This window comes from Citrobacter sp. RHBSTW-00570 (genome assembly GCF_013739755.1).
Lineage (GTDB): Bacteria > Pseudomonadota > Gammaproteobacteria > Enterobacterales > Enterobacteriaceae > Citrobacter > Citrobacter braakii.
Window position 1 is genome coordinate 1440105 of the sequence record NZ_CP056399.1, and the last position, 57671, is coordinate 1497775.

Sequence of the window (57671 nt, forward strand, 5' to 3'; positions counted from 1 at the left end):
CTGTTTATTCGCCTGACGTACCCTGGCGTTGTTGAACCCCGAACGCTGCATTCACTTAACTCCCTTAACTATATTGCGTGAGCATTGTGCATTTTAACGCCACTTAACTGCCGCAGAATAGCATCAAGTTGAATTTTTACTTTTGTTTATTAAGTGGAGCGCGGCATGTACGGTTCAGTAAAAGTTTGGCAGGAAACGATCACCCTCCCCACGTGGACAGCGGGTGAAGAAGACGCCAACCCAATGTTTCTGGAAAAGCGAGTTTATCAGGGGTCTTCAGGAGCGGTTTATCCCTATGGCGTGATTGATACGCTGACCGGCAAACGTGAAATGCGCGACTATCAGGCGGTATGGATGGAGAATGACTTCATTCGCATCATGCTGCTGCCGGAGTTAGGCGGACGCATTCATCGAGCGTATGACAAAGTGCAGCAGCGCGACTTCGTCTACTACAACGAAGTGGTAAAACCTGCGCTGGTCGGTCTGCTTGGGCCGTGGATCTCTGGCGGCATTGAGTTTAACTGGCCGCAACATCATCGCCCGACCACCTTTATGCCGGTGGATTTTACGCAACAGCAGGGTGAGCAGGGCGAATACACCGTCTGGATGGGCGAAGTAGAGCCCATGCGTGGTTTACAGGTCATGACCGGATTCACGCTGTATCCGGATCGCGCGTTGATCGAGATAACCGGGAAGGTTTTTAACGGTAACGCTACCCCGCGGCACTTCTTATGGTGGGCGAATCCGGCGGTGAAGGGCGGCGACGATCACCAAAGCGTGTTTCCACCGGATGTGACGGCGGTATTCGACCACGGTAAGCGCGATGTCTCTGCGTTTCCCATCGCCACCGGCACATACTACAAAGTGGACTATTCGGCTGGCGTGGATATCTCGCGCTACAAAAACGTACCAGTGCCGACCTCCTATATGGCTGAAAAATCTGATTATGATTTTGTTGGTGCCTGGCATCACGGCGAGCGCGGTGGGTTGCTGCATGTGGCCGATCACCACGTTTCGCCAGGGAAAAAACAGTGGACTTGGGGTTATGGCGACTTTGGCGTTGCCTGGGATCGTAATCTCACTGATGACAACGGTCCGTATATCGAACTTATGACCGGGGTCTTTACCGATAACCAGCCGGATTTCACCTGGCTTGCGCCGTACGAAGAGAAAATCTTCGTGCAAAACTTCCTGCCTTACAGCGAACTGGGTATGGTGCAAAACGCCAGCACGCAGTTGGCGCTTCGTCTGGTGCGTGAGAGTCGCCAGCTTTCTGTGGGCATTTATGCGATTGCGCCGTTACGCGATGTTCAGGTTACGCTTGCCGCACACGGGCAGCCATTCTATGAAAATACACTCACTCTGGAGCCGGGACAGAGCTGGCTGACTGATGTGTCAGACAATGGCCATACCCGGGTGACAATGACCGTCACTAACGCCGATGGCGCTACGCTTTTGCAGTACGAAGAGCACATCGCGCAAGAGTTACCGCTGCCTTCGGCGGCCGTCGCGCCAGCACAGCCAGAAGCACTCTCTAATACCGATGAACTCTATTTTATTGGTCAGCATCTGGAGCAGTACAACCATGCCAGCCGCTATGCTGAAGATTATTATCGCCGCGCGCTGGATGTTGATCCGCTGGATTACCGCAATAATGTGGCCCTGGGGACGCTGGCGCTAAACCGCGCAGACTGGGCGCTGGCGGCGCATTGTGCGGGTAAGGCGCTGGAACGGGCGCATAAGCTCAATAAAAATCCGCGTGATGGCGAGGCGAGCATGCTGCTGGCCGCCGCACAGGAACGTCAGGGCGACAATGACAGCGCTTGGGATAATTATTATAAGGCCAGTTGGAGCGGCAACTGTCGGGATGCGGCTTTCTGGTCGTTAGCGCGTCTGGCGATGAAGCGTCAGGACTACGTTGGCGCGTTGGAAAAAGTCGAGCAGAGCCTGCGCTTTAACGGCAGTAATAACCTGGCGATGGGACTGAAAGCGCTGGCGCTGGCAAAACTTGATCGCATTCCGCAAGCCCTGGACTACATTCGCCAACAGCTGGTTGATTATCCTCTGAGCTACACCCTGCACTATGCGCGCTGGGCCATATGTCAGGACGAGGCGACGGCGCAAGCGCTGATCTCGATTACCGGGCGGCGCGGTACCAACGCGTGTGAACTGGCAGGCTGGTTGATCTCATTGGGGCAAAAGGATGCTGCCCGTGGCGTGCTGGAACTGCTCGACAGCCAGGAAACGCTGCCTATGCTGTGGCGCGCCTCGCTAAGTGACAACCCACAACCCTTCATCGAACGTGCCCGCGAATGCCTGCAAAACCGCGTTCGTTTCCCCAATACGCTGGATGAAGTGCAGATGCTGCAAACCCTCGAACAGAGCGCTTTTGCCCGCTATTTACTTGGCTGTTTCTGGTACAGCAAACGGCGTTATGCCGAAGCGGTATCCTGCTGGCAGTTTACCCTTGCGCAGGAAGCGGATTTCGCTCCTGTACACCGCTTACTGGGGATCTATGCCTGGAACAAACTGCATGATGCGCAGCGGGCGATGCAGTATCTGTCGCAGGCCGTGGCACTGGAGCCGCAAAATGCCCGTTTCCTGTTTGAACTCGACTATCTCAAGAAGCTGATGGCGCAACCGGCTGAGCTGCGCCTGCAGCGACTGGAAGCCAGCAAAGAGATTGTCTTCCATCGTGACGATCTGACGGTGGAACTGCTCAGTCTGTGGAATGGATTAGGGCGTTACGACGATGCCGCAGCAGTATTACGTGAGCGCGTGTTCCATCCGTGGGAAGGTGGTGAAGGCAAAGCCACCGGGCAATATCTGCTGAATCAGATGCATCGTGCGCTGGCTGCCATTCAGTCCGGCGACCCGCAAACCGCCATCGCGCAGTTGCAACAGGCGTTGCACTACCCGCAAAACCTCGGGGAGGGGCGTTTACCCGGACAAACGGATAACGACATCTGGTATTTACTGGGACATTGCGCGCAGCAGCAGGGGTGTTTTGATGAATCCCAGCGTTACTTCTCCCGTGCGACGCGCGGCGGTAGCACACTGGATGCCGGCCGTTACTACAACGACCAGCCTGTGGATTATCTCTTCTGGCAGGGTATGGCGCAGAGAAAACTTGGCGATGATGCTCAGGCGAACGCTCTGTTTAATAGCTTCCTGCAATGGGTTGAATCGCATCGCGACAATGTCCCGGATGTCGATTTCTTTGCCGTATCGCTACCCGATCTGGTGGTGCTGGATACCTCAGCACAAGCAAAACACCAGCAACACTGCCTGTTTATCAGTGTGCTCGGGCATCTGGGGTTGGGAAATAGTGCTGCTTGCCAGCGCGATCTTGACGCACTCCTGCAGCTCAATCCGGCGCATGACAAGGCATTACTGCTGCGTCACGCCATTAACGTAAGGCTTTTCCAGTAACACCCGAAATGGGTGGGGGCAACCTCACCCGAAACCTACTGTCCCCTGCGTTTCCCTGAAAGAGGAATCATAATGAATAACGCGCAGACACATTTAAAGATTGGTTACGTCTGGACTATCTGCCTGGTTGCGGCCTGCGGTGGTTTACTGTTTGGCTATGACTGGGTGGTGATCGGTGGGGCAAAACCCTTCTATGAAGCCTATTTCTCGATTACCGATCCGGCGCAATCCGGCTGGGCGATGAGTTCGGCTTTGGTCGGTTGTATCTTTGGCGCGCTGATTTCCGGATGGTGCGCCGATAAGTTTGGCCGAAAGATGCCGCTGATTCTCTCGGCGATCCTCTTTAGCGCTTCCGCCTGGGGAACTGCCGTCGCCAGTAATTTCGACATGTTTATTGTTTATCGCATCGTTGGAGGCGTGGGGATTGGTCTGGCGTCTGCGCTAAGCCCGTTGTATATCGCCGAGGTTAGTCCGGCTGAAAAGCGTGGGCGCTTTGTTGCCGTTAACCAGCTCACTATCGTGATTGGCGTACTGGCGGCGCAGCTTATCAACCTGATGATTGCCGAACCAGTAGCCTCAGGCGCTACGCAGCAGGCGATTGTGGAAAGCTGGAACGGTCAGACGGGCTGGCGTTGGATGTTTGGCGCTGAATTAGTGCCCGCGATAATTTTCCTGGTACTGATGTTCTTTGTACCTGAATCGCCGCGCTGGCTGGTGAAAGCAGGCAAAGCCGATCGTGCGCGTACCATGCTGCAGCGCATTGGTTCGGCGGAATATGCTGGTCAAACGCTGAAAGAGATTGAACATACGTTGCAAAAAGATAATCACAAGGTCGCGTGGTCAACGCTGTTACAACCGCAGATCAAACCGATCGTGATTATTGGAATGGTGCTGGCAGTGTTCCAGCAGTGGTGTGGGATCAACGTTATTTTCAACTATGCGCAGGAGATCTTCGCCTCTGCCGGATTCGACATCAACGGTACGTTAAAATCGATCGTGGCGACAGGGATCATCAATCTGGTCTTTACCCTTGCCGCTCTGCCGTTAGTAGACAAAATTGGTCGCCGTAAACTGATGTTGTTCGGGGCGTCAGGATTAACGGTTATCTATATGCTGATTGCCGGGGCGTACGGGTTGGGCATTATGGGTTGGCCGGTTCTGGTTCTGGTGCTGGCGGCGATCGCTATTTATGCCCTGACGCTGGCCCCGGTGACCTGGGTGCTGCTGTCTGAAATTTTCCCTAACCGCGTCCGCGGGCTGGCGATGTCGCTCGGTACGCTAGCGCTGTGGATTGCCTGCTTCCTGCTGACCTATACTTTCCCGCTGCTCAATGCGAGTCTGGGCGCGTCGGGAAGCTTCCTGTTGTACGGTGTGATTTGCGCGATGGGATTCATGTATGTTCTGCGTAATGTTCCGGAAACCAAAGGCGTGACGCTGGAAGCGCTGGAAGAGCAGCTGGCGGCGCAGCATACGAAAGTTGGCGCATCAGCCCAACAACGAAGCGCTCGCTAATGGATGGTCTGCTGATGCTACAAAACGCACATCTGCGGATGTGCGTAGATCCGCAGGGCGGTTCGCTATTAAGTCTGGTTTCGTTACAACATCAACAGGCAATTTTACGCGAAGGTCATGGTCAGCAGCCCGGTGATTGCGGCCTGTTCCCGATGCTGCCGGTCGCGAATCGGGTGGCGGGAAATCGTTTTATGCTGCGCGGTGAAGAGGTGGTGTTACCTCAACATGGCGCAGATGACACCTTTTTCCTGCACGGTGACGGCTGGCTGCAACGCTGGCAGGTTATCACCGTGACCCAAAGCGGTTGTTTGCTGCAGTTGCGCAGTTGGCATCCCTGTGGCTATGACTATACGGCGCAACTTTGCTATCAACTGGAAACCTCAAGCCTGCACGTCTCGTTGACGCTCACCCATTGCGGTGAACAGCCGATGATTTATGGCTGTGGGTTCCATCCGTTTTTCGCTTTTGATAAGCACAGCACGGCGCAATTCACCACCGGCGGCTACTGGCCGGAGGGGGAACAGCATCTGCCGCTGGAATGGCAACGTGAAATCCCTCCAGCGGCGGATTTCATGTACGCGCAATACGGCGAGGATAGCTGGCTGAACGTTGGATATTCTGGCTGGAGCGGGCGGGCCGTTATTCAGCGAGATGTGATGAAAGTCACGATTTTAGCGCAAACTCCATGGTTGATGCTGTTCAGAATGTCGGGTGAGGAGTTCTTGTGCCTGGAGCCGCAAACGCATCCGGTGAATGCCCACCACATGCAGGGGCAGCCGGGATTGCAGGTTTTAGCGCAGGGAGAACGCTGCCATTTTGCGATGCAGATTTGCGTCGAATAGGGCAAAATCATGTTATCTGCCTGTTAATGCTCTCTTGCGCCAGCCTGCGTTTGTCGCCAGACTATCGCCTCCAAACGGGAGGGATTCATGGCTTTGCATTCCACGCGCTGGCTGGCGCTCGGTTATTTCACCTACTTCTTTAGCTACGGTATTTTTCTGCCTTTCTGGAGCGTCTGGCTCGAAGGGCTGGGGCTGACGCCGGAAACCATCGGTTTACTGCTGGGCGCGGGGCTGATTGCCCGTTTTCTCGGCAGTTTGCTGATTGCGCCGCGTGTAAGCGATCCCTCTCGTCTGATCTCCGCTTTACGTATTCTGGCCCTGTTGACGCTGGTGTTTGCGCTGGCCTTCTGGGCGGGCACCAACGTGGCGTGGCTGATGGTGGTGATGGTCGGCTTTAACCTGTTTTTCTCGCCGCTGGTGCCGTTAACCGACGCGCTGGCCAACACCTGGCAAAAACAGATAACCATGGACTACGGTCGGGTAAGACTGTGGGGATCCGTTGCCTTTGTGATTGGCTCCGCGCTGACCGGCAAGCTGGTCAGCCTGTTTGACTATCGGGTGATCCTGGTCCTGCTGTCGCTTGGCGTCGCGTCGATGCTATTGGGGATGATGATCCGCCCGAGCGTGCAGCCAGCGGGGGAAAACCGTCAGCAGGAGAGCGCGGGATGGCCCGCCTGGCGCGTGTTGATAACCCAAAGCTGGCGTTTTCTGGCCTGCGTGAGTCTGTTGCAAGGTGCGCATGCCGCTTATTACGGTTTCAGCGCCATCTACTGGCAGTCTGCCGGATATTCCGCTTCGGCGGTGGGCTATTTGTGGTCATTAGGTGTGGTGGCGGAAGTGATTATTTTTGCGCTCAGTCACAAGCTATTCCGCCGCTTTAGCGCGCGCGATTTGCTGCTGCTTTCCGCCGTTTGCGGCGTGGCCCGTTGGGGGTTGATGGGCTGGAGCACTGAGCTACCGTGGCTGATTGTGGTGCAAATCCTCCATTGCGGAACCTTTACCGTCTGCCACCTGGCGGCAATGCGCTATATCGCGACGCGCCAGGGCAGCGAAGTGATACGTTTGCAGGCGGTGTATTCTGCGGTGGCGATGGGCGGCAGCATCGCCATCATGACCGTATTCGCAGGCTACCTGTACCAGAATCTGGGCAACGGCGTATTCTGGGTGATGGCGCTGGTGGCGCTACCGGCAATCTTTCTGCGCCCGAAGGTGGTGGCGCAGCCTGCAACGTTATGATTCGAGGATTTTGCGGATCTGCTGCTGCTGATGCGGCGTAAGTGCCAGATCCGCATGAATCAACGGCGGTGAAAACAGCGGCAGCGGCGTGGTATACGGCGTAATAATCAGCGTGACTCCGCGCGGCGAACCCTGTTTTTGAAAGTCCTGCATCGGCATATGTTTTACGTTGAGCGGCAGCAGCGTCAGTTCGCGCAGCTGTTGCTCAATATGCGCTTCAAGTTGTTCATTGTTGCCGGTCAGCAGGATAATCTGCTTCTCGTGCAAATCCTTCTCCTGCATCAGCCAGGCACCGAAAATAACGGCGACCAGCCCGATCTCTTCTTCTGAAAACTGCACATCGTACTCCGCTTCGAAGCCATGTATCGCCTCGCGGGTAGTACGAACCAGACGGGGATAAAGTCGGCTGAACTCCTCCGGCAGCGTGTTATCAATGCCAATGGCAAACACGCTGCGGTTAAGCGCCTGGGCAAGGTGAATATACAGCTGATCGTTCAGTCCTTGCTCATCGCTGAAGCGCACATTGCCATACTCGCGAAAACGCAGCACCAGCCGTGCAATAGCAAGGCGCAGGCGACGATCCTGCTGGTGGTTATCGCGCACTGGGTCGGGGATACGGAGCATTGAGAACAGCAACGCCATAAACAGCGATTCGCCCGGCGGCGCACTCTGCATGACGTGGCGCTGCCAGTGGCGGCCAATTTCCTCCGCGAGCGGATACTCTGCGCAGGATTGCGCCCAGCGTTGCTGGAGCGGATTAAATTCCGGGGTGACTCCCGCGTGATGCTGTAGCAGACAATACTGTAAATACAGGCGCAGGAACTGGATGTCACGGTACTCAAACGGCTTCTGCAAGCGCCGGGAGCACAGATTAATGAGCGCATGCAGATTGGTGTCGTCATACAGCGTACGCGCGATACCTTGTTGTTTCAGCGCCATTTTTAATGCGGGTGTGAAATGCTGGGCGATGAAAGTCGGGCAGATCCGCAGACCGCGGCGCAGCCACTGTAACAGACACAGGCGCTGATTTAGCGGGGTCCCTTCGATCGTATAGCCGCCATTCAGCGCGGTGGTAATCGCGAGTCGGTGATAGCGCTGGATTTCGAGTCCTGCGCCAATAATATCTTCCTCAACAGTGGCATCATCAACGCCATTGAGGCTACTGAAGGTTTGAGCTGTAGCGATTTGCCCTGGCAGGAAAAGCGTCAGCAGCACCTGGCAACGGCGCTGGGGAGCGGAAAGTACAGATGGTGGAGCAAGCGTTGACATCATCTGTAGGATCTCCCGTAAGTATGTTTGATAAGAATAGCTAAAGTTTGCTCATAGATTTGGAGAATGGAATGCTTTCCACCAGGAATGCTGGAGAGCGTCACAGAATTTTTAACGTGCGGAACAGATAGCAGGAGTGGAACGCAGCGCGTTAACTGGCTTTTTCACTGTTTTATCTTCTATTGAGACATAAAAAAACCCGCCTGAGGGTGACGGGTTGAGAAGACGAGTGGAAATGCGCGGTCTGTTGTTACTGCTCGCGGCTCAGCGTTAATCCCACATCACCGCCAGGATGTACAGACAATAGCGTCTCTTTTGAGTAACCGCTTTCGCTCATCAGACAGGCGCAGGCGGCGTCAAAGATAGCCAGGACCAGTAAAATTGAGGTGGTGGCCAACATGTTCAACGGGTCGGCCTCACGCTGGACGCCGGTGGAAATCACCAGCCTCGACGCTTTAGCAATGGCTGAGTCGGCGTTTTCAGTCACGCTCAGGATGGGCACATTTCTCGCAGCCAGCCCGGGCAGCAGTCGGGTGAGTTCATCCGAATTTCCCCCGCGTGATAGCATAATGACCAGGTCGTCGGCGCGTAAAAAACCGAGATCGCCATGCGCCGCATCCGTCGCGTTGAGGTAAATCGCCGGACGTTCCACGCAGGCGAGCATGTGCGCGACTTTACGCGCCGCAATACCGGATGTACCGACGCCAGTGACGACGATTTTCCCCTGGCAACCGCGCAGCTCCGCCATTAGCGACTGCCAGACCGGTTCAGTCAGATGCTGTCCCAGACCTGCGAGGGCATCGCTATAGAGCTGAAATACGCCGGTGGCCTGAGACCAGGAGTCACTCATGCGTCCTCCTGCATCAGTTGGCGGTATTTCATATGATCCTGATACATCTCGTGGAATACCCGATATTTGCGATCGTAGTACTGCTTAATGCGATTGGTCTGCGGGGTGACCGTTTTACCTATCCGGCTCATCGCCGACATCGCTTCCGGGAACGTGTCAAACACGCCTGCGGCGATAGTCCCCATCATCGCGCCGCCCAGCAGCATAGCTTCGCTCTCTTCAGGCAGCAGCATGGCGCAACCGGTGGCGTTGGCATGCTCCTGAACGAAGATCGGGTTTTTCGTCCCTCCGCCGCTGGCCATGATCGTATCGATGGTGTAGCCGCTTTGGTTCATCGTTTCAATGATATGGCGCGTTCCCAGCGCAATGGCCTGGATGGTTGCGAGGTACTGGAGCGCCATATCTTCCGGCGTGCGGGACAGCTTCAGTCCGGTGATTGCTCCCGTGAGCGTGGGGTTAGCGCGCGGTGAGCGGTTGCCGTGGAAATAGGGCAGGATGTGCATGTCACGGGTCAAAAAGGCGATATCTTCCGGCTCACCAGCCATTTTGCGCAGCAGCGCATTCAGCACTTCATAAATGGTTTGCCCCTGAGACTTAGCCTGCGTCAGCAGGGTTTCGTAACACGGGTGCGACTGAATAACGTGGTCGATTAACGCCCCGGTTGCTGACTGCCCGCCTTCATTGAGCCAGTATTCCGGCAGTACGGCTGAGTAGTAAGGGCCCCAGACGCCGCCGATAAAACGCGGCTCTTTGGAAATCGCCATGTGTCCGGTGGAGGTGCCACCAATTAGCGCGACACGACGGTCAAAATCCGCCACCTCGCCGGAAACTCCGCTTGCGCCGAGCGTACCGAGTGTGCCGGCGTGGGCATCGATTATCGAGACGCTGACCGCGGTCCCCGGAATCAGTCCCATTTCGCTGGCGGCGCGCGCGGACAGCCCGTGACCGAGAGGTTCGCCCATGGTTTTCACGTAGCGACCAATTTTGGCAGCATCATGTTCCAGCAGGTCTTCCAGCCCAATCTGGCGGAAGTAGCTGGCATCCCATTTGTCTTCATGGCCCATATAGGTCCATTTACACACTGTCGAACACAATGAGCGTGTGTCATCGCCTGTTGCGCGCCAGGTCAGAAAATCGGGCAGATCAAAGTAGTAACCCGCATTGGCCCAGGTATTGGGCATATGCTGCTTCAGCCACAGCAGCTTGGGCGTTTGCATTTCCGGGGAGATAATGCCGCCAACGTAGTCCAGCACCCGATGATGCAGGGCGTTAATGCGTTCAGCCTGGGTAATGGCGCGGTGATCCATCCACACAATGATGTTCTGTTCGCTGCGCCCGGACGGGCTGATGGTCAGCGGTTTACCTTCTTTATCCAGCACCACCAGTGAGCAGGTAGCGTCAAAGCCCAGACCTTTCACCTGGATTGGGTTGATATCTGACTGGTTAATCGCATCGCGAACCGCGTTACACACCGCCTGCCAGATGTTATCGGAAGACTGCTCAACAAAATCGGCCTGCGGGCGGTAAATCTCGATAGCCCGACTGGCCTGGCCGACCATTCTGCCGTTGAGATCAAACACGCCGGCACGGGCACTTCCGGTTCCGACATCCACACCAATAAAGTAACTTGCCATAATTTTTTCTCCTGAAATCAGGCTTTACGATTCTGTAATGCGATAAAGAGGATCAGCACCGCGCCCCACAGGGCCATCGTCAGATAGCTGCTCACTCCCAGCAAGTTAAGGCCGCTTTCCAGCATTTGCAGCACAATCAGCGCCAGTACCAGGCCGATAATGCGCCCGAAACCGCCATCCGGGTTGATGCCGCCGAGGACGGAGGCAAGGATGGTGACCAGCAGGTAGGACTCACCGTATCCGGCTTTTGCCGAGTTGAATTTCGCCATCATCAGAATGGCGGCGACCCAGCCGAGCAGGGCAGAAATCACGTACACGGAAATTTGTACCCGGACGGTATTTACGCCGCTGTAGCGGGTAGCCTGTTCATTGGAACCCACGAGATACAGACTGCGCCCAAGCGTGGTGTGCTCCAGCAGTACCCACAGCAGGATTGCCACCAGGAAAAAGAGCAGCAGCGCTACCGGAATACCGGCAATCGTGGCGTTACCAAGATATTGAATGGCGGTCGGGAAACCGGAAATCACTGTCCCATTGGAAAGCAGAATATTCAGCCCGGAGATAAGCGTCATCGTGCCGAGCGTGGCGAGAATCGGCGAAACCCCGACCCAGGCAATCAGCGCGCCGTTGAGCGTACCGATTGCGACCGCCACGGCAGCGCCTGCCAGCAGCGCCAGCACCAGAAACAGCGGGTTATCCGGATGGGTGACGATAATCGCCGCCATTACCAGCGAGCAGGCATTCGCTCCTGCAATTATCGACAGGTTTATGCCGCCGGTCAGCATGGTCATACCCATCCCGAGGGCCAGCATGCCAAGGATCGGCAGTTGCGAGCCAATCGACTGGAAGTTAGCGACGCTGAAAAAACGGCTGCCGAGCAGGGCCGAGAAGACCAGGGCGACGACCACAATAATGACGCATTGCAGACGAATGATGGCATCACCGGGTAAAAATCTGGCGATTGTTTTCATCTCAAAGCTCCCTTGCCAGTTTGCGTTTTTCGTTCCAGGCCGTGGCGCTAATGCTGACCAGGATAATGGCGCCGCTGAACACGGTGTGCCAGTAAGAGGAGACGCTGAGCAGCGTCAGGCCATTTTGTAAGAAGGCCAGCAGAACCACGCCGAGCAGGGTTCCGGTTAATGTGCCGCGTCCGCCGCTCATGCTGGTTCCGCCGAGCACGACCGCCGCCAGCACCGTCAACTCAAAGCCGAGCAGCGAATTGGGCGCAACTGACTGGGTGATTTGCGCCTGAACCACGGCGGCAACGCCTGCCAGAATACCCATGTAGCCATACACGTAGAAATGCAGCTTCAGCAGATTCAGTCCCAGACGCGAGGCCGCATCACGATTACCGCCCATGGCGTAAACCTGACGGCCAAGACGGGTATAGTTCATCAGCACGGCGGTAAAGATGATCACAGCCGCCAGGCACAGCAGGGGCAGTGTCAAGCCGTAGTCGTAGCCATCCGCCGCGGTGAACGAGAACCAATTGATGCCGTTCATAAACCAGTCCGGAAAGCCGTACAGCCAGGTGCCTTTGGTGGCGTACACCAGCACACCGTAGTAAACGTTCAACGTGGCGATGGTAATGATGATGGCCGGAACGCGCAGCCAGTAGACCAGGAAGCCATTAATAAGTCCCAGCAGCAGACCCACCGCAATCGCGATGATTAACGCCAACGCGAAGTTGCCGCCGTGGCCGATAACCCAACTGGCCATCGCATACTGGGCTATCGCGGTCATCGCCGGAAATGAGATGTCGATCCCACCGGAAATCAGCACCACAAACAGCCCGCAGGCAAGGATGCCGAGAATCGCATAGCTGGTAGCCACATCCGTCAGGTTCCCCAAAGACAAGAACTCATCGGTGCTGATGCTCAGCCCAACGGCAAGGGCCACAACCAGCAGGCCCAGCCAAAACTCATGTTGCCCGATTAAACGGGAGAGATGCATCTTATTCATTGATTACCTCGACCACTTCAGCAATCTCCTCTTCACGGCACTGATGAGGATTAAATTCCGCCACCAGCTTGCCGCGACGCATCACCAGCACGCGGTGGCTGTTGTAATACGCTTCCGGGATTTCATCGCAAATCATCAGCACCGCCATACCCTGTTCCGCCAGATCGCGGGCTATCTGGTAAATACCCTCTTTGTTGGCGATATCTACGCCTACGGTAGGGGAGTCGAGGATCAGGATGCGGGGATTAGTCGCCACCCATTTGGCAATGGCGATACGCTGGGCATTACCGCCGGAAAGGGTTTTAACCGGCAGGTGTGGATCGGACACTTTGATATTCAGCTCGCGGATCAAATCGGCGACCAGCTTTTGCGCTTTACGGTGATCGAGCAGGCCGCTGCCAGTATGCAGTTGATCAAACACCGTGACGATGGTGTTGTCGTAGATCGACTGCTCCATGATCAGCCCCTGCGTTAGGCGATCTTCTGAGACGTAGCCGATCCCATGTTTGATGGCATCATGGTTATTGCGAAGAGTGACCGGCTGGCCGTTAATGCGAATCTCACCGCTTTCTGGGTGCGTCATGCCAAACAGGCTCAGACAAAGTTCGGTGCGTCCGGCGCCCAGCAGGCCCACAATGGAGACAATCTCGCCGCCGTGCAGCGACAGATTAATGTTTTGGTATTTGCCTCTGCGGCTGAGGTTGCGCAGCTCCAGCAGGGGCTCTTGCTCAATAGCGGGTCTTTCCGGCAGCGGGCTATAGTGGAAGCGTTGTCCGGTCATCAGGAAAGCCAGCTCGTGGCTGTCGAGTTCGCTGGCAGGATAAGTGCCCACCAGTTTGCCGTCGCGCATCACGCTGATGCGGTCAGCCACTTCCATCACCTCATCCAGACGGTGGCTGACAAACACTACACAAATTCCGGCAGCTTTTAGTTCGTTAACGACCCGTAGCAGGCCATTAACCTCCTGACGGGTTAGTGAGGCGGTGGGCTCGTCCATAATCACCAGACGCGCGTCGGCGGCAATCGCCCGGCAAATGGCGACCAGTTGTCGGTCGGCAATCGAGAGTTTTTCAACCTTTTTATCGGGATCGATGTTCACACCGATGCGCTTCATGGCTGCCAGCGCCTGCTGCTTCATGGCGCCACGACGTACCCAGATATCGCCACCGGGCAGATAGCGGTTGACCGCGATATTCTCCGCGACGCTAAAGTTAGGGAACAACGACAGGTCCTGATAAATAACCTGAATGCCATAATGGGAAGAGAGCTGCGGCGTCAGGTGATGGAACAATTTGCCATCGAGTAAAATCTGCGCGCCTTTTTCCGGATGATAAACTCCGGAGATCACTTTAATAATGGTACTTTTACCACAGCCGTTTTGACCCGCCAGACAGTGAACTTCGCCTTTTCTCAGCGTCAGATTCACGTTATCCAGCGCCAGCACGCCCGGGAATTGTTTGCTGATATTCTCAAGAGTGATAAATGCGGTGGTGTCTGCCATGGACAATACCCCTGCGAGCGCCCGGATGGACGCTGAGTGTTAGTTTGGTTGATAGCGCCGGCCAGACGGCCGGCGTTAAGGTTCCCTGGTGTTGGCTAAAGCCTTAGAAACCAAGTGATTGTGCGTTGTCTTTGGTGACTTCGAGGATCTTGTTAAAGCGGATCACTTTCTTCTCCGTGTCGATATCGGCTTTCCCTAAACCATCGATACTCAGGTCGGCGTTAACTTCTTTGCCCTGCAACAGCTGATCGGCAACCGTTACCAGCGCGTAACCCGCGTCTTTTGGATCCCACAGCAGCGCTTTTTTGATATCACCGCGCATCAGGTAAGGTGCAGCCTGTGCTGGCATTGCAATCCCGACAACGGCGATTTTATCTTTGGCGCGTTTTTTCTGCACAGCCTGACCCGCCCCGATTGGACCCAGCGAGCCGAAACCGATAATGCCTTTCATCTGCGGATAGGTTTTCATCAGGTCCAGCGTCGTGGCGTAGGATTTATCGATGCTTTCCGCGACCGGCAGACGTGAAGTGACCTCAAACATTTCCGGATATTTTTCTTTCTGGTACTTAATTGCATAATCCGCCCACGCGTTATGCAGCGGCACCGTCAGTGAACCGACATAGATGGCGTAACCCCCTTTGCCGCCCATGTTTTTTGCTAACTCATCGACGTTGGCCTGCGCGTATTTTTCACTATCGATGGTTTCGATATCCCATTGGCCAATTTGCTCATCCGGGGATTCGTGCGTCAGAACGACAATGCCTTTATCGCGCGCTTTTTTCAGTACTGGCTCAAGGACCTTGGCATCATTCGGTACCACGATGATGGCGTTGACGTTTTTGGCGATCAGATCTTCAATCACTTTGACCTGCTGTGCCGGATCCGGCGTGGAAGGCCCGGTCTGGTAAGCATTCACATCCAGTTTTTTTGCTGCTTCATTAACACCGGTTTCCATCCGGTTAAACCACGGAATCCCGGTGACTTTGGCAACCACAGCAATTTCATATTTTTCCGCCGCAAAGGACGTGCCGGACAACATGCATGCAGAAACCAGGGTTGCACTGAGTAATGCGAGTTTGAATTTCATAGTTGTACCTTTCGTAGGGGGCAGGACATGTCACGGCGTGAAGTTAACAACGAATGGAAGAGGGAATGAATTACAAGTTTGGTGAATGTGATCGATGCCCATTATTGTAATTTTATGGAAAATAAGCGGTTAAATATTAGTTAAATTTGCACGGAAATACACTCAGGGATTTAAATTTAGTGTTAACAAAACATTAAAATGAAACCATAAATTAACAAATTGTTATCATTTTACTTAAGTTGTGGCGACGAAAAGGTATTTGGGAGGATGTTGCTGAAGAAGAAATTGTTGAAATTGAGAACTGAATCGATACCGGAAAAGGGGGCTCAACATTTTTTCGTTCAATGGTATCCTCAGCACACTTTCGCCAAACACGGCATCATTATTTGTGGCGGTGTAGATTTTTCTCGTGGAGAACTCATGCAAGGCGTTAAACGTATCATTATGACGTTGTTTCTCGCGATCCTGCCCTTTGGCGCAGGTGCGCATCCCCACAGCTTTATCCATTTGAAAACCGAGATAGTGAGCGAGAATGACCAGTTCGTCGCGCTAAAAATGCGCTGGACGATGGATGAAATCACCTCGGCAGATCTGCTTTACGATGCGGGAAATGCCAAACCTGGTGATGAGATCTGGAAAAAACTGGCGGCAGAAGTGATGGCCAACGTCCTCGGGCAGCACTATTTCACCGAAGTGTGGCACGACGGGAAAAAGGTAAAGTTTAAAAACAGGCCGACGGAATATGGCATGGAGCGTGAAGAACATCAGGCAGTGCTGACGTTCGTGTTGCCGCTGGCGGAAGCTCAGCCGCTGAGCGGTCAAAAATATACTATTTCAACCTTCGACCCCACCTACTACGTTGATATGAGCTATGACAAAGACAGCGATGCCAGGCTGGCGCAGGCCATAAGTCAGCAATGCCGTATTTCAGTACATACGCCGACGCCGAATGAACAAATGCTGAGCTTTGCGCAGTCGCTGGATAAAGAAGACGCACCGCCGGAGGATATGGAATTGGGTAAACAGTTTGCACAGACGGTGACGCTGCAATGTCCGTAGTTTATCAACAACGCGCCGCCAGACGCCGCTGGCTGACACTATGGCCGCTGGCGGTGTTTTTACTGCTGGCTGCAGTCGGCATACTGTGGCTATGGCAGGCCTGGCCGCAGGTGATGATGAAAAGTGTCGTCTGGCAGCGCGACGTTAACCAGCAGATGAGCGGTTTGCTGAAAGCCGTTGCCGCCAATCCGGCCCAGGCCGGGGGATCGCTGCTGCTGTTTAGTTTTCTCTATGGCGTGCTGCATGCGTTGGGACCAGGACATGGAAAAGTCGTCATTACCACCTGGCTGGCAACGCATCCCTCGAAGCTGAGATCGAGTATTGGCCTGACGCTGGCCTCATCTTTATTACAGGGACTGGTCGCCATCGGGCTGGTGGTTGTGGTGCTCACCATTTTGCAGTTGCCTGCACGACGGCTACATATGAGTAGTTTCTGGCTGGAGAAAGGGAGTTATGCGCTGGTTGGCGTGTTGGGCGTTTTATTGTGCGTCCGTGCGCTGAAGAAATTGCGCCAGTTACTGCGTCGCCCGAAATTTATCGCCTTCACGCCGCACCATGTGCATCACGAGGGATGTGGCTGTGGGCATCAGCATTTGCCTGATCCTGAACAGCTGCAAAGCGGTGATGACTGGCGCGCCCGGCTGATGATCGTTTTGTCTATGGGAATGCGGCCATGCTCCGGGGCAATTATGGTTTTACTGTTTAGCAAAGTGGTTGGCGTTTTTAGCTGGGGCATGGCGTCGGCGCTGGCGATGGCGGCAGGAACCTCTTTGACCATTACGTCACTGGCTTTGCTGGTACACAGTTTCCGCTCGCTGGCGGTGAGACTTAGCGGACATAAAGCGCCGGTGCTGTGGCGACAGATTGGCTGGACGACGCTGGCATTAGCCGGTGGTGCGGTGCTGATTGCTGCTGCGGTAGTGATGTGGGGGAGCGCGGTGCCGATGGGGCGAGGGATTAGACCGTTTTAATCAAAGCCGGATGGCGGCTTCGCCTTATCCGGCCTGTATCAACACGTGGCCCGGTAAGCATGACACCACCGGGCTGTACTGAATTAACGCTTCAGCGCGTCGCTCAGTTCGTCACGCATGTTAGCCAGCATGGCTTTCACTACGCGCGGATTACCTGCAACGATGTTGCCAGTCGCCATGTAGTTATGACCGCCGGTGAAGTCGCAAACCAGTGCGCCTGCTTCACGAGCAATCAGCTCACCTGCGGCGAAATCCCATGGTTTCAGACCGATTTCGAAGTAACCGTCAACGCGTGCAGCGGCAACGTAAGCCAGATCCAGCGCAGCAGAACCAGTGCGGCGGAAGTCAGCGCACTCGGTAAACATCTTGCCAAGAATTTTCATGTAAGACGTGGCGTGCTGTTTCGCTTTGAACGGGAAACCGGTGGCGATGATGGTGCCGTCCAGATCGCGTGCAGTGCTGCCACGCAGACGGTAGCCGTTCAGCTGTGCGCCCTGGCCGCGGGTTGCGGTGAACAGTTCGTTACGCATTGGATCGTAAACAACGGCGACTTCAGTACGGCCTTTAATGCGTACTGCGATGGAAACCGCGAAGTGCGGCAGACGTTTTACGAAGTTGGTGGTGCCATCCAGTGGATCGATAACCCATTGAACATCCTGATCTTCACCAACATGCTCACCGCTTTCTTCGGTGATGATGGTGTGCTGTGGGTAAGATTTGCGAATTGTTTCGATAATAATCGCTTCGGCGGCTTTATCGACGTTAGTCACGAAATCATTGCTGCCTTTCTGGCTGGTTTCTACAGAGTCTGGCGTTTCGTAGTGTTTGGCAATTACATTACCCGCCTTGCGCGCTGCGCGCACGGCGATGGTCAGCATCGGATGCATCGGTCTCTCTCACTGGATGTTAAAGAACGGGAAAACGGCGCAGAGTATAGCAGCGAGTTCGGAATATGTCTTCGTTTTATGATAATATGCCCGAATAATCTTTAGCCGAAGAAATACAATGCTGCAAAATATTCGAATCGTGCTGGTGGAAACCTCTCACACTGGCAACATGGGCTCTGTGGCCCGCGCAATGAAAACCATGGGTTTAACTAATCTGTGGCTGGTAAATCCACTGGTTAAACCGGACTCCCAGGCCATCGCCCTGGCGGCAGGTGCCAGCGATGTGATCGGCAGCGCGCAGATCGTCGATACTCTCGATGAAGCGCTGGCGGGTTGCAGCCTGGTGGTGGGTACCAGCGCGCGCTCCCGTACGCTGCCGTGGCCAATGCTGGATCCGCGTGAATGCGGTTTAAAAAGCGTCTCTGAAGCAACGAACTCGCCGGTGGCGCTGGTGTTTGGACGTGAACGCGTTGGCCTGACCAACGAAGAGCTGCAGAAGTGCCATTATCATGTCGCCATTGCCGCGAACCCGGAATACAGCTCGCTCAACCTGGCGATGGCGGTGCAGGTCATCTCTTATGAAGTTCGCATGGCCTGGCTGGCAACGCAGGAAAGCGACAAGACCGCAGAATACGAAGAAGCTGAGTATCCGCTGGTCGATGATTTAGAGCGTTTTTACGGTCATCTGGAACAAACGCTGCTGTCGACCGGGTTTATCCGCGAAGGACATCCGGGGCAGGTGATGAACAAGCTGCGCCGTCTGTTCACTCGTGCGCGTCCTGAGAGCCAGGAGCTGAACATTTTGCGCGGAATTTTAGCTTCTATAGAGCAGCAGAATAAAGGCAAGTAAGCGTCTTGATGCCGGATGGCTGCACGATTTCCAGGCCGGATTAGCGAAGCGCCATCCAGTAAGTGAAAATGGCACTGAAGGTTAAATACCTGACTAAATTAGTCAAGTAAATAGTTGACTGATTTAGTCGGGAATGTCAGACTTGCCCCTGCTATGCAATACCCCCATTTTACAATAAAAAACCCCGGGCAGGGGCGAGTTTGAGGCTAAGTAAGACATGAGACTGACATCAAAAGGGCGTTATGCCGTGACCGCAATGTTGGACGTTGCGCTCAACTCCGAAACGGGCCCGGTACCGTTGGCTGATATTTCTGAACGTCAGGGAATTTCCCTGTCATATCTGGAGCAGCTGTTTTCCCGTTTGCGTAAAAACGGTCTGGTTTCCAGCGTACGTGGACCAGGCGGCGGGTATCTGCTGGGTAAAGATGCCGGCAGCATCGCAGTAGGTGAAGTGATTAGCGCTGTTGACGAGTCTGTAGACGCGACCCGTTGCCAGGGCAAAGGCGGTTGTCAGGGCGGCGATAAATGCCTGACTCACGCGCTGTGGCGCGATCTGAGCGATCGTCTGACCGGTTTCCTCAACAACATTACGTTGGGCGAACTGGTGAATAATCAGGAAGTCCTGGATGTGTCTGGTCGCCAGCACACACATGACGCTCCACGCAGCACTCGCACGCAAGACGCTATCGACGTCAAACTGCGTGCCTAATAAAAATTACGCAATATCTTCTGGTTGCATCAAGGCAGCCAGAAAGATGAAGCGTAAAAAGTATTTCAGAATCAGGCCGGGGTGCCAGACGCCCCGTTAACTCGGTCGTACATCCAGCCGGTTGCCTGGTTCCTTGCATTGAAGCGATGTACGGAGTTTATAGAGCAATGAAATTACCGATCTATCTCGACTACTCCGCAACCACGCCGGTGGACCCGCGTGTTGCCGAGAAAATGATGCAGTGTCTGACCCTGGACGGAAACTTTGGTAACCCAGCTTCCCGTTCACACCGTTTCGGCTGGCAAGCTGAAGAGGCGGTAGATATCGCCCGCAATCAGATCGCTGATCTGGTCGGTGCCGATCCGCGTGAAATCGTCTTTACTTCCGGTGCGACGGAATCCGATAACCTGGCGATTAAAGGTGCAGCCAACTTTTACCAGAAAAAAGGCAAGCACATCATCACCAGCAAAACCGAACACAAAGCCGTGCTGGACACCTGCCGTCAGCTGGAGCGCGAAGGGTTTGAAGTGACCTACCTCGCCCCGCAGCGTAATGGCATTATCGACCTGAAAGAACTTGAAGCGGCAATGCGTGACGACACCATTCTGGTCTCCATCATGCACGTTAACAACGAAATCGGCGTGGTACAGGATATCGCAACCATCGGCGAAATGTGCCGTGCCCGCGGTATCATCTATCACGTTGATGCGACTCAGAGCGTGGGCAAACTGCCTATCGATCTGAGCCAACTGAAAGTTGACCTGATGTCCTTCTCCGGCCACAAAATTTATGGCCCGAAAGGTATCGGCGCGCTGTACGTTCGTCGTAAACCGCGTATTCGTATTGAAGCGCAGATGCACGGCGGCGGTCACGAGCGCGGCATGCGTTCCGGTACGCTGCCTGTGCACCAAATCGTTGGGATGGGTGAAGCTTACCGTATCGCCAAAGAAGAGATGGAAACCGAGATGGCGCGCCTGCGCAGTCTGCGTAACCGTCTGTGGAACGGCGTGAAAGATATGGAAGAGGTGTACCTCAATGGTGACCTCGAGCAGGGCGCACCGAACATTCTCAACGTTAGCTTCAACTTTGTTGAAGGCGAGTCGCTGATTATGGCGCTGAAAGACCTGGCTGTGTCCTCCGGTTCTGCATGTACCTCTGCAAGCCTGGAGCCATCCTACGTGCTGCGCGCGCTGGGGATGACCGACGAGCTGGCACATAGCTCAATTCGTTTCTCTTTAGGTCGTTTCACTACCGAAGAAGAGATTGACTACGCCATCAATCTGGTTCGCAACTCCATTGGCCGCCTGCGCGACCTTTCTCCGCTGTGGGAAATGTTCAAACAGGGCGTGGATCTGAACAGTATTGAATGGTCTCATCACTAATTCGGCGCACATAAGGAGAATTCAACATGGCTTACAGCGAAAAAGTAATCGATCATTACGAGAATCCACGTAACGTGGGCTCTTTTGACAACAGCGACGAGAACGTGGGCAGCGGCATGGTGGGTGCACCGGCCTGTGGCGACGTGATGAAGTTGCAGATCAAAGTCAACAATGAGGGTATCATTGAAGACGCGCGTTTCAAGACTTACGGCTGCGGTTCCGCTATTGCCTCCAGCTCTCTGGTTACCGAATGGGTAAAAGGGAAATCTCTGGACGAAGCACAGGCGATCAAAAATACCGATATCGCCGACGAGCTTGAACTGCCACCAGTGAAAATTCACTGCTCTATTCTGGCTGAAGACGCGATTAAAGCCGCGATTGCGGATTACAAAAGCAAACGTGAAGCAAAATAATTAAGAGTTGAGGTTTTATTATGTCGATTACCTTAAGCGACAGTGCAGCAGCGCGTGTAAATACCTTCCTGGCAAACCGCGGTAAAGGGTTTGGTCTGCGTCTGGGCGTGAGAACCTCCGGCTGCTCAGGTATGGCTTATGTACTGGAATTTGTTGACGAGCCGGCGGCTGAAGATACCGTGTTTGAAGACAAAGGCGTAAAAGTCGTGATCGACGGTAAGAGCCTGCAATTCCTCGACGGTACGCAGTTAGACTTCGTCAAAGAAGGTCTGAACGAAGGGTTTAAGTTCACTAACCCGAACGTGAAAGACGAATGTGGATGCGGCGAAAGCTTCCACGTGTAACGCGCTTACTGATAACCCCACCGTGGTCGCCTGCGCGTGGGGTTTGTTTTACCTGACTCTCTGGTTTTGCCTCATCGAACAACAGAGAATCGATGCCCTGAGAATGTTATGGACTACTTCACCCTCTTTGGCTTACCGGCCCGTTATCAGCTCGATACTCAGGCGCTGAGCCTACGTTTTCAGGATCTGCAACGTCAGTATCATCCTGATAAATTCGCCAGCGGTTCTCAGGCGGAACAACTTACTGCGGTTTCGCAGTCCGCCACTATCAACCAGGCCTGGCAAACGCTGCGTCATCCTTTGATGCGCGCCGAATACTTGTTGTCTTTACACGGCTTTGATATCCGCAGCGAGCAGCACACGGTGCGCGATACCGCGTTTCTGATGGAACAACTGGAGCTGCGTGAAGAGCTGGACGAGATTGAACAGGCAAAAGACAATCAACGGCTGGATGCGTTTATGCAACGCGTCAGCGAAATGTACAACGTTCGCCATCAACTGATGGTGGAACAGCTGGATAGCGAGACGTGGGACGCAGCGGCAGATACCGTGCGTAAGCTGCGTTTTCTCGATAAACTGCGAAGCAGTGCAGAACAACTCGAAGAAAAACTGCTCGATTTTTAATTTCCGGAAGCGAAAATGGCCTTATTACAAATTAGTGAGCCTGGTCTGAGCGCCGCGCCGCACCAGCGTCGTCTGGCGGTCGGTATCGATTTAGGCACCACCAACTCCCTGGTTGCGACCGTACGCAGCGGCCAGGCCGAAACGCTGGCAGATCATGAAGGTCGCCACCTGTTGCCGTCAGTGGTTCACTATCAGCAGCAGGGCTACTCGGTCGGTTACGATGCCCGCGCCAATGCTGCGCTGGATACGGCAAACACCGTCAGCTCGGTAAAACGCATGATGGGCCGCTCTCTGGCGGATATCCAGGCGCGTTACCCACATCTGCCTTATTCATTCCAGGCGAGCGAAAACGGCCTGCCGATGATTGAAACCGCTGCCGGTTTGCTTAATCCGGTGCGCGTATCCGCTGACATTCTGAAAGCGCTGGCCGCGCGGGCAACCGAATCGTTGTCCGGCGAACTGGATGGCGTAGTGATCACCGTTCCGGCTTACTTTGACGATGCACAGCGTCAGGGGACGAAAGACGCCGCGCGTCTGGCGGGCCTGCACGTATTGCGTCTGCTGAACGAACCGACCGCTGCGGCGATCGCTTATGGCCTGGATTCCGGTCAGGAAGGCGTGATCGCGGTCTATGACCTTGGCGGCGGTACTTTTGATATTTCTATTCTGCGCCTGAGTCGCGGCGTGTTTGAAGTGCTGGCGACCGGTGGTGATTCCGCGCTTGGCGGCGACGATTTTGACCATCTGCTGGCCGATTACATTCGCGAGCAGGCGGGCGTTGCCGATCGCAGCGATAACCGCGTACAGCGCGAACTGCTGGATGCCGCGATTGCAGCGAAAATCGCACTCAGCGACGCCGATTCTGTGACGGTTAACGTGGCAGGATGGCAGGGTGAAATCACCCGTGAAACCTTTAATGAACTCATTTCCGCACTGGTTAAACGTACGCTGCTAGCCTGCCGCCGTGCGCTGAAAGATGCGGGCGTTGAGCCGCAGGATGTGCTGGAAGTGGTAATGGTCGGTGGTTCAACGCGCGTGCCGCTGGTACGTGAACGCGTCGGTGAATTCTTTGGCCGTACGCCGCTGACCTCTATCGACCCGGACAAAGTGGTCGCTATCGGTGCGGCAATCCAGGCGGATATTCTGGTCGGGAATAAACCGGACAGCGAAATGCTGCTGCTGGATGTTATCCCGCTGTCTCTGGGACTGGAAACCATGGGCGGTCTGGTGGAGAAAGTGATCCCGCGTAACACCACTATCCCGGTGGCGCGTGCGCAGGACTTCACCACGTTTAAAGATGGCCAAACCGCGATGTCCATTCACGTGATGCAAGGCGAGCGTGAGCTGGTGCAAGACTGTCGTTCACTGGCGCGTTTTGCGCTGCGCGGTATCCCGGCGTTGCCGGCAGGCGGCGCGCATATCCGCGTGACCTTCCAGGTCGATGCTGATGGGCTGCTGAGCGTCACCGCTATGGAGAAATCCACCGGCGTTGAGTCCTCGATTCAGGTCAAACCGTCCTACGGTCTGACCGACAGTGAAATCGCCTCCATGATTCAGGATTCGATGAGTTTTGCCGAGCAGGACGTTAAAGCTCGTATGCTGGCAGAACAGAAAGTCGAAGCGGCACGCGTACTGGAGAGTTTATCCGGTGCGCTGAACGCTGATGCCGCGCTGTTAAGCGCCGCAGAACGTCAGGCTATCGACACCGCCGCCGCGCACTTGAGCGAGGTAGCACAGGGTGACGATGTTGACGCGATAGAACAAGCCATTAAAAACGTAGACAAACAAACCCAGGAATTCGCCGCTCGCCGTATGGACAAATCCGTCCGTAGCGCGCTGAAAGGCCATTCCGTGGACGAGGTTTAATATGCCAAAGATTGTTATTTTGCCTCATCAGGATCTCTGTCCCGATGGCGCAGTTCTGGAAGCTGAGACCGGCGAAACCATTCTCGACGTTGCCCTGCGTAACGGTATCGAGATTGAACACGCCTGTGAAAAATCCTGTGCCTGCACGACCTGCCACTGCATCGTACGTGAAGGTTTTGATTCTTTGCCGGAAAGCACAGAAGAAGAAGACGACATGCTGGATAAAGCCTGGGGACTGGAGCCGGAGAGCCGTTTAAGCTGTCAGGCACGGGTAACCGAGGACGATTTAGTGGTCGAAATCCCACGTTACACAATCAATCATGCACGTGAGCATTAACAGAGGGTAGTATGGGACTGAAGTGGACCGATAGCCGCGAAATCGGCGAGGCGCTGTACGACGCGTTCCCCGATCTCGATCCCAAGACCGTTCGTTTCACCGATCTGCACCAATGGATCTGTGACCTGGAAGAGTTCGATGATGATCCACAGGCATCGAACGAAAAAATCCTTGAGGCCATTTTACTGGTCTGGCTGGACGAAGCCGAATAAGTCAACGGGCTGCCCACGGGTGGCCCGTTTTCCTGTATGCGCGAAATAAGGATAAATAAAATGACAGAAGCCATGAAAATTACGCTTTCCACGCAACCCGCTGACGCTCGCTGGGGTGAAAAGGCGACATACAGCATTAATAATGACGGTATTACCCTGCACCTGAACGGAAAAGATGATCTCAGCCTTATCCAGCGCGCCGCGCGTAAAATTGACGGCCTGGGTATTAAACATGTCCAACTGGATGGTGAAGGCTGGGATACCGAACGTAGCTGGGCGTTCTGGCAGGGTTACAAAGGACCAAAAGGCACCCGCAAAGTTGAGTGGGCCGCTCTGGACGAGGCGCAGCGCAAAGAGCTGGATAACCGTCTGAAGATTATTGACTGGGTGCGCGATACCATTAACGCACCTGCAGAAGAGCTGGGCCCGGAACAGCTGGCGCAACGCGCGGTAGACCTGCTGTGCGGCGTGGCCTGCGACAACGTCTCGTACCGTATCACCAAAGGTGAAGATCTGCGCGAGCAGAACTACATGGGGCTGCATACCGTGGGTCGAGGCTCTGAACGCCCGCCGGTGCTGCTGGCGCTGGATTACAACCCGACTGGCGACAAAGAAGCTCCAGTTTATGCCTGCCTGGTTGGCAAGGGAATTACCTTTGACTCTGGCGGATACAGTATCAAGCAAAGCGCATTTATGGACTCAATGAAGTCCGATATGGGCGGTGCGGCAACGGTCACCGGCGCGCTGGCGTTTGCCATCACCCGTGGCCTGAACAAGCGTGTGAAGCTGTATCTGTGCTGCGCGGATAACCTGATCAGCGGCAACGCCTTTAAGCTTGGCGATATCATTCACTATCGCAACGGTAAAAAAGTTGAAGTGATGAATACCGATGCTGAAGGGCGTCTGGTACTGGCCGATGGCCTGATCGATGCCAGCGCGCAAAAACCTGAATTGATCATTGATGCTGCCACGCTGACCGGCGCGGCGAAAACCGCACTGGGCAACGATTACCACGCGCTGTTTAGCTTTGATGACCAACTGGCCGCGCGTTTGTTGGCAAGTGCGGCGCAAGAAAACGAGCCGTTCTGGCGTTTGCCGTTGGCAGAGTTCCACCGTAGCCAACTGCCGTCAAATTTTGCCGAGCTGAACAATACCGGCAGTGCGGCCTACCCAGCGGGTGCAAGCACCGCGGCGGGCTTCCTGTCCCATTTCGTGGAAAATTACCAGCAAGGCTGGCTGCACATCGATTGCTCTGCAACCTATCGCAAAGCGCCGGTTGAGCAGTGGTCTGCGGGCGCAACTGGTCTGGGTGTGCGCACCATCGCGAATCTGCTGACCGCATAATTCATGACTGTATTGCCGGATGGCGCTACGCTTATCCGGCTTACATGTATTCATCCAATTTGTGATACTTATGTCCGAAACAAAAAATGAATTAGAAACGTTGCTGGAGCAAGCAGCGACAGAGCCTGCGCATCGTCCGGCATTTTTCCGTACTTTACTGGAATCCACCGTCTGGGTGCCGGGTACTGCCGCAGAAGGCGAGGCGGTAGTAGAAGACAGCGCCCTCGACCTTCAACACTGGGAAAAAGAAGACGGCACGACCGTGATCCCGTTCTTCACCTCCCTGAAAGCCCTGCAACAGGCGGTTGAAGATGAGCAAGCATTTGTCGTTATGCCGGTGCGTACGCTATTTGAAATGACGCTTGGCGAAACGCTCTTTCTCAACGCTAAACTGCCGACCGGCAAAGAGTTTATGCCGCGTGAAATCAGCCTGCTGATGGGGGAAGAGGGTAATCCGCTAAGCACCCAGGAAGTACTGGAAGGTGGTGAATCGCTGCTCCTTTCTGAAGTCGCTGAACCTCCGGCGCAGATGATTGACTCACTGACCACGCTGTTTAAAACCATTAAGCCGGTAAAACGCGCATTTCTCTGCTCAATCAAAGAAAGTGCTGAAGCCCAGCCGAATCTGCTGATTGGTATCGAAGCTGAAGGTGATATTGAAGAGATCATCCATGCTGCGGGTAGCGTCGCAACCGATACGTTGCCGGGTGATGAACCCATTGATATCTGCCAGGTGAAGAAAGGTGAGAAGGGCGTGAGTCACTTTATCACTGAGCACATCGCACCGTTCTACGAACGCCGCTGGGGCGGTTTCCTGCGCGACTTCAAACAGAACCGGATTATCTGAGTGAAGGAAAGCCGCCACGAAGGATTATACCTCGCGCACTGAATAATTTTGCCGCTAACTCAGTTGGCTTTTTCTCCCTCAAAAGGGAGTATTAGTGCGCTACGATGAGCCTGCTTTGCTAAAGCAGCACAGCCTGCTGGAAAGGCCGAGAACCGGACCGGTACAAAAAAACCGCTCATTGAGCGGTTTTTTTGTGGGTGAAAAAGATGAGTAAATCAGATTTTATTGAGTCTCAGCCGGTTCTACCGGTAAATCGTTACGCGCGCCCCATTCGCTCCATGCGCCGTCATACAATGCGACGTTAGAAACGCCCAGCGTGGCTAGCGCCAGCACAACCACCGCCGCCGTAACGCCTGAGCCGCAGCTGGCGATAATGGGACGGTCAAAGCTTACGCCGTGGCTGAAGAAAATAGCATCCAGTTCGTCGGTAGTTTTCAGTTCACCGTCACGAACCAGCTCTGTCCACGGTACGTTAAGCGCACCAGGCACATGGCCACGCTTGAGGCCCGGACGCGGCTCGTCAACTTCGGCATTAAAACGCGCAGCCGGTCGGGCATCGACGATCTGCGCCGTTTTTTCATGACTGGCCAGCAGTACGTCGGTAACGCGCACAACCGCTTCAGGCGTAAATGCCACGTTAAATTCACCTTCCGGTAAATCCTCATTTCCTTCTTGGAGCATTAGCTCATCGCGCTGCCAGCCAGCCAGACCGCCCGCCAGAATGGAGACATTCTCGACACCAAATGTCCGCAGCATCCACCATGCGCGTGGCGCGGAAAACAGGTTGCCGTCATCGTAGACAACCAGGTGTTTATCCTGATGAACGCCCAATTCGCGCATCGCTACGGCAAAGGCTTCCGGTCGCGGCATCATATGCGGTAGCGGTGACGTATGGTCGGAAAGCGCTTCAATATCAAAAAAGACTGCGCCAGGAATATGGCCCGCGCGATACTCCTCGCCAACATCGCGATCTTCCTGTCCTGGAGGTGCCATCCGGGCATCAAGAATTTGTATTTCCGGATCGTCAATGTGTTCGGCAAGCCAGTCGGCAGCGACAAAAAAGGCGGTGGTCATAGGCATCTCCATTTTTACCAGGTATTGGCAAATTGTCGGATGTTTAGTGCAATGCGACAAGTAAAAGAGGCTGATTTGTCAGGCGAATCCACATTAATCACGAAAAATAGGACAACGTAGAACAGTTACTGGCTTCCACAGCCGAAAATCTGACGCATAATAGTTGTTCTACGTAGCTAACGGGCCACTACGGCCAGGGATGAAAAATGAAACATTTACGCGTAGCGGCCTGTATGCTGATGCTGGCACTGGTTGGGTGCGATAATAATAACGAAAAATCACCGACGGCTGCGAAGCCTGATGCGCCTGCACCGCAGACTGCGCCAGCAAAAGATAAGGCCCAATTACAAAAGCTGATTCAGCAAAGCCAGGGTAAGTCGCTGACGCTGCTTGATGCCTCAGAGGTCCAACTCGACGGCGCGGCAACGCTCGTTTTGACCTTTTCCATTCCCCTCGATCCGGAACAAGATTTTTCTCGCGTAGTGCACGTTGTTGATAAAAAAAGCGGCAAAGTGGATGGTGCCTGGGAGCTGGCGCCAAATCTAAAAGAGCTACGCTTACGCCATCTCGAACCTAACCGGGAACTGGTGGTTACCATTGAGCGTGATTTGCTGGCGCTGAATAAAGCGACGTTCGCTATCGATTATGAAAAAAATATTACCACCCGCGACGTCCAGCCAAGCGTAGGGTTCGCTAGTCGCGGCTCGCTGCTGCCGGGAAAAGTGATTGAAGGGTTACCGGTGATGGCCCTTAACGTTAATAGCGTGGATGTGAACTTCTTTCGCGTGAAGCCTGAATCGCTCGGTGCGTTTGTCAGCCAGTGGGAATACCGTAATTCGTTGTCAAACTGGGAGTCAGACAATCTGCTGAAAATGGCGGAGCTGGTTTATACCGGACGCTTTGACCTCAATCCTGAGCGTAACACCCGAGAGAAGCTGCTACTGCCACTGAGCGATATCAAGCCGTTGCAGCAAGCAGGCGTTTACATTGCGGTGATGAATCAGGCCGGACACTATAACTACAGCAATGCTGCTACGCTGTTTACGCTCAGTGACATTGGTGTCTCTGCGCACCGTTACCACAATCAACTGGATGTCTTTACGCAGAGTCTGGAAAACGGCGCTGCGCAGCAGGGTATTGAGGTCACGTTACTCAACGAAAAAGGGCAGACGCTGGCGCAGGCTACCAGTGACGCGCAGGGTCACGTCAAGCTGGAAACCGATAAAGACGCGGCCTTATTGCTGGCCCGTAAAGACGGGCAAACCACGCTGCTGGACCTGAAGCTCCCGGCGTTGGATCTGGCTGAATTTGATATTGCCGGCGCGCCGGGATACAGCAAGCAGTTCTTTATGTTTGGCCCCCGTGACCTCTATCGCCCTGGCGAAACGGTGATCCTCAACGGATTACTGCGAGATAGCGACGGCAAAACGCTGCCTGACCAGCCGGTGAAGCTGGAGGTCGTTAAGCCCGACGGACAGGTGTTACGCTCGGTAGTGAGCCAGCCGGAAAACGGTCTGTATCGCTTTAGCTGGCCGCTGGACAGCAGCGCGCCAACCGGCATGTGGCATATTCGTGCCAATACTGGCGACAACCAGTCGCGGATGTGGGATTTCCACGTCGAAGATTTCATGCCTGAGCGGATGGCGCTCAATCTCACCGCCAATAAAATGCCGGTGGCTCCAACTGATGAAGTGAAGTTCTCGGTGGTGGGCTACTACCTGTACGGCGCGCCCGCCAACGGCAATGCTCTGCAAGGGCAGCTTTTCCTGCGCCCGTTGCGGGAAGCGGTGCAGGCGTTACCGGGGTTCCAGTTTGGTAATATTGCCGAAGAAAATCTTTCTCGCAGCCTCGATGAGGTTCAGTTGACGCTGGATGACCACGGTCGCGGCGAAGTGACTACCAACAGCCAATGGCAGGAGACGCATTCTCCGTTACAGGTGATTCTGCAAGCCAGCTTGCTGGAGTCGGGTGGCCGTCCGGTGACGAGTCGGGTTGAACAAGCCATCTGGCCTGCGGATACGCTGCCAGGTATTCGTCCGCAGTTTGCGGCGAGAGCCGTTTATGACTACCGCACCGATACTACCGTCAATCAGCCTGGCGTTGATGAAAACAGCAATGCCGCTTTTGATATTGTGTATGCCGATGCGCAAGGTGAGAAAAAAGCGGTGTCCGGTTTACAGGTGCGTTTGATCCGTGAACGCCGTGATTATTACTGGAACTGGTCTGAAGGCGAGGGCTGGCAATCGCAGTTCGATCAAAAAGATCTGGTTGAGGGTGAGCAGACCCTGGATCTGAAGGCCGATGAGACCGGTAAAGTCAGCTTCCCGGTCGAGTGGGGTGCCTATCGCCTGGAAGTGAAAGCTCCGAATGATGCGGTGAGCAGCGTGCGCTTCTGGGCTGGTTATAGCTGGCAGGATAACAGCGACGGCAGCGGGACAGTACGTCCCGATCGCGTGACCCTGAAACTGGATAAACCCGGCTATCGTCCCGGCGATACCATGAAGCTACACATTGCCGCACCCGCGGCTGGCAAAGGTTACGCGATGGTGGAGTCCAGCGAAGGCCCGCTGTGGTGGCAAGAGATAGACGTACCGACGGATGGTCTTGATATCTCCATCCCGGTCGATAAAACCTGGAATCGCCATGACTTGTATCTCAGCGCGCTGGTGGTTCGTCCTGGCGACAAGTCTCGTTCGGCAACGCCAAAGCGGGCAGTCGGCTTACTGCATTTGCCGTTAGGCGATGAAAACCGTCGTCTGGCGCTGGAGCTGGAAAGTCCGGCGAAAATGCGTCCAAATCAGCCGTTGACCGTCAAGATTAAAGCCAGCGTTAAAAATGGCGACGTGCCAAAACAGGTTAACGTGCTGGTCTCAGCCGTTGACAGCGGGGTGTTGAACATTACCGATTACGCCACGCCAGATCCGTGGCAGGCGTTTTTCGGGCAAAAACGCTATGGCGCGGATATTTATGATATTTACGGCCAGGTGATCGAAGGGCAAGGACGTCTGGCGGCGCTGCGCTTTGGTGGTGATGGCGATGAGTTAAAACGCGGCGGCAAGCCACCGGTTAATCACGTCAATATCGTGGCGCAACAGGCGCTGCCGGTGACGCTTAACGAGCAGGGCGAAGGTACGGTGAAGTTACCAATTGGTGATTTCAACGGCGAGCTGCGGGTAATGGCGCAAGCCTGGACGGCGGATGACTTTGGCAGTAGCGAAAGCAAAGTGATTGTCGCCGCGCCGGTAATTACTGAACTGAACATGCCGCGCTTTCTGGCGGGGGGCGATACCTCGCGCCTGACGCTGGACGTGACCAACCTGACTGACAAACCGCAAACGCTGATTATTAATCTCGCGGCCAGCGGTTTACTGGAGCTGATGGGGCAAGATCCCGCCCCGGTGAATCTGGCGCCAGGCGTACGGACTACGCTGTTTATTCCGGTGCGTGCGCGGGAGGGCTTTGGCGATGGCGAAATTCAGGCGCAAATTAGCGGTCTGAATCTACCGGGTGAAACGCTGCCTGTTCAGCATAAACAGTGGAAAATTGGCGTGCGACCGGCGTTCCCGGCGCAAACTGTTAATTACGGCGTCGCACTTCAGCCGGGCGCAACCTGGCAGCTTCCGGGCGAAGAACTGACGAATTTCTCTCCTGTGACGATGCAGGGACAACTGCTGTTCAGCGGTAAACCACCGCTGAATCTGGCGCGCTATATCCGTGAACTGAAAGCTTACCCTTACGGTTGCCTCGAGCAAACGGCGAGCGGGTTGTTCCCATCCTTATACACCAATGCCGCGCAGTTGAAGGCGTTAGGTATCGCGGGCGACAGCGATGAAAAACGCCGTGCGGCAGTAGAGATTGGCATCTCTCGTTTACTGCAAATGCAGCGTGATAACGGCGGTTTTGCGCTGTGGGATAAGAACGGGTCGGAAGAGTACTGGCTGACCGCGTATGTGATGGATTTCCTCGTTCGCGCGAATGAACAGGGCTATAGCGTTCCGGCAGAGGTGATTAACCGGGGTAACGAGCGGCTGCTGCGCTATTTGCAGGATCCGGGCATGATGTCGATTCGCTATACCGACGACGCATCAGCAAGCCGGTTTGCCGTACAGGCCTACGCCGCGCTGGTGCTGGCTCGTCAGCAGAAAGCCCCGCTCGGCGCGCTGCGTGAGATCTGGGAGCGTCGTGCACAGGCGGCTTCCGGTTTACCGCTGTTGCAACTGGGGATAGCGCTGAAAAACATGGGCGACGCCAACCGCAGTGAACAAGCGTTGACGCTGGCGCTGAATACGCCACGCCGTGATGCGCAGCAGTGGATGGCGGATTACGGCAGTCAGCTACGTGACAACGCGCTGATGCTGGCATTGTTGGAAGAGAACAAGCTTAAACCTGACGTGCAGAATACGCTGCTGAACACTTTGTCAGAACAGGCCTTTGGGCAGCGCTGGCTCTCTACTCAGGAAAACAATGCGCTGTTCCTTGCCGCGCGTACGTTACAGGACTTGCCTGGCTCGTGGCAGGCGCAAACGTCACTCTCTGAACAGGCGTTAGCCGGGGAGAAATCACAAACGCGTAATCTGGATGCTGACGCGCTGTCTACGCTGAACGTCATCAATACCGGTAATCTGCCGCTGTGGCTGCGTCTGGATGTGAGTGGTTACCCGCAAACCTCGCCGACGCCTGCCAGCAACGTCCTGCACATTGAGCGTCAGATCCTGGGGCTCGACGGGAACAGCAAAGCGCTGGATTCTCTGCGCAGCGGCGAGCTGGTACTGGTCTGGCTGGAGGTGAAAGCCAGCCAGAACGTACCGGATGCGCTGGTGGTCGACTTACTGCCAGCCGGCCTGGAGCTGGAAAACCAGAATCTGGCCAACGGCAGCGCCAGCCTGCAGGACAGCGGCAGCGAGGTAGCGAATTTGCTCAATCAGATGCAGCAGGCGGATATCCAGCACGTTGAGTTCCGTGACGATCGCTTTGTCGCCGCGGTAGCGGTCAACGAAGGGCAGCCGGTGACGCTGGTCTATCTGGCGCGGGCGGTAACGCCGGGGACCTATCAGGTTCCTGTGCCGCAAGTGGAGTCAATGTATGTTCCGCAGTGGCGCGCGACCGGTGCGACAGAGGGGCTTTTGATTGTCAGACCGTAAATGATGCGCGGGTTGGGGAAACGCGGCTGCTGGCTCTGGCTGGTAGCCGTTGCGCTATTGCTGGTAGCGGGGGTTTGGGCGGCAGATAAAATCTGGCCGCTGCCGCTTCACGAAGTCGATCCGGCACGTGTCGTGGTGGCTTACGATGGTACGCCGCTATGGCGCTTCGCCGACGCGGACGGCATCTGGCGTTATCCGGTGACTATTGATGAGGTGTCCCCCCGTTACCTTGAGGCGTTAATCAACTACGAAGACCGCTGGTTCTGGAAACATCCCGGCGTCAATCCGTTTTCAGTGCTGCGCGCGGCATGGCAGGACCTCTCCTCAGGTCGCGTCGTTTCAGGCGGCAGTACGCTCACCATGCAGGTCGCGCGATTACTCGATCCCCACCCGCGAACTTTCGGCGGCAAGTTCCGCCAGCTCTGGCGCGCATTGCAGCTGGAATGGCATCTTTCTAAGCGCGACATCCTGACGCTATATCTTAACCGTGCGCCGTTTGGCGGCACGCTGCAGGGCGTGGGGGCGGCGAGTTGGGCCTACCTTGGTAAATCTCCCACACAGTTGAGTTATTCCGATGCCGCGCTGCTGGCCGTGTTGCCGCAGGCACCGAGCCGTCTGCGCCCGGACCGCTGGCCGGACCGCGCTGAAGCGGCGCGCAATAAAGTGCTTGAGCGCATGGCGACGCAGGGCGTTTGGCCTGCCAGACAGGTGCAGGAGTCACGCGAAGAACCGGTCTGGCTGGCGCCCAGACAAATGCCGCAGTTAGCGCCGTTATTCTCGCGCATGATGCTGGGAAAAAGCCGGAGCGATAAAATCGTGACCACCCTTGACGCCGGATTGCAGCGCCAACTGGAAGAGCTGGCGCAAAACTGGAAGGGCCGCTTACCTGCGCGCAGTTCGCTGGCGATGATTGTGGTCGATCACACTGATATGAGCGTGCGTGGCTGGGTGGGGTCGGTAGATATGAATGACGACTCCCGCTTTGGCCATGTGGATATGGTGAATGCGATCCGCTCGCCGGGCTCGGTGCTGAAGCCGTTTATCTATGGTCTGGCGCTGGATGACGGATTAATTCATCCTGCTTCATTGTTGCAGGATGTGCCGCGTCGAACCGGAGATTATCGACCAGGGAATTTTGACAGTGGTTTTCATGGCCCGGTGAGTATGAGCGAAGCGCTGGTGCGCTCGCTAAATTTACCCGCCGTGCAGGTACTTGAAGCCTATGGCCCGAAGCGTTTTGCCGCATCGTTACGTAACGTTGGCTTACCGCTGTATCTGCCCGCAGGTGCCGCACCGAATCTGTCGCTGATTTTGGGCGGGGCAGGGGCCAGACTGGAAGACATGGCGGCGGCGTACAGTGCCTTTGCCCGTCAGGGAAAAGCGGGAAAACTGCGCCTGCAGCCAGACGATCCACTGCTGGAGCGTCCGTTGATGTCGGTAGGCGCGGCGTGGATTATTCGCCGCATTATGGCTGACGAAGCGCAACCGCTGCCGGATAACGCGCTGAGCAGAGTGGTTCCGCTGGCGTGGAAAACGGGTACCAGTTATGGCTATCGCGATGCGTGGGCGATTGGCGTTAACGCCCGTTATGTGATGGGGATCTGGACCGGCAGACCCGACGGTACGCCGGTGGTGGGCCAGTTTGGTTTTGCCAGCGCCGTGCCGCTGCTCAATCAGGTCAACAATCTTTTACTCTCTCGCGGGACAAATCAGCCGGAGGATCCGCGCCCTGAATCCGTTAGCCGCGGCGTAGTGTGCTGGCCGGGCGGGCAGTCACTTGCGCCCGGAGACAGCAACTGTCGACGCCGTCTGGCAACCTGGCTGCTGGAGGGCAGCCAGCCGCCCACGTTGTTATTGCCCGAACAGGAGGGTGTGAGTGGCATTCGTTTCCCCGTCTGGCTGGATGATGAAGGCAAACGTGTGGCGGCGGATTGCCCGCAGGCGCGCGAACAAACGTTAATCGTCTGGCCTTTACCGCTGGAGCCATGGCTGCCGGAGTCAGAGCGCCGTGGGGCGAGATTACCGCCGGTTTCTGCCACGTGTCCGCCGCTGGGGCAGGATGCTTCGCTGCCGTTGCAGTTGACAGGGGTTCGTGATGGCGCGATCGTGAAGCGTTTACCCGGTTCTGCGCTGGCCTCATTGCCGGTACAAACCAGCGGTGGGACTGGCGATCGCTGGTGGTTTCTTAACGGTGAACGGCTGGATGAACGCGGACGCCGTCTTACGCTACGGCTGGCGACCAAAGGGGATTATCAACTGCTGGTAATGGATGACGCCGGACAGGTGGCGACGGTGAGATTTTCGTTGCAGTAGACCACCAGGTGATTTTTGTTGCTAAAATTCATCTTATTTTAAAGAAATGTTATCTTCGTCAATAGTCAATTGCCGGGATGCTCTTTATAATCCGCGCCAGGTAAACAACAACAAAACATCTTTTTCAGAGGTAATCATGGCTATTGAACGTACTTTTTCCATCATCAAACCAAACGCGGTGGCAAAAAACGTTATTGGGAGCATCTTTGCGCGCTTTGAAGCAGCAGGGTTCAAAATTGTCGGTACTAAAATGTTGCACCTGACCGTTGAGCAGGCGCGTGGCTTCTATGCTGAGCATGATGGTAAGCCGTTCTTTGACGGTCTGGTTGAATTCATGACCTCCGGTCCGATCGTTGTTTCTGTTCTGGAAAGCGAAAATGCCGTACAGCGTCACCGTGATCTGCTGGGTGCAACCAACCCGGCGAATGCGCTGGCGGGTACTCTGCGTGCAGACTACGCTGATAGCTTCACCGAGAACGGTACTCACGGTTCCGACTCCGTTGAATCTGCCGCGCGTGAAATCGCCTATTTCTTCGGTGAAGGCGAGGTTTGCCCGCGCACGCGCTAATCTCCTGCGTTTTTCACATCGCATAGTTTTCTATGCTTTCAGGGAGGCTCGAACGTGCCGCTTTCCTGCGATGCGAAATCCTTTGGAGAGGAATTAGCGATTTACATATTATTTTCGCTAATGCTTCGTGCAAACGTGGCATCCCTGCGCCAGACTTTGTACAATGCAACGCCCCGGAAGAGCAGAACGCTTGCCGGGGCGTTTCTTTTTAACCCTCCACGGGCCACAACGTGTAACAACGAGGCCGGAAAAAATTATGTCTGAATTAGTTAACACCTCTGAAGTCGTCATTCCTGCGGTTCCAAATAAAAATGGAAAAATCAACCTGCTGGATCTGAACCGTCAGCAAATGCGCGAATTCTTCAAAGATATGGGTGAAAAACCGTTTCGTGCCGATCAGGTCATGAAGTGGATGTACCACTATTGCAGCGACAACTTTGATGACATGACTGACATCAATAAGGTGCTGCGTAACAAGCTGAAAGAAGTGGCTGAAATTCGCGCCCCGGAAGTGGTGGAAGAGCAGCGTTCCTCTGACGGTACGATCAAATGGGCCATCGCGGTTGGCGATCAGCGCGTAGAAACCGTGTATATCCCGGAAGACGATCGCGCGACCCTGTGTGTTTCTTCACAGGTCGGTTGTGCATTAGAGTGTAAATTCTGCTCTACGGCGCAACAGGGCTTTAACCGTAACCTGCGGGTGTCGGAAATCATTGGTCAGGTCTGGCGTGCGGCGAAAATCGTCGGTGCGGTGAAAGCAACGGGCGTGCGTCCTATCACTAACGTGGTGATGATGGGGATGGGCGAGCCGCTGCTCAACCTGACCAACGTGGTGCCAGCGATGGAAATCATGCTGGATGACTTCGGTTTTGGGCTGTCCAAGCGTCGCGTCACGCTCTCCACCTCAGGCGTTGTCCCTGCGCTGGATAAGCTGGGCGATATGATTGATGTCGCGCTGGCGATTTCTCTGCATGCGCCGAACGATGAAATTCGTGACGAAATTGTACCTATCAACAAAAAGTACAATATCGAAACATTCCTTGGCGCGGTTCGTCGTTATCTGGAGAAGTCCAACGCTAACCAGGGTCGTGTGACCATTGAGTATGTGATGTTAGATCACATCAATGATGGTACTGAACACGCGCATCAGTTGGCAGAGCTGCTGAAAGATACGCCGTGTAAGATTAACCTGATCCCGTGGAACCCGTTCCCAGGCGCGCCATATGGCCGTAGCTCTAACAGCCGTATCGATCGTTTCTCCAAAGTGTTGATGAGCTATGGTTTCACTACCATCGTGCGTAAAACACGTGGCGATGACATCGATGCAGCCTGCGGTCAGCTGGCGGGTGACGTTATCGACCGTACCAAGCGTACTCTGCGTAAGCGTATGCAGGGCGACGCTATCGATATCAAGACCGTTTGATGTTGAGTGCACTACGGTATAATTCATGTACCGTAGTGCAACGTAAGCCAAATGAGGTTCTTTGTTGTTTTCGTGAGGTCAATAATAACGGTGCGTTTTTGTCGACTTTAAGGCAGTATGTAACGGCGCAACAAGCCTTTAGCCCTCAGGTTTACGTTGTTTTGTCTTTGATAGTCTGACCGTTTTATACTGTCTGACGAAGGTTAACTGACCAGATGTTTCGCGGTGTGGGTGAGCATTGTGGCTCGCCGGCATCAGAACCCAAATTTACGCAGCTGTAGCGAATGAATACTGAAGCCACGCACGACAAAAATGAAGCACTATCCACCGGCGTTCGTCTGCGCAATGCCCGTGAACAACTCGGATTCAGCCAGCAGGCAGTCGCGGAGCGACTTTGCCTGAAGGTCTCCACGGTACGTGATATTGAAGAAGATAAGGCGCCAGCCGATCTCGCTTCAACATTCCTGCGCGGTTATATCCGTTCTTATGCGCGTCTGGTGCATATTCCTGAAGAAGAACTGTTGCCAGGGCTGGAAAAACAGGCTCCGATTCGCCCAGCCAAAGTCGCACCGATGCAGAGCTTCTCGCTCGGTAAGCGTCGTAAAAAACGCGACGGCTGGTTAATGACCTTTACCTGGCTGGTGCTGTTTGTCGTTGTCGGACTGACGGGAGCCTGGTGGTGGCAGAACCATAAAGCGCAGCAGGAAGAGATCACCACCATGGCCGATCAATCCTCCGCTGAGCTGAATGCCGGTAAAGATGGTGCGCAGAACGTACCGTTAGATACCAGCGCCGCAGCGGGCCAGGGTACTACTCCGGCTCCAGACGATGGCGCGGTGGCGGACGCAGCGCCTACGCCAGATGTTGCTGCAACCCCGGCACCTGCCGCTGATGCGCAGCAGAATGCCGTTGTGGCACCTTCTCAGGCTAACGTCGATACCGCAACTGCTGCGCCAGCGACCGCGGCGCCGCTGCCGACTGACCAGGCGGGTGTCACTACCCCAGCAGCCGATCCTAACGCACTGGTAATGAACTTTACCGCCGATTGCTGGCTGGAAGTGACCGATGCGACCGGAAAAAAACTGTTCAGTGGTATGCAGCGTAAGGACGGCAATCTGAATCTGACGGGTCAGGCGCCGTACAAACTGAAAATTGGCGCTCCGGCGGCAGTGCAGATTCAGTTCCAGGGTAAACCTGTCGATCTGAGTCGTTTTATCAGAACTAACCAGGTTGCGCGTCTGACCGTTAATGCCGAACAATCACCGGCTCAGTAACAGACGGCAATGCGGGAGATTTTTTAATGCATAACCAGGCTCCAATTCAACGTAGAAAATCGACACGCATTTACGTTGGGAACGTGCCGATCGGCGATGGCGCGCCCATTGCCGTACAGTCTATGACCAATACGCGTACCACAGATGTGGAAGCGACGGTTAATCAGATCAAAGCGCTGGAACGCGTCGGCGCAGATATTGTTCGTGTCTCTGTACCGACAATGGATGCCGCAGAAGCGTTCAAGCTTATCAAACAGCAGGTTAATGTCCCGCTGGTTGCCGATATTCACTTCGACTATCGTATCGCGCTGAAGGTGGCGGAATACGGCGTCGATTGCCTGCGTATCAACCCAGGCAATATCGGTAATGAAGAGCGTATTCGCATGGTAGTGGACTGCGCTCGTGATAAAAATATTCCTATTCGTATCGGCGTCAACGCCGGATCGCTGGAAAAAGATCTGCAGGAAAAATACGGTGAACCGACGCCGCAGGCGCTGCTGGAATCCGCTATGCGCCATGTGGATCACCTCGATCGTCTGAACTTCGATCAATTCAAAGTCAGCGTTAAAGCGTCTGACGTTTTCCTCGCCGTAGAATCCTATCGCCTGCTGGCGAAACAGATCGATCAACCGCTGCATTTGGGGATCACCGAAGCCGGTGGTGCACGCAGTGGGGCGGTAAAATCAGCGATCGGTTTAGGATTGCTGTTGTCCGAAGGGATCGGCGATACGCTGCGTGTCTCTCTGGCGGCGGATCCGGTGGAAGAGATCAAAGTTGGCTTCGATATCCTGAAATCGCTGCGCATTCGTGCCCGCGGGATCAACTTTATCGCCTGCCCAACCTGCTCGCGTCAGGAGTTCGACGTTATCGGTACGGTGAACGCGCTGGAACAACGTCTGGAAGATATCATTACGCCAATGGATGTTTCGATCATCGGCTGCGTGGTGAACGGTCCTGGCGAAGCGCTGGTTTCTACGCTGGGCGTGACGGGCGGTAACAAGAAAAGCGGTCTGTATGAAGACGGCGTGCGTAAGGATCGACTCGATAACGACGATATGATTACGCAGCTTGAAGCCCGCATTCGCGCCAAAGCGAGTATCCTGGACGAAGCGCGTCGTATTGACGTGCAGCAGCTTGAAAAATAACAACGTGATGGGAAGCGGCGTGCTTCCCGTGTATGATTGAACCCGCATGGCGCCCGCATTGTTCGGGTTAGCGCTGAGGGTTCATTTTTATATTCATAAAGAGAATAAACGTGGCAAAAAACATTCAAGCCATTCGCGGCATGAACGATTATCTGCCTGGCGAAACCGCCATCTGGCAGCGCATTGAAGGCACTCTCAAAAACGTGCTCGGCAGCTACGGTTACAGTGAAATCCGCTTGCCGATTGTAGAGCAGACCCCGTTATTCAAACGCGCGATCGGTGAAGTCACTGACGTGGTTGAAAAAGAGATGTATACCTTTGAGGACCGTAATGGCGACAGCCTGACGTTGCGTCCTGAAGGGACTGCGGGCTGCGTACGCGCCGGCATCGAACATGGTCTCCTGTACAATCAGGAACAGCGTCTGTGGTATATCGGGCCGATGTTCCGCCACGAACGTCCGCAAAAAGGGCGCTATCGTCAATTCCATCAGCTGGGTGTCGAAGTGTTTGGCCTGCAAGGCCCGGACATCGATGCTGAACTGATTATGCTGACCGCTCGCTGGTGGCGCGCGCTGGGTATTTCTCAGCATGTCAGCCTTGAGCTGAACTCAATTGGTTCGCTTGAAGCCCGCGCTAACTACCGTGATGCGCTGGTCGCCTACCTGGAACAGCACAAAGAGAAACTGGACGAAGACTGCAAGCGCCGTATGTACACTAACCCGCTGCGCGTTCTCGACTCCAAAAACCCGGAAGTACAGGCGCTGCTCAACGACGCACCTGCGCTGGGCGACTATCTTGATGACGACTCTCGCGAGCACTTTGCGGGCCTGTGCAAACTGCTGGAATCCGCAGGTATTGCCTACACCGTCAATCAGCGTCTGGTTCGTGGTCTTGATTATTACAACCGCACCGTATTTGAGTGGGTTACCAGCAGTCTGGGCTCTCAGGGTACCGTGTGTGCCGGTGGGCGTTACGACGGTCTGGTAGAGCAACTTGGCGGTCGCGCAACGCCGGCCGTAGGCTTTGCCATGGGTCTGGAACGACTTGTTTTGTTAGTTCAGGCAGTTAATCCGGAATTTAACGCTGATCCTGTTGTCGATATATACCTGGTCGCTTCGGGGGCGGATACGCAGTCGGTGGCAATGCGGCTTGCAGAACGTCTGCGCGATGAAGTTCCTGGTGTGAAACTGATGACAAACCACGGTGGCGGCAACTTTAAGAAACAGTTCGCCCGCGCCGACAAGTGGGGCGCCCGCGTTGCACTGGTACTGGGCGAGTCCGAAGTGGCTGACGGTACTGTTGTAGTGAAGGATTTGCGCTCTGGTGAGCAAACGGCAGTAGCGCAGGATAGCGTTGCCGCGCATTTGCGCACTCTACTGGGCTAAGGAGAAGGACAGCGTGGAAATTTACGAGAACGAAAACGACCAGATTGATGCAGTAAAACGCTTCTTTGCTGAAAACGGCAAAGCGCTGGCTGTTGGGGTCATTTTAGGGGTTGGCGCGCTGGTTGGCTGGCGTTACTGGACCAGCCATCAGACGGAGTCCGCACGCTCTGCTTCTCTGGCATATCAAAATACGGTGACTGCGGTTAGCGCGGGTAAACCGGATAGTCTTCCTGCTGCAGAGAAATTTGCCGCAGAAAACAAAAATACCTACGGCGCGTTAGCTTCACTGGAACTGGCGCAGCAGTTTGTTGACCAAAATGAACTTGAGAAAGCCGCAAGCCAGCTGCAACAAGGCTTAGCAGCGACCAGCGATGAGAATCTCAAAGCGGTGATTAATCTGCGTCTGGCTCGTGTTCAGGTTCAGCTTAAACAGGCTGATACCGCGCTGAAAACACTCGACACCATTAAAGGTGAAGGGTGGACGGCCATTGTTGCCGACCTGCGCGGTGAAGCATTGCTGAGCAAAGGCGATAAACAAGGTGCGCGTAGCGCATGGGAAGCGGGCGTGAAAAGCGATGCCTCTCCTGCTCTGAGCGAAATGATGCAGATGAAAATCAATAATTTGTCCATCTGAGAGGGACCCGATGCAATTGCGTAAATTACTTCTGCCAGGGCTGCTTTCCGTTACCCTATTGAGCGGCTGTTCACTGTTTAGTGGCGAAGAAGATGTCGTTAAGATGTCCCCATTACCGGTGGTTGAAAACCAGTTTACTCCGTCTACGGACTGGAGCACCTCTGTAGGTAACGGTATTGGTGATTTCTATTCCAATCTTCATCCTGCGCTGGCGGATAACGTTGTCTATGCAGCCGATCGCGCCGGCGTCGTTAAGGCGTTGAATGCGGACGACGGCAAAGAAGTCTGGTCTGTTAATCTGGGTGAGAAAGACGGCTGGTTCTCCCGCGCATCTGCACAGCTTTCTGGCGGTGTAACCGTGTCCGGTGGCCATGTTTACATTGGCAGCGAAAAAGCGCAGGTTTATGCGCTGAACACCAGCGATGGTACCACCGCATGGCAGACGAAAGTTGCCGGTGAAGCGCTGTCTCGTCCTGTTGTGAGCGATGGCGTGGTATTAATTCACACCAGTAACGGTCAGTTGCAGGCCTTGAACGAAGCAGACGGCGCCATCAAATGGACCGTTAACCTCGACATGCCTTCTCTGTCTCTGCGCGGCGAATCTGCCCCAGCGACCGCCTTTGGCGCAGCTATCGTTGGCGGTGATAACGGCCGCGTAAGCGCCGTGCTGATGCAGCAGGGCCAGATGATTTGGCAGCAGCGTATTTCTCAGGCGACAGGTCCAACGGAAATCGATCGTCTGAGCGACGTTGATACCACGCCGGTTATCGTCAATGGCGTTGTCTACGCGCTGGCTTATAATGGTAACCTGACGGCGCTGGATCTGCGCAGCGGCCAGATCATGTGGAAACGTGAACTGGGCTCAGTGAATGATTTCATCGTCGACGGTAACCGTATCTACCTGGTTGACCAGAACGACCGTGTACTGGCGCTAACCACCGATGGCGGCGTGACGCTGTGGACGCAAAGCGATCTGCTGCACCGTCTGCTGACGTCCCCGGTATTGTATAACGGCAATCTGGTCGTGGGTGATAGCGAAGGCTACCTGCACTGGATTAACGTTGACGATGGCCGCTTTGTCGCCCAGCAGAAAGTTGACAGCTCTGGTTTCCTGACCGAGCCGGTCTCTGCTGATGGTAAACTGCTGATCCAGGCGAAAGACGGTACGCTGTACTCTATTACGCGTTAATCGTCCCGGCCGCTCGCTTTGAAAAACGGCTCCTGGTGCAGGGGCCGTTTTACTGTTTTTAACAACGGCGCAAAAAATGTGCCCGTTGTCTGATGATTTATTAAATGAGGCTTTAAACATGGTACCTGTGGTCGCGCTTGTCGGGCGCCCTAACGTTGGCAAATCCACGTTATTTAACCGTCTAACTCGCACCCGAGATGCGCTGGTTGCGGATTTCCCGGGTCTGACTCGTGACCGTAAGTACGGTCGTGCGGAAATTGAAGGCCGCGAGTTTATCTGTATTGATACCGGCGGTATTGATGGCACCGAAGACGGTGTAGAAACCCGCATGGCGGAACAGTCGCTGTTGGCGATCGAAGAAGCAGACGTTGTGCTGTTCATGGTAGATGCGCGTGCTGGCCTGATGCCTGCGGATGAAGCCATTGCGAAACATCTGCGTTCGCGCCAGAAACCGACGTTCCTGGTAGCCAACAAAACTGACGGACTCGATCCTGATCAGGCGGTCGTCGATTTCTACTCGCTGGGTCTGGGTGAAATTTATCCGATCGCGGCATCCCATGGTCGTGGCGTTCTCAGCCTGCTGGAGCATGTTCTGCTGCCGTGGATGGATGACGTTGCTCCTCAGGAAGAGGTGGATGAAGATGCAGAATATTGGGCGCAACTGGAAGCCGAAGAGAACGGCGAAGAAGAGCCTGAAGATGACTTCAATCCGCAGGATCTGCCGATCAAACTGGCGATTGTTGGTCGCCCGAACGTAGGTAAGTCCACGCTTACTAACCGTATTCTCGGCGAAGACCGCGTAGTGGTTTACGACATGCCGGGGACCACGCGTGACAGTATTTATATCCCGATGCAACGCGATGAGCGCGAATATGTGCTCATCGATACCGCGGGCGTGCGTAAGCGCGGCAAAATTACCGAAGCAGTAGAAAAATTCTCAGTTATCAAAACGCTGCAGGCGATTGAAGATGCCAACGTGGTGATGCTGGTGATTGACGCGCGCGAAGGTATTTCCGATCAGGACCTGTCGCTGCTGGGCTTTATCCTCAATAGTGGGCGTTCACTTGTTATTGTGGTCAACAAGTGGGATGGCCTGACGCAGGAAGTGAAAGAGCAGGTCAAAGAGACTTTGGACTTCCGTCTGGGCTTTATTGATTTTGCGCGTGTACACTTCATCTCTGCGCTGCACGGCAGCGGCGTGGGTAATCTGTTTGAATCGGTCCGCGAAGCGTATGACAGCTCCACTCGTCGCGTCAGCACCGCGATGCTGACGCGTATTATGACTATGGCGGCAGAAGATCATCAGCCGCCGCTGGTGCGTGGTCGTCGTGTGAAGCTGAAATATGCCCACGCCGGTGGTTATAACCCACCAATCGTGGTGATTCACGGCAACCAGGTCAAAGACCTGCCGGATTCCTACAAGCGTTATCTGATGAACTATTTCCGTAAGTCTTTGGATGTGATGGGGACGCCGATCCGCATTCAGTTCAAAGAAGGGGAAAACCCGTTTGCGAACAAACGCAATACGCTGACGCCGACGCAGATGCGTAAACGTAAGCGTTTGATAAAACACATCAAAAAAAGCAAGTAACTGTTGCTGATTCTGATAAAAACCCGTGCTTGTCGCGGGTTTTTTTTCGACGTTCCATCGCCAGCCTCAGCCCGTGCGATGTCAATCACTATTCATTTTTTACCAAGTTTAAATCTAAGAAAGTAGACATTTGTCGAGTTTTCATCTTAAAGTCCGGGGGCTGGTACTAGACAAAACTAGCCTTAGGTTATCAAATGGTTAAATAAATTTTCGCCGCATGTAAAAAATCGGTCAGATACGTAACTGGCTGGCGTACATCGCGGTGTTTACACACACGACGACATAACTTTCGGGAGAATTATGCAATCCTCTGTTAATCAAAAAGAAAGCCGAACTTTCTTCGGCCATCCTTATCCGCTCGGCTCGCTGTTCTTCACAGAGATGTGGGAGCGCTTCTCGTTTTATGGCATTCGCCCGTTACTGATCCTGTTTATGGCTGCTACCGTTTATGACGGCGGCATGGGGCTGGCACGTGAAAATGCCTCGGCGATTGTGGGTATCTTTGCCGGTACGATGTACCTCGCTGCGCTGCCGGGTGGCTGGCTGGCTGATAACTGGCTCGGCCAACAGAAAGCGGTGTGGTACGGTTCCATCCTGATTGCCCTCGGCCATCTGTCAATTGCGCTCTCCGCCATTATGGGGAACAACCTGTTCTTTATTGGTCTGATGTTTATCGTGCTCGGCTCCGGTCTGTTTAAGACCTGTATTTCGGTCATGGTTGGCACGCTGTATAAAAAAGGCGATGCGCGTCGCGACGGCGGTTTCTCGCTGTTCTACATGGGCATCAACATGGGGTCGTTTATCGCGCCGCTGATTTCCGGCTGGCTGATTAAAACCCATGGGTGGCACTGGGGCTTTGGCATCGGTGGTATCGGGATGTTGGTGGCGTTGATCATTTTCCGTGTATTTGCCGTTCCATCAATGAAACGCTACGACAGCGAAGTGGGGCTCGACTCCACCTGGAATAGCCCGGTAGTGAAACGTAACGGCGTGGGCGCGTGGCTGTTGGCGCTGGCTGTCGGTGCGGCGGTTATCGTTACGCTGATAGCGCAAGGCGTGATTGTAATTAATCCGGTCGCGGTTGCCAGCATGCTGGTGTACGTGATTGCAGCCTCCGTTGCGCTCTACTTTATCTACCTGTTCATCTTTGCCGGTCTGAACCGTAAAGAGCGCGCCAGACTGCTGGTCTGCTTTATCCTGCTGGTTTCCGCTGCATTCTTCTGGTCCGCGTTTGAGCAGAAGCCAACCTCGTTCAACCTGTTCGCTAACGACTACACTAACCGTATGATCGGTGATTTTGAAATCCCGGCGGTCTGGTTCCAGTCGATAAACGCGCTGTTTATTATCCTGCTGGCACCGGTATTCAGTTGGGCATGGCCGAAGCTGGCAAGCATGAACATTCGCCCGAGTAGCATCACCAAGTTTGTTATCGGTATCCTCTTTGCGGCGGCAGGCTTCGGTCTGATGATGATGGCGGCGCAAAACGTTCTCAGTAACGGCGGGGCAGGCGTTTCTCCATTCTGGCTGGTGGGCAGTATCCTGATGCTGACGCTTGGCGAGCTGTGCCTTAGTCCGATCGGTCTGGCGACAATGACGCTGCTGGCGCCGGAAAGAATGCGCGGGCAGATGATGGGCCTGTGGTTCTGCGCCAGTGCGCTGGGCAACCTGGCCGCAGGTTTGATTGGCGGTCATGTGAAGGCTGACCAACTGGATATGCTGCCGGATCTCTTCGCACGCTGCTCGATTGCGCTGCTGATCTGTGCTGCGGTACTGATCATCCTCATTGTTCCGATTCGTCGCATGCTGGAAAATACGCAAACTAAACCGGCAACTAGCGCCTGATAACACCTCGATTGTGCCGGGGCAGACGTTATGTCCCGGCTATTCAATTAACGAGGTAAGAGTATGCTGTTAGGATTTGTTGGGCTTGGTGCAGTCGTTGAAACGGCATACTTGCCCGCATTACGTAATATGTTCGGTGATGCACTACGCTGTGTGGGATTTGATGTTCAACCCGCAAAGCAGCCCGCAGACGTGACACGCTGTGCGTCGCTCGCTGAACTTCTTGCAATGCCGCTTGATACCCTTTTTATTACCACCGCATCCCTGCATCACCTCGATGTGCTTGAACAGGCGCTGGCGGCTCCCATCGCTCGTATCGTGGTCGAAAAGCCTATTGTCGCCACGCTTTCCCAAATTGAAAAACTGAAAACGCTGCTGGCTCAACCGGATGCTGCCAACCGCGTGCTGGCACTCGACCATTGGATGGCACGCAATGGCGCAATGCAGCTGGCGTTGGGCAAACTCGGAGCGCAGTGGCAGGGCGATATTCCACAACAGGCACTTGTCTCTCACTTTTCACACATTGCTAAAATCGACGGTTTTTTGCAGGAACCGAGCGGGTTTAATGCTGTTGGAGAACCTATTGCGCTAAACTTTGCCACCGGTGAGCCGGATACCCGTGAGCTTCGTCATCCGGACGGTGTAATTCTGGACATTGGCACACATGTACTGGCAATGCTGCGTGAAACAGTGCGTTACCTGGGCGGTAATGACAGTATGACCTTGCAGGTGAAAAGCGCTAAAGACCGTCTGGGACGTAATATTGTAGAGGGCGACCTGACCACAGCAGAAGGAGAGGCGCATCTGCAGGGACAGATTAGCGGCATTCCGCTGGACATCTGGCTGAATAAATACGCGGGGCCGGCTGGCGGACAAAAAGGCTTGCGCCTTTGTCTGCGCGATGGTCGTGTCATTAGCCATGATCGCCGTGGTGTCGAGGATGTGCTCGAATTGATTGACGGTGATGTTGTACAACGCTGGAGTCTGCCTGGTAGCGTATATGCCCATTGTCTGGCGGAGCATATTCTGGGCGCGCAAAGTCTGTTTGAACGCAGCCCACAGGAAGTGAGCCGCACGACGCAGCGCAGGCTGGAGGAAGTGGAGTGCCTGTTAACGTTACAGCAGCAGTTACGCGGGCGGCATTAAACGCATCGTGTTAAACTCAGCGCAGTAATGGATCCCTGTACTGGAGTCGCTATGTCTATTATTTGCCCGGATTGTCATGCAGAGCTGGAGCCGCAAAACGGTATGGCGCACTGTGATAACTGTAATAAAGATATTCAGTTAGAAGCGCACTGCCCGGAGTGCAATCAGCCGCTGCAGGTGCTTAAAGCCTGTGGCGCGGTGGATTATTTCTGCCAGAACGGTCATGGCCTTATCTCGAAGAAACGCGTGGCGTTTGTGCCGCTTTAATCCTGTTTTTTCCTGCGAGTTTTCTTTGTCGTCGTGACAGCTCTCACTTCGCTTTCCACCCATCCGTCAGACAGGCGGGTGGTGAGCACATCACCTGCTGTAACCTGTTTAGTCTGTTTCAGCACTTCACCCTCTTTTGCGGTCGTCACGCTATAACCGCGCGCCAGCGTGGCCAATGGGCTGACTGCCTCAAGATGGATAACCGCGTTGCCAAAACGTTCGCGTTGTTCGCTTAAACGCGCACGGATACTTTCCGCCAGGCGGTATTCCAGTTGCTGAATGCGTGTTTGCGCACGGTAAATACGCGGCTGCGGGTTTTGCTGATTCAGACGCTGCAGCATGCGCTGCTGACGCTGATTTGCCTGTTTAATCTTATTCTCAAGTGCGAAGTTCATTCTCTGACGCAGTCGTTCCAGCACGGTCTGTTGACGGGCCAGACGCAGTTGCGGATGCTGCTGTTGCAAGCGGTGATGAAGCTGGGTAAATCGACGAGTACGATTGGCGAGGTAGTAGTCCATCGCCATCTCCAGACGCTGCTGACCATGCTGTATTTGACGCAGCAGTTCAAGCTGATTACGGCTGACAATTTCTGCCGCCGCCGACGGCGTAGGTGCCCGTAAATCTGCAATAAAATCGGCAATAGTGACATCGGTTTCATGGCCGACGGCGCTGACGACTGGAATGCGGCTGGCAAAGATCGCCCGTGCAACACGTTCGTCGTTAAAGCTCCACAAATCTTCCAGCGAGCCGCCGCCGCGCCCGACGATCAGCACATCGCACTCGCCCCGCGCGTTCGCCAGTTCAATGGCCCGAACGATCTGCCCTGGCGCATCATCACCCTGGACTGCGGTCGGGTAGATAATAACGGGCAGGGAAGGGTCGCGACGCTTCAGGACGTGGAGGATATCGTGCAGCGCGGCGCCGGTTTTAGAGGTGATTACCCCGACGCAGTGGGCCGGTGAAGGCAGCGTTTTTTTGAACTGCTGATCGAATAGCCCTTCAGCCTGCAGTTTGGCCTTGAGTTGCTCATATTTTTGCTGCAGCAATCCTTCGCCCGCTGGCTGCATGCTTTCAACAATTATCTGATAGTCGCCGCGCGGCTCGTACAATGTAATGTTGGCGCGTACCAGTACCTGCTGACCGTGCTGTGGTCGGAACGTTACACGGCGATTGCTGTTGCGAAACATCGCGCAGCGTACCTGAGCGGTGTCATCTTTGAGCGTGAAATACCAGTGACCGGAGGACGGCTGAGTGAAATTCGAAATTTCACCGCTGATCCACACTTGTCCCATTTCCTGCTCAAGCAGCAAACGAACCGTCTGATTCAGGCGGCTTACGGTAAAAATTGAGGTGGTCTGAGAGGATAACATGTGAGCGGGATCAAATTCTAAATCAGCAAGTTATTCAGTCGAAAGTAACATGCTCACAGAGGAGCGCAAGGTTTTTTTGCAAAAAAGTGTGGATGCAATCGGTTACGCTCTGTATAATGCCGCGGCAATATTTAATAACCTCCCAGGTGAGATATTGCCCATGCTACGTATCGCAAAAGAAGCCCTGACGTTTGACGACGTCCTCCTCGTTCCCGCTCATTCTACCGTTCTGCCGAATACTGCTGATCTCAGCACCCAGTTGACGAAAACCATTCGCCTGAACATTCCTATGCTCTCCGCAGCAATGGACACCGTGACGGAAGCGCGCCTGGCAATTGCCCTGGCTCAGGAAGGCGGCATCGGTTTTATCCACAAAAACATGTCTATTGAGCGCCAGGCGGAAGAAGTTCGTCGCGTGAAGAAACACGAATCTGGCGTCGTGACCGACCCACAAACCGTACTGCCAACCACCACTCTGCGTGAAGTAAAAGAACTGACCGAGCGTAACGGTTTCGCAGGCTACCCGGTAGTGACTGAAGATAACGAACTGGTCGGCATCATCACCGGTCGTGACGTACGGTTTGTGACTGATCTGAATCAGCCGGTTAGCGTCTACATGACGCCGAAAGAGCGTCTGGTGACCGTTCGTGAAGGCGAAGCACGCGATGTTGTCTTTGCCAAAATGCACGAAAAACGAGTCGAGAAAGCGCTGGTCGTTGACGACAGCTTCCATCTGCTCGGCATGATCACCGTTAAAGATTTCCAGAAAGCGGAACGTAAACCTAACGCCTGTAAAGACGAGCATGGTCGTCTGCGCGTTGGGGCTGCTGTAGGCGCAGGTGCGGGTAACGAAGAGCGTGTTGACGCGCTGGTTGCCGCTGGCGTGGATGTTCTGCTGATTGACTCCTCTCACGGTCACTCAGAAGGCGTACTGCAGCGTATCCGTGAAACTCGTGCTAAATACCCGGATCTGCAGATCATCGGGGGGAACGTTGCGACTGGTGCAGGCGCTCGCGCGCTGGCGGAAGCCGGCTGCAGCGCTGTTAAAGTCGGTATCGGCCCAGGCTCCATCTGTACTACCCGTATCGTTACCGGCGTAGGTGTACCACAGATCACCGCCGTTTCTGACGCCGTTGAAGCGCTGGAAGGCACTGGTATCCCGGTTATTGCCGATGGCGGTATTCGTTTTTCCGGCGACATCGCAAAAGCTATCGCTGCGGGTGCTTCTGCAGTGATGGTTGGCTCTATGCTGGCGGGGACTGAAGAATCTCCGGGCGAAATCGAACTGTATCAGGGCCGTTCTTACAAATCATACCGTGGTATGGGCTCTCTGGGCGCGATGTCCAAAGGTTCTTCCGACCGTTATTTCCAGAGCGATAACGCTGCTGACAAACTGGTCCCGGAAGGTATTGAAGGTCGCGTTGCGTATAAAGGTCGCCTGAAAGAGATCATTCACCAGCAGATGGGTGGCCTGCGCTCCTGTATGGGTCTGACCGGCTGTGGTACTATCGACGCGCTGCGAACAAAAGCAGAGTTTGTACGTATCAGCGGTGCGGGTATTCAGGAAAGTCACGTTCACGATGTGACCATCACCAAAGAGTCCCCTAACTATCGCATGGGCTCCTGATAAGTTTCCGCGCCCGGCTATATGCCGGGCGAATTTGTTTCACTTGCCTCGGAATTAGCGTCAATGACAGACAATATTCATAAACATCGCATTCTCATCCTTGATTTCGGATCTCAGTACACTCAGCTGGTTGCTCGTCGCGTACGTGAACTGGGCGTCTATTGTGAACTGTGGGCGTGGGATGTTACGGAAGCACAAATTCGCGAATTCAACCCAAGCGGTATCATTCTTTCCGGTGGTCCGGAAAGCACCACTGAAGAAAACAGCCCGCGTGCGCCGGAATACGTTTTCACTGCGGGCGTGCCTGTGTTCGGCGTGTGCTACGGCATGCAGACTATGGCAATGCAGCTCGGTGGTCATGTTGAAGGTTCTAACGAACGTGAATTCGGCTATGCGCAGGTTGAAGTTCAGACCGACAGCGCGCTGATCCGCGGTATTGAAGACTCTCTGACCGCAGACGGCAAACCACTGCTGGACGTGTGGATGAGCCACGGCGACAAAGTGACCGCTATTCCGGAAGGTTTCGTGACCGTTGCCAGCACCGACAACTGCCCGTTTGCCATCATGGCGCACGAGGAAAAACGTTTCTACGGTGTGCAGTTCCATCCGGAAGTTACCCACACCCGTCAGGGGATGCGCATGCTGGAGCGTTTTGTGCGCGACATCTGCCAGTGTGAAGCGCTGTGGACCCCGGCAAAAATTATCGATGACGCCGTTGCCCGCATTCGTGAGCAGGTTGGCACTGATAAAGTGATCCTCGGCCTCTCCGGCGGCGTTGACTCCTCCGTCACCGCGATGCTGCTGCACCGTGCGATTGGCAAAAACCTGACCTGTGTGTTCGTCGACAACGGTCTGCTGCGTCTCAACGAAGCTCAGCAGGTGATGGATATGTTCGGCGACCATTTCGGCCTGAACATCATTCATGTTGAAGGTGAAAAGCGTTTCCTGGACGCGCTGAAAGGCGAGAACGATCCGGAAGCTAAACGTAAAATCATCGGCCGCGTGTTCGTGGAAGTCTTCGACGAAGAAGCGCTGAAGCTGGAAGACGTTAAGTGGCTGGCGCAGGGAACCATCTATCCGGACGTGATCGAATCCGCGGCTTCTGCCACTGGTAAAGCGCACGTCATCAAATCTCACCACAACGTGGGCGGTTTGCCGAAAGAGATGAAGATGGGTCTAGTTGAACCGCTGCGTGAGCTGTTCAAAGACGAAGTGCGTAAGATTGGTCTGGAACTGGGTCTGCCGTACGACATGCTGTACCGTCACCCATTCCCGGGGCCGGGTCTGGGCGTACGCGTGCTGGGCGAAGTGAAGAAAGAGTACTGCGACCTGCTGCGCCGTGCGGATGCTATCTTCATTGAGGAACTGCACAACGCTGACCTGTACAACAAAGTGAGCCAGGCGTTCACCGTGTTCCTGCCAGTACGTTCCGTTGGCGTCATGGGCGATGGCCGTAAGTACGACTGGGTTGTTTCCCTGCGTGCTGTTGAAACCATCGACTTTATGACCGCGCACTGGGCGCACCTGCCGTATGACTTCTTAGGCCGCGTCTCTAACCGCATTATCAACGAAGTTAACGGTATTTCCCGCGTGGTGTATGACATCAGCGGTAAGCCGCCAGCTACGATTGAGTGGGAATAATATTCCTCCCGTTTAGCGGTTTCTGAACCGGTAGTATGTAAAAGCCCTCTGTTTATAGAGGGCTTTTTATTGCGCGAATTTTATCGATGCGACAGTCCTGCTCGATAGTAGGGTTAATCACACACTTAACGTCTGCGATCCATTCAACACCGCTTCTTATTTACGGAAATAATAAAAAGTACTCATGGTATTACCCTGTGGAATTTAATAATGGTAACAATTCAGATAAGCATTTAATTTCATGCTAAATATGAATGTTTTAGTCAGTGATATTTTCTAGCGATATTAATTAGCGTCTATTTGAGCGCAGTGTATCTTTTTTATATCCAGTACACTGGAACGTAAAAAAATCAGCGCGAATGGCGCGGTGAAGTGGGATTAAAAGATGGTGTATTTGTGCGAAAAACACGGTTGATTATCCGATATATCAGCACGTGTGGGCGGGCAAGACTACGTGAAGTTTCATCACTCAAATCCCTTACCGGATGGTTAAATGTCAGGCGATTAGCCATCCGGTAAGGAATCTTAATGCTGGGGGTATCCTCGGCGCGAGCGATCAGCGTACGTCAGTTTGTGCAGGAGATGCCTGTTGCGGCAGGGTGATCTGCTGAGTTTCTTTTTTGTTCTGGTGGTGGTGCCACGCACCTATGGCGGAGTAGACGAAGCGTCCGAAGAAGAAAAGAAAGCTGATAAGCAGTACGATCCGGATCATGCGACTGTTAAATCGGTGTCGTTTGCGTAGGCTGGTAACCTGGCTCACAAAAGGTTCCTTGTAGTGTACCCAACTGAGGGCGATAGTCACATTAAGGCATACTGTGAGGGAATGGTCAATTTTTCCTTATGTAAAATTGCTTCAGTTGTTTTATCTATTTATGTTATGGAAATTAATATTATTATTTGCATTAATAATGAGATAACGATAAAAAACCATGAAAAGAGTAATAATTGATTAATGAGGGGCTTATTTATTGATGTGTATCAAGCATCACCCTTTGCTGACAACTAAAATTGATGAGTCATTTTAATGTATTTAACTTTATCGTTTTAACGTCAGGTGGGATGCCTGTCCGAATACCCCCTGCAGGATGTGCGGGATTCTACTGAGCATCTATGAAACTCAATAAAAATTATATTGGTATTAGAGATAGATGGTGGGCGTTACCTCTCATCTTGCCTTCCTTGCTGTTGCCTATATTGAGCACTGCTAACACCTATGCCCATATTAGTACCGGGAACGTAATTCTTTTCTACCTGCCTTTAGCGCTAATGGTTAGCCTGATGTTGTTTTTCGGCTGGGCGGCATTACCAGGAATTATCATTTCCATCATCTGGTACAAATATCCGCAGGTTGGGTTATTTGAAATGCTCTCAATAATTTCGCACTTTATAGTTACGATAGTGCTTAGTTGGGGAGGGTATAAAGTTTTTGCTCCCCGGCGGAATAACGTTTCTTACGGTGACTCCCACCTGATGTTTCAGCACATGTTTTGGCAGGTTTTCTGCCCGGCAACGCTGTTTCTGCTATTCTTCCATTTCGCCGCGTTTGTGGGCGTCTATGAGAGCAAATCCGGCATGGTGGGCGTTATGCCCCTTAATACCGGCACGTTGATCAACTATCAGGCCATGCTGGCCGGGAATCTGGTTGGGGTTCCACTGTGCTACTTAATAATTCGCACGATTCGTAATCCTTTGTATATCAGAGGTTATTTATCTCAGTTAAAGCAGCAGTTTGATACCAAAGTTACCAAAACAGAGTTTGCGGTCTGGCTGATTATATTGACCATACTAATGACATTGTTGTGTATGCCGCTAGATGAGAAAAGCTCAATATTTAGCACGAATTATACCTTGTCACTGATGCTGCCCGTCATGCTATGGGGAGCTATGCGTTACGGTTATAAATTTATTTCGTTAATATGGATGCTCGTACTCATTACAGCAATTCATTATTATCAACGCTATATGCCCTGGTATTCGGGTTACGATGTGCAACTTGCCATTACCTCATCGAGTTACCTGGTTTTCTCCTTCATCGTGAATTTTATTGCCGTACTGGCAACGCGCCAGAGAATTGTCGCCAGACATTCTCATCGTCTGGCCTTCTTTGACCCCATGGTGCATATTCCGAATTTGCGCGCTTTGAACCGGGATTTGAGAAAAGCGCCATGGTCAGTGCTTTGCTTTTTGAGTGTTCCGGGTATGGAACTGCTGGTGAAAAATTACGGCATTATGCTGCGTATCCAGTACAAGCAAAAACTTGCCCAGTGGGTAAAGCCATTGCTGAAACAAGATGAGCATGTCTATCAGTTATCGGGTAATGATTTAGTTCTGCGTTTTAACACCGAGTCGCATCAGGAGCGTATTGAAGCGCTGGACAGGCATATCAAGCAGTTTCGTTTTATCTGGGATGGCATGCCTTTACAGCCGCAGGTGGGGATTAGTTTTTGCTATGTCCGTTCTCCTGTTAATCACATCTACTTGTTACTGGGGGAGTTAAGCACCATCGCCGAGCTTTCTCTGGCGACCAATGCGCCAGAGAATTTGCAGCGCCGAGGCGTGATGCACCTGCAACGTGACCTGAAAGATAAGGTTGCGATGATGAATCGTCTGCAACTGGCGCTGGAGCACCATCGCTTTTTCCTGATGGCGCAGCCGATTTCAGGCGTGCGCGGCGATGTTTATCATGAAATTCTGCTGCGGCTAGAGGGGGATGATGGTGAAACCATCGGTCCTGACAGCTTCTTACCGGTAGCGCATGAGTTTGGATTGTCATCCAGCATCGATCTGTGGGTGATTGAAAATACGCTGAAGTTTATGGCGCAGAATCGGGAAAAAATGCCCGCTCGTCGGTTTGCTATTAACTTATCTCCCACATCGGTATGCCGTGCCCGGCTTCCGCATGACATCAACCAGCTACTGATTAAGTACAAAGTTGAACCGTGGCAACTGATTTTTGAAGTAACGGAAAGCAATGCCTTAACCAATGCGGAACAGGCGCAGGCAACGTTACTGCAGCTGCAATCATTGGGCTGTCAGATTGCGATTGATGATTTTGGTACCGGATATGCCAGCTATGCGCGGCTGAAGAATGTGAATGCCGATATCCTGAAAATTGATGGCAGCTTTATTCGCAACATCGTTTCGAATAGCCTCGACTATCAAATCGTGGCCTCTATTTGCCATCTGGCGCGGATGAAAAGAATGCTGGTGGTCGCGGAGTACGTCGAAAGCGAAGAAATACGCAGTGCGGTAATTTCGCTGGGGATTGATTACATGCAGGGGTATCTGATTGGTAAACCGCAGCCGTTGCATGAAATGCTGGAAGAACAGGTGCCAGAAGAACTGGCACCTGCTGAGAGCTTATGCGGCGATATCGGGTGAACTCTCTTCTTCAATTTTGAGACGCCAGCCGGTAACGGCTTCCCAGTATTGCTGCTCTTTTTCCAGATCGAGCAGCACCAGCGCATTCTGGCTAAACCAGTCATGCGGAAAGCGTAAGGTCCAGTGGTTGTCGTCGGTAATTAGGGTCAGCGTCGGTGGCGTGGTGGTCGCCTGTCGCTGATTATTCAGCAGCACGCCCAGGCGCAACAGCTGAATTAACGGCAGAAACTGTTTTTTCTTGAACAGCGTAAAGCGCGGCAAATCATCCAGTTTCACCGCTTTGCGATGATATCGAACCAGGGTTGCCATCATCAGCTGTTGTTCCTGATTGAAACCCGGTAAATCGCTGTTTTGGAGGATATACGCCGAGTGGCGATGTAAACCGCTGTGGTTGATGTTCAGCCCAACCTCATGCAGCATCGCCGCCCAGCGCAGCAACGCTTCCAGTTGTGGATTGGCCAGCTTTGGCTGCTGCGTATGCCACTGGTCGTACATTTGCATCGTCGTTTCCAGTACGCGCCGGGCCTGTTCGCTGTCGATGTTGTACTGGTTCGCCAGGCTGCTCGCGGTACGGCTGCGAACGTCCTGGTGGCGAAAACGACCTTCCATCTCATACAGCACGCCTTCGCGTAGTGCGCCATCAGAAAGGCGGAGTTCGCGGATAGCTAGTGCGTCAAAAACGCCGCACAGAATCGCGAGTCCCGGCACAAACACCGCTTTTCGTTCTTCAGACAGCCCCGGCAGGCTGAGCGCATCGAATGACGCATGCTTTAGCACTTCGGATCGCAGTTTGTCCAGGCGTTCGGGGGTGATAAAACCATCTTTCTCGCCCATCTCCAGCAGCACTTCGTGTGCCGCTTTAATCGTGCCCGATGCGCCCAGCGCAACGTTCCAGCCCTGAATACGAAACTGCCAGGTTAAGGTTTCAAGCTTTTGCGCTGCCGCCATGCGCGCACGCTGGAAGTTTTCCCGACTAATAGCGCCGCCCGGGAAATACATCTGAGCAAAACTGACGCAGCCCATACGACGACTTTCCACCAGTTTGGGCTCGAAATCTTCGCCGATCACCAGTTCTGTTGAACCACCTCCGATATCAATAACCAGCTTACGACCCTTTTCCGGCTGGGTGTGCTCCACGCCCATAAAAATCAGTCGGGCTTCTTCATTACCGGAAATAATCTCAATCGGGTAGGGGATAACTTTTTCTGCTCGCTTGAGAAAATCGGTCGCATTTAGCGCCTGACGCAAAGTATGGGTTCCCACGATGCATACGCTTGATGGGGGAAAGCCCTGCAGACGTTCGGCGAACAGCGACAGGCAGCTTAATCCGCGCTCCATTGCCTCTTCGCTCAGCTTGTTATCTTCGCCGAGGCCATCCGCCAGATGAACGCGCTGTTTCAGTCGCCCGATAATCTGCATTGCGCCATCAACCACGCGGGCAATGACCATATGGAAACTGTTTGAACCAAGGTCGACCGCAGCAAATTCCT

At 54.1% G+C, this 57671-nt stretch carries 46 protein-coding genes (2 of these 46 cut by a window edge); 33 read left to right on the forward strand and 13 right to left on the reverse strand.

Features of this window, described 5'->3' with window-relative positions; translation table 11 throughout:
* Nucleotides 1-51, reverse strand: partial view of an ROK family transcriptional regulator gene (locus tag HV237_RS06800; protein WP_047358251.1) — the beginning only. Its footprint begins 1143 nt before the window's first position; only the first 51 of its 1194 coding nucleotides appear in the window; the start codon lies at nucleotides 49-51; its stop codon lies off the left edge, out of view.
* 114 nt (nucleotides 52-165) lie between these two features.
* Between HV237_RS06800 and HV237_RS06805 the strand changes: the two genes are divergently transcribed.
* The 4 genes from HV237_RS06805 (at nucleotide 166) to HV237_RS06820 (ending at nucleotide 7022) form a co-directional block, all read left to right on the forward strand.
* Nucleotides 166-3432: a DUF5107 domain-containing protein gene (locus tag HV237_RS06805; RefSeq protein ID WP_047358250.1), complete on the forward strand. Its 3267-nt coding sequence runs from the start codon at nucleotides 166-168 to the stop codon at nucleotides 3430-3432.
* Nucleotides 3433-3504: 72 nt separating this feature from the next.
* Complete coding sequence (locus HV237_RS06810; protein ID WP_046275225.1) at nucleotides 3505-4944, forward strand: sugar porter family MFS transporter; 1440 nt, start codon at nucleotides 3505-3507, stop codon at nucleotides 4942-4944.
* On the forward strand, nucleotides 4944-5786 hold the full coding sequence (locus HV237_RS06815) for an aldose 1-epimerase (protein ID WP_046275224.1): 843 nt from the start codon (nucleotides 4944-4946) through the stop codon (nucleotides 5784-5786). Before HV237_RS06810 ends, HV237_RS06815 begins: the two co-directional genes overlap by 1 nt.
* An 87-nt stretch (nucleotides 5787-5873) precedes the next feature.
* On the forward strand, nucleotides 5874-7022 hold the full coding sequence (locus HV237_RS06820; protein WP_016154017.1) for a 3-phenylpropionate MFS transporter: 1149 nt from the start codon (nucleotides 5874-5876) through the stop codon (nucleotides 7020-7022).
* Here HV237_RS06820 and csiE read toward each other — a convergent pair.
* From csiE to HV237_RS06855, 7 genes are all read right to left on the reverse strand, one after another.
* On the reverse strand, nucleotides 7017-8294 hold the full coding sequence (gene csiE, locus HV237_RS06825) for a stationary phase inducible protein CsiE (protein ID WP_047358249.1): 1278 nt from the start codon (nucleotides 8292-8294) through the stop codon (nucleotides 7017-7019). The genes HV237_RS06820 and csiE overlap by 6 nt on opposite strands.
* Nucleotides 8295-8541: 247 nt before the next feature.
* Nucleotides 8542-9141, reverse strand: a complete 600-nt coding sequence (locus HV237_RS06830) for an SIS domain-containing protein (RefSeq protein WP_047358248.1) — start codon at nucleotides 9139-9141, stop codon at nucleotides 8542-8544.
* Nucleotides 9138-10775, reverse strand: a complete 1638-nt coding sequence (locus HV237_RS06835) for an FGGY-family carbohydrate kinase (protein WP_003847100.1) — start codon at nucleotides 10773-10775, stop codon at nucleotides 9138-9140. Before HV237_RS06835 ends, HV237_RS06830 begins: the two co-directional genes overlap by 4 nt.
* Before the next feature lie 17 nt (nucleotides 10776-10792).
* Nucleotides 10793-11746, reverse strand: coding sequence for an ABC transporter permease (locus tag HV237_RS06840; RefSeq protein WP_003037658.1), 954 nt, complete (start codon nucleotides 11744-11746; stop codon nucleotides 10793-10795).
* Between the two features lies 1 nt (nucleotide 11747).
* Nucleotides 11748-12737 carry an ABC transporter permease gene (locus tag HV237_RS06845; protein ID WP_047358246.1) on the reverse strand — a complete coding sequence of 330 codons (990 nt, stop codon included), beginning with the start codon at nucleotides 12735-12737 and terminating at the stop codon, nucleotides 11748-11750.
* Nucleotides 12730-14238, reverse strand: a complete 1509-nt coding sequence (locus HV237_RS06850; protein WP_047358245.1) for a sugar ABC transporter ATP-binding protein — start codon at nucleotides 14236-14238, stop codon at nucleotides 12730-12732. The genes HV237_RS06845 and HV237_RS06850 overlap by 8 nt, the downstream gene beginning before the upstream one ends.
* A gap of 103 nt (nucleotides 14239-14341) precedes the next feature.
* A complete protein-coding gene (locus HV237_RS06855) occupies nucleotides 14342-15325 on the reverse strand; it encodes an autoinducer 2 ABC transporter substrate-binding protein (protein WP_003037665.1) in 984 nt (327 codons plus the stop codon).
* A 420-nt stretch (nucleotides 15326-15745) separates the two neighbouring features.
* On the opposite strand from HV237_RS06855, the gene HV237_RS06860 reads away from it, so the two are divergent.
* Together HV237_RS06860 and HV237_RS06865 are read left to right on the forward strand one after the other, a co-directional pair.
* Nucleotides 15746-16384: a DUF1007 family protein gene (locus tag HV237_RS06860; RefSeq protein ID WP_047358244.1), complete on the forward strand. Its 639-nt coding sequence runs from the start codon at nucleotides 15746-15748 to the stop codon at nucleotides 16382-16384.
* On the forward strand, nucleotides 16375-17355 hold the full coding sequence (locus HV237_RS06865; RefSeq protein ID WP_047358243.1) for a nickel/cobalt transporter: 981 nt from the start codon (nucleotides 16375-16377) through the stop codon (nucleotides 17353-17355). The genes HV237_RS06860 and HV237_RS06865 overlap by 10 nt, the downstream gene beginning before the upstream one ends.
* Nucleotides 17356-17438: 83 nt before the next feature.
* Here HV237_RS06865 and suhB read toward each other — a convergent pair whose 3' ends face one another.
* Nucleotides 17439-18242 (reverse strand): inositol-1-monophosphatase, encoded by an 804-nt coding sequence (suhB, locus tag HV237_RS06870; protein ID WP_016157140.1) that lies wholly within the window; start codon nucleotides 18240-18242, stop codon nucleotides 17439-17441.
* A 118-nt stretch (nucleotides 18243-18360) separates the two neighbouring features.
* On the opposite strand from suhB, the gene trmJ reads away from it, so the two are divergent.
* The 11 genes from trmJ (at nucleotide 18361) to sseB (ending at nucleotide 27170) form a co-directional block, all read left to right on the forward strand.
* Nucleotides 18361-19092: a tRNA (cytosine(32)/uridine(32)-2'-O)-methyltransferase TrmJ gene (gene trmJ, locus HV237_RS06875; RefSeq protein ID WP_016157139.1), complete on the forward strand. Its 732-nt coding sequence runs from the start codon at nucleotides 18361-18363 to the stop codon at nucleotides 19090-19092.
* A gap of 217 nt (nucleotides 19093-19309) precedes the next feature.
* Nucleotides 19310-19801, forward strand: a complete 492-nt coding sequence (gene iscR / locus HV237_RS06880; protein WP_005120405.1) for a Fe-S cluster assembly transcriptional regulator IscR — start codon at nucleotides 19310-19312, stop codon at nucleotides 19799-19801.
* Nucleotides 19802-19968: 167 nt separating this feature from the next.
* The gene (iscS, locus tag HV237_RS06885; RefSeq protein WP_003835233.1) at nucleotides 19969-21183 is read left to right on the forward strand and encodes a cysteine desulfurase; all 1215 of its coding nucleotides are present in this window, start codon (nucleotides 19969-19971) and stop codon (nucleotides 21181-21183) included.
* A 26-nt stretch (nucleotides 21184-21209) separates the two neighbouring features.
* Nucleotides 21210-21596: a Fe-S cluster assembly scaffold IscU gene (gene iscU / locus HV237_RS06890; RefSeq protein WP_002913991.1), complete on the forward strand. Its 387-nt coding sequence runs from the start codon at nucleotides 21210-21212 to the stop codon at nucleotides 21594-21596.
* A 20-nt stretch (nucleotides 21597-21616) separates the two neighbouring features.
* The gene (iscA, locus tag HV237_RS06895; protein ID WP_003835203.1) at nucleotides 21617-21940 is read left to right on the forward strand and encodes an iron-sulfur cluster assembly protein IscA; all 324 of its coding nucleotides are present in this window, start codon (nucleotides 21617-21619) and stop codon (nucleotides 21938-21940) included.
* A 108-nt stretch (nucleotides 21941-22048) separates the two neighbouring features.
* Nucleotides 22049-22564, forward strand: a complete 516-nt coding sequence (hscB, locus tag HV237_RS06900) for a co-chaperone HscB (protein WP_047358242.1) — start codon at nucleotides 22049-22051, stop codon at nucleotides 22562-22564.
* A 15-nt stretch (nucleotides 22565-22579) separates the two neighbouring features.
* Nucleotides 22580-24430 carry a Fe-S protein assembly chaperone HscA gene (gene hscA / locus HV237_RS06905; RefSeq protein ID WP_016157138.1) on the forward strand — a complete coding sequence of 617 codons (1851 nt, stop codon included), beginning with the start codon at nucleotides 22580-22582 and terminating at the stop codon, nucleotides 24428-24430.
* Nucleotide 24431: 1 nt separating this feature from the next.
* Nucleotides 24432-24767 carry an ISC system 2Fe-2S type ferredoxin gene (gene fdx / locus HV237_RS06910; RefSeq protein ID WP_003037690.1) on the forward strand — a complete coding sequence of 112 codons (336 nt, stop codon included), beginning with the start codon at nucleotides 24432-24434 and terminating at the stop codon, nucleotides 24765-24767.
* Nucleotides 24768-24778: 11 nt separating this feature from the next.
* Nucleotides 24779-24979, forward strand: a complete 201-nt coding sequence (gene iscX / locus HV237_RS06915) for a Fe-S cluster assembly protein IscX (protein WP_003037694.1) — start codon at nucleotides 24779-24781, stop codon at nucleotides 24977-24979.
* 60 nt (nucleotides 24980-25039) lie between these two features.
* Nucleotides 25040-26323: an aminopeptidase PepB gene (gene pepB, locus HV237_RS06920; protein ID WP_016157137.1), complete on the forward strand. Its 1284-nt coding sequence runs from the start codon at nucleotides 25040-25042 to the stop codon at nucleotides 26321-26323.
* A gap of 70 nt (nucleotides 26324-26393) precedes the next feature.
* Nucleotides 26394-27170 (forward strand): enhanced serine sensitivity protein SseB, encoded by a 777-nt coding sequence (gene sseB, locus HV237_RS06925; protein WP_047358241.1) that lies wholly within the window; start codon nucleotides 26394-26396, stop codon nucleotides 27168-27170.
* A gap of 222 nt (nucleotides 27171-27392) precedes the next feature.
* Here sseB and sseA read toward each other — a convergent pair whose 3' ends face one another.
* Entirely contained in the window at nucleotides 27393-28244 is an 852-nt protein-coding gene (gene sseA / locus HV237_RS06930) for a 3-mercaptopyruvate sulfurtransferase (RefSeq protein WP_047358240.1), read from the reverse strand.
* Between the two features lie 206 nt (nucleotides 28245-28450).
* On the opposite strand from sseA, the gene HV237_RS06935 reads away from it, so the two are divergent.
* From HV237_RS06935 to HV237_RS06995, 13 genes are all read left to right on the forward strand, one after another.
* A complete protein-coding gene (locus HV237_RS06935; RefSeq protein WP_047358239.1) occupies nucleotides 28451-33385 on the forward strand; it encodes an alpha-2-macroglobulin in 4935 nt (1644 codons plus the stop codon).
* A complete protein-coding gene (pbpC, locus tag HV237_RS06940; protein ID WP_047358238.1) occupies nucleotides 33386-35698 on the forward strand; it encodes a peptidoglycan glycosyltransferase PbpC in 2313 nt (770 codons plus the stop codon).
* 136 nt (nucleotides 35699-35834) lie between these two features.
* Entirely contained in the window at nucleotides 35835-36266 is a 432-nt protein-coding gene (gene ndk, locus HV237_RS06945; protein ID WP_003037710.1) for a nucleoside-diphosphate kinase, read from the forward strand.
* 256 nt (nucleotides 36267-36522) lie between these two features.
* A complete protein-coding gene (locus tag HV237_RS06950; protein WP_016154002.1) occupies nucleotides 36523-37689 on the forward strand; it encodes a bifunctional tRNA (adenosine(37)-C2)-methyltransferase TrmG/ribosomal RNA large subunit methyltransferase RlmN in 1167 nt (388 codons plus the stop codon).
* Nucleotides 37690-37973: 284 nt separating this feature from the next.
* On the forward strand, nucleotides 37974-38963 hold the full coding sequence (gene rodZ / locus HV237_RS06955) for a cytoskeleton protein RodZ (protein WP_047358237.1): 990 nt from the start codon (nucleotides 37974-37976) through the stop codon (nucleotides 38961-38963).
* 26 nt (nucleotides 38964-38989) lie between these two features.
* Nucleotides 38990-40108 carry a flavodoxin-dependent (E)-4-hydroxy-3-methylbut-2-enyl-diphosphate synthase gene (gene ispG / locus HV237_RS06960; protein WP_016154000.1) on the forward strand — a complete coding sequence of 373 codons (1119 nt, stop codon included), beginning with the start codon at nucleotides 38990-38992 and terminating at the stop codon, nucleotides 40106-40108.
* Between the two features lie 110 nt (nucleotides 40109-40218).
* Nucleotides 40219-41493 carry a histidine--tRNA ligase gene (hisS, locus tag HV237_RS06965; protein ID WP_016153999.1) on the forward strand — a complete coding sequence of 425 codons (1275 nt, stop codon included), beginning with the start codon at nucleotides 40219-40221 and terminating at the stop codon, nucleotides 41491-41493.
* Nucleotides 41494-41506: 13 nt separating this feature from the next.
* Nucleotides 41507-42127, forward strand: a complete 621-nt coding sequence (locus tag HV237_RS06970) for a YfgM family protein (RefSeq protein WP_016157128.1) — start codon at nucleotides 41507-41509, stop codon at nucleotides 42125-42127.
* Between the two features lie 10 nt (nucleotides 42128-42137).
* Entirely contained in the window at nucleotides 42138-43316 is a 1179-nt protein-coding gene (bamB, locus tag HV237_RS06975) for an outer membrane protein assembly factor BamB (protein ID WP_016153997.1), read from the forward strand.
* Between the two features lie 118 nt (nucleotides 43317-43434).
* Nucleotides 43435-44907 (forward strand): ribosome biogenesis GTPase Der, encoded by a 1473-nt coding sequence (gene der / locus HV237_RS06980; RefSeq protein WP_016153996.1) that lies wholly within the window; start codon nucleotides 43435-43437, stop codon nucleotides 44905-44907.
* Between the two features lie 300 nt (nucleotides 44908-45207).
* Nucleotides 45208-46749 carry a peptide MFS transporter gene (locus HV237_RS06985; RefSeq protein ID WP_047358235.1) on the forward strand — a complete coding sequence of 514 codons (1542 nt, stop codon included), beginning with the start codon at nucleotides 45208-45210 and terminating at the stop codon, nucleotides 46747-46749.
* Nucleotides 46750-46812: 63 nt separating this feature from the next.
* A complete protein-coding gene (locus HV237_RS06990) occupies nucleotides 46813-47895 on the forward strand; it encodes a Gfo/Idh/MocA family oxidoreductase (protein WP_047358234.1) in 1083 nt (360 codons plus the stop codon).
* 51 nt (nucleotides 47896-47946) lie between these two features.
* Nucleotides 47947-48162, forward strand: a complete 216-nt coding sequence (locus HV237_RS06995; protein ID WP_016157125.1) for a zinc ribbon domain-containing protein — start codon at nucleotides 47947-47949, stop codon at nucleotides 48160-48162.
* Here the strand turns inward: HV237_RS06995 and xseA are convergent.
* Nucleotides 48159-49532 carry an exodeoxyribonuclease VII large subunit gene (xseA, locus tag HV237_RS07000; RefSeq protein ID WP_047358233.1) on the reverse strand — a complete coding sequence of 458 codons (1374 nt, stop codon included), beginning with the start codon at nucleotides 49530-49532 and terminating at the stop codon, nucleotides 48159-48161. The genes HV237_RS06995 and xseA overlap by 4 nt on opposite strands.
* A 160-nt stretch (nucleotides 49533-49692) precedes the next feature.
* Here xseA and guaB point away from each other — a divergent pair, with 160 nt between their 5' ends.
* Together guaB and guaA are read left to right on the forward strand one after the other, a co-directional pair.
* Nucleotides 49693-51159 carry an IMP dehydrogenase gene (gene guaB, locus HV237_RS07005; protein WP_019077375.1) on the forward strand — a complete coding sequence of 489 codons (1467 nt, stop codon included), beginning with the start codon at nucleotides 49693-49695 and terminating at the stop codon, nucleotides 51157-51159.
* Between the two features lie 63 nt (nucleotides 51160-51222).
* Entirely contained in the window at nucleotides 51223-52800 is a 1578-nt protein-coding gene (guaA, locus tag HV237_RS07010) for a glutamine-hydrolyzing GMP synthase (protein ID WP_016153990.1), read from the forward strand.
* Nucleotides 52801-53356: 556 nt separating this feature from the next.
* On the opposite strand, the gene HV237_RS07015 is transcribed toward guaA, so the two are convergent.
* Entirely contained in the window at nucleotides 53357-53560 is a 204-nt protein-coding gene (locus HV237_RS07015; RefSeq protein ID WP_049041558.1) for a YfgG family protein, read from the reverse strand.
* 350 nt (nucleotides 53561-53910) lie between these two features.
* Here HV237_RS07015 and HV237_RS07020 point away from each other — a divergent pair, with 350 nt between their 5' ends.
* Nucleotides 53911-56181 (forward strand): sensor domain-containing phosphodiesterase, encoded by a 2271-nt coding sequence (locus HV237_RS07020; RefSeq protein WP_047358232.1) that lies wholly within the window; start codon nucleotides 53911-53913, stop codon nucleotides 56179-56181.
* Here HV237_RS07020 and ppx read toward each other — a convergent pair.
* Nucleotides 56161-57671: the 3' portion of an exopolyphosphatase gene (gene ppx / locus HV237_RS07025; RefSeq protein ID WP_047358231.1), read on the reverse strand. It continues 31 nt past the right edge of the window; only the last 1511 of its 1542 coding nucleotides appear in the window; its start codon lies off the right edge, out of view; its stop codon occupies nucleotides 56161-56163. The two genes, HV237_RS07020 and ppx, sit on opposite strands and share 21 nt — an antisense overlap.

What these genes read in the sequence shown, in the direction of transcription:
- HV237_RS06950 (WP_016154002.1), top strand. Translation starts at nt 36,523, where the DNA reads ATGTCTGAATTAGTTAACACCTCTGAAGTCGTCATTCCTGCGGTTCCA.
- iscS (WP_003835233.1), top strand. Translation starts at nt 19,969, where the DNA reads ATGAAATTACCGATCTATCTCGACTACTCCGCAACCACGCCGGTGGAC.
- HV237_RS06805 (WP_047358250.1), top strand. Translation starts at nt 166, where the DNA reads ATGTACGGTTCAGTAAAAGTTTGGCAGGAAACGATCACCCTCCCCACG.
- HV237_RS06830 (WP_047358248.1), bottom strand. Translation starts at nt 9,141, where the DNA reads ATGAGTGACTCCTGGTCTCAGGCCACCGGCGTATTTCAGCTCTATAGC.
- HV237_RS06820 (WP_016154017.1), top strand. Translation starts at nt 5,874, where the DNA reads ATGGCTTTGCATTCCACGCGCTGGCTGGCGCTCGGTTATTTCACCTAC.
- iscA (WP_003835203.1), top strand. Translation starts at nt 21,617, where the DNA reads ATGTCGATTACCTTAAGCGACAGTGCAGCAGCGCGTGTAAATACCTTC.
- HV237_RS06995 (WP_016157125.1), top strand. Translation starts at nt 47,947, where the DNA reads ATGTCTATTATTTGCCCGGATTGTCATGCAGAGCTGGAGCCGCAAAAC.
- trmJ (WP_016157139.1), top strand. Translation starts at nt 18,361, where the DNA reads ATGCTGCAAAATATTCGAATCGTGCTGGTGGAAACCTCTCACACTGGC.
- hscB (WP_047358242.1), top strand. Translation starts at nt 22,049, where the DNA reads ATGGACTACTTCACCCTCTTTGGCTTACCGGCCCGTTATCAGCTCGAT.
- iscX (WP_003037694.1), top strand. Translation starts at nt 24,779, where the DNA reads ATGGGACTGAAGTGGACCGATAGCCGCGAAATCGGCGAGGCGCTGTAC.
- HV237_RS06835 (WP_003847100.1), bottom strand. Translation starts at nt 10,775, where the DNA reads ATGGCAAGTTACTTTATTGGTGTGGATGTCGGAACCGGAAGTGCCCGT.
- sseB (WP_047358241.1), top strand. Translation starts at nt 26,394, where the DNA reads ATGTCCGAAACAAAAAATGAATTAGAAACGTTGCTGGAGCAAGCAGCG.
- sseA (WP_047358240.1), bottom strand. Translation starts at nt 28,244, where the DNA reads ATGACCACCGCCTTTTTTGTCGCTGCCGACTGGCTTGCCGAACACATT.
- iscR (WP_005120405.1), top strand. Translation starts at nt 19,310, where the DNA reads ATGAGACTGACATCAAAAGGGCGTTATGCCGTGACCGCAATGTTGGAC.
- xseA (WP_047358233.1), bottom strand. Translation starts at nt 49,532, where the DNA reads ATGTTATCCTCTCAGACCACCTCAATTTTTACCGTAAGCCGCCTGAAT.
- iscU (WP_002913991.1), top strand. Translation starts at nt 21,210, where the DNA reads ATGGCTTACAGCGAAAAAGTAATCGATCATTACGAGAATCCACGTAAC.
- fdx (WP_003037690.1), top strand. Translation starts at nt 24,432, where the DNA reads ATGCCAAAGATTGTTATTTTGCCTCATCAGGATCTCTGTCCCGATGGC.
- HV237_RS06860 (WP_047358244.1), top strand. Translation starts at nt 15,746, where the DNA reads ATGCAAGGCGTTAAACGTATCATTATGACGTTGTTTCTCGCGATCCTG.
- der (WP_016153996.1), top strand. Translation starts at nt 43,435, where the DNA reads ATGGTACCTGTGGTCGCGCTTGTCGGGCGCCCTAACGTTGGCAAATCC.
- suhB (WP_016157140.1), bottom strand. Translation starts at nt 18,242, where the DNA reads ATGCATCCGATGCTGACCATCGCCGTGCGCGCAGCGCGCAAGGCGGGT.
- HV237_RS06865 (WP_047358243.1), top strand. Translation starts at nt 16,375, where the DNA reads ATGTCCGTAGTTTATCAACAACGCGCCGCCAGACGCCGCTGGCTGACA.
- hscA (WP_016157138.1), top strand. Translation starts at nt 22,580, where the DNA reads ATGGCCTTATTACAAATTAGTGAGCCTGGTCTGAGCGCCGCGCCGCAC.
- csiE (WP_047358249.1), bottom strand. Translation starts at nt 8,294, where the DNA reads ATGATGTCAACGCTTGCTCCACCATCTGTACTTTCCGCTCCCCAGCGC.
- bamB (WP_016153997.1), top strand. Translation starts at nt 42,138, where the DNA reads ATGCAATTGCGTAAATTACTTCTGCCAGGGCTGCTTTCCGTTACCCTA.
- ispG (WP_016154000.1), top strand. Translation starts at nt 38,990, where the DNA reads ATGCATAACCAGGCTCCAATTCAACGTAGAAAATCGACACGCATTTAC.
- HV237_RS06985 (WP_047358235.1), top strand. Translation starts at nt 45,208, where the DNA reads ATGCAATCCTCTGTTAATCAAAAAGAAAGCCGAACTTTCTTCGGCCAT.
- HV237_RS06855 (WP_003037665.1), bottom strand. Translation starts at nt 15,325, where the DNA reads ATGAAATTCAAACTCGCATTACTCAGTGCAACCCTGGTTTCTGCATGC.
- rodZ (WP_047358237.1), top strand. Translation starts at nt 37,974, where the DNA reads ATGAATACTGAAGCCACGCACGACAAAAATGAAGCACTATCCACCGGC.
- HV237_RS06810 (WP_046275225.1), top strand. Translation starts at nt 3,505, where the DNA reads ATGAATAACGCGCAGACACATTTAAAGATTGGTTACGTCTGGACTATC.
- ndk (WP_003037710.1), top strand. Translation starts at nt 35,835, where the DNA reads ATGGCTATTGAACGTACTTTTTCCATCATCAAACCAAACGCGGTGGCA.
- HV237_RS06815 (WP_046275224.1), top strand. Translation starts at nt 4,944, where the DNA reads ATGGATGGTCTGCTGATGCTACAAAACGCACATCTGCGGATGTGCGTA.
- pepB (WP_016157137.1), top strand. Translation starts at nt 25,040, where the DNA reads ATGACAGAAGCCATGAAAATTACGCTTTCCACGCAACCCGCTGACGCT.
- guaA (WP_016153990.1), top strand. Translation starts at nt 51,223, where the DNA reads ATGACAGACAATATTCATAAACATCGCATTCTCATCCTTGATTTCGGA.
- HV237_RS06845 (WP_047358246.1), bottom strand. Translation starts at nt 12,737, where the DNA reads ATGAATAAGATGCATCTCTCCCGTTTAATCGGGCAACATGAGTTTTGG.
- HV237_RS06935 (WP_047358239.1), top strand. Translation starts at nt 28,451, where the DNA reads ATGAAACATTTACGCGTAGCGGCCTGTATGCTGATGCTGGCACTGGTT.
- pbpC (WP_047358238.1), top strand. Translation starts at nt 33,386, where the DNA reads ATGATGCGCGGGTTGGGGAAACGCGGCTGCTGGCTCTGGCTGGTAGCC.
- guaB (WP_019077375.1), top strand. Translation starts at nt 49,693, where the DNA reads ATGCTACGTATCGCAAAAGAAGCCCTGACGTTTGACGACGTCCTCCTC.
- HV237_RS06850 (WP_047358245.1), bottom strand. Translation starts at nt 14,238, where the DNA reads ATGGCAGACACCACCGCATTTATCACTCTTGAGAATATCAGCAAACAA.
- HV237_RS06840 (WP_003037658.1), bottom strand. Translation starts at nt 11,746, where the DNA reads ATGAAAACAATCGCCAGATTTTTACCCGGTGATGCCATCATTCGTCTG.
- HV237_RS06990 (WP_047358234.1), top strand. Translation starts at nt 46,813, where the DNA reads ATGCTGTTAGGATTTGTTGGGCTTGGTGCAGTCGTTGAAACGGCATAC.
- HV237_RS07020 (WP_047358232.1), top strand. Translation starts at nt 53,911, where the DNA reads ATGAAACTCAATAAAAATTATATTGGTATTAGAGATAGATGGTGGGCG.